Origin of the sequence: Salinicola sp. 4072 (assembly GCF_036663415.1) — a bacterium.
Classification (GTDB): Bacteria; Pseudomonadota; Gammaproteobacteria; order Pseudomonadales; family Halomonadaceae; genus Salinicola; species Salinicola salarius_A.
The window spans coordinates 1-57,671 of record NZ_JAXOVV010000018.1 but is presented as its reverse complement, the minus strand read 5'-3'; the positions used below and the strand labels follow the sequence as shown (position 1 = coordinate 57,671).

The following is a 57,671-nucleotide window of genomic DNA, read 5'->3' as shown; positions in this document are numbered from 1 at the left end:
TCCCCTGTTCATTCTGGTCGGCGAGGTGATGAGCGCGGGCGGCATCGCCACTCGACTGGTTCGTCTCGCCAGCGCCCTGGTCGGCTTCGTCGCCGGTGGCCTCGGCCAGGTGGCGGTGCTGACGTCGATGTTCTTCGGCGGCATCAGCGGCTCCGCCGTGGCCGATGCCTCTGCCGTCGGCAGCATGATGATCGAGCCGATGAAACAGCATCGCTACAGTGCGCCAATGGCAACGGCCATCGTCGTTGCCGCTTCGGTGGTGGGCATCATCATTCCGCCATCGATTCCGATGATCCTGTTCGGCGTGGTCACCAACACCTCGATATCGCAGCTGTTCATGGCGGGGATCGTGCCCGGCATCCTGATCACGCTGGGGCTGGCGGTCACCACCTACGTCCAGTCGCGCAAGAACGGGCGCGGCCAGCCATTCTCGGTGCCCGAGCTGTTCGCGGCATTGAAGGAGGCCCTGCTGGCGCTGCTGCTGCCGGTCATCATCGTCGGCGGCATTCTCTCCGGCGTGTTCACACCGACGGAGAGCGCGGCGATCGCCCTGGTCTACGCCTTCGCGGTGTCGTTCTTCATCTATCGCAGCCTGACGTTGAAGCGCTTCTTCGAGCTTTGCATCGCCACCGGCAAGCTCACCGGCGTCGTGATGCTGCTGCTGGCGTTCGCCAGCGTGCTGGCCTGGCTGTTGACGGCCAACATGATTCCGCAGCAGCTGGTTGTCAGCCTGTCGGCCATCACCGAGAACCAGTTCCTGCTGCTGCTGATACTGACGGCCTTTCTGCTGGTAGTCGGCTTCTTCATGGACCTGACCCCTGCGATGGTCATTCTGGCGCCGCTGATGACGCCGGTGGTGGTCAAGCTGGGCGTCGATCCGGTCTATTTCGGCGTGCTGATGTCGTTCGTGCTGGGGATCGGCCTGATCACGCCACCGGTGGGGACGGTACTCTACGTCGGCTGCGGCGTGGGCAAGGTCGGCATGGAGAGCCTGGTGAAGAGCCTGCTGCCCTTCTATTTCACGCTGATCGCGCTGCTGGCGCTGTTCCTGCTCTTTCCCCAGATCGTGCTGTGGTATCGCTGAGGCCAGGTGATTTCGATGATGCTGAATGATTTCGACGATGTCCCTTTCGATAACCTCTGGAGAGGTGATTCATGACCCCGCAGGCTGCGCTGCTCGACGATCTGGCTACCCTACTGGGCAAGGGCGGGCTGCTGACCGAGGCCGACGACATGGAGCGCTATCGCGTCGACTGGCCAGGCCATCGCGGCGCCGAGCCGATGGCCGTCGCCCGTCCCTCGACGACGCGCCAGGTGGCCGATGTGGTGAGCTACTGCCATCGCCACGATATCCCGCTGGTGCCACAGGGCGGCCACAGCGGGCTGGTCGGCGGTGCGCTGCCGGATGCGGATCATCCGGAGCTGGTCGTCAGTCTCGAGCGCATGGCGTCGATTCGCCATGTCGACCCCATCAACTTCACCATGAGCGTCGACGGCGGCTGCGTCCTGCAATCGATCAAGGATGCCGCCGAGGCGGCCGACTGTGATTTCCCGCTCTCGCTGGGGGCCCAGGGTAGTTGCCAGATCGGCGGCAATGTCTCGACCAACGCCGGCGGTCTCAATGTGCTGCGCTACGGCATGATGCGGCAGCTGGTGCTGGGGCTGGAGGTCGTACTGCCGGACGGGCGTATCTACAACGGCATGAAGGCGCTGCACAAGAACAATACCGGCTACGATCTGAAGCAGCTGTTCATCGGCGCCGAAGGTACGCTCGGCATCGTCACCGGTGCCGTACTCAAGCTGTTTCCGCGTCCTCAGGTCAGCCGCACGGCGCTGCTGGCCTGCCCGGACGTGGATGCGGTGCTGGCGCTCTACGCCCTGGCGAGACGCAGTTGCTGCGATCTGCTGACCGCGTTCGAACTGGTGCCGCGCACCTGCCTCGAACTGGCGATGGAGGCAGCCCCCGATCTGCGCGACCCGCTCGACGCTCCGGCACCGGTCTACGTACTGATGGAGGTCGCCGCCAGCGGGCCGCTGGACCTCGACGCCATGATAGAAGACCTCTTCGAACGCGGGTTCGAAGCTGGCGCCCTCACCGATGGCGTGCTCGCCGCCAGTGAAAGCCAGGCCGGGAATCTGTGGCACATTCGCGAGGCGATGCTGGAGGGGCAACGCAATCGCGGCGAACACCTGCGCACGGATGTTTCGATCCCCATTTCGTCGCTGAGCGCCTTTCATCAGCGCGCTTCCGAAGAGATCCAGGGTCTATGTCCGCAGGCGACGATCATCGCTTACGGCCATATCGGTGACGGCAATCTGCACTTCAACATCCTGCCGCCGCCCGAGCTCGGAGCTGACGAACGTTCGGCGCTGCTGCACGAGCTGGAGGAGCGTCTGTTCGAGATCGTCGACGACTTCGACGGTAGCATCAGCGCCGAGCACGGCATTGGCCGCTTCAAGCAGAGCGCCTTCATGGAGATGCTGTCGGAGCCGGAATACGACATCATGCGGGGACTCAAGCACCTGCTGGACCCCCGCGGCCTGATGTCTCCCGGTCGTATTCTCCCCCGCCCCGCCGAATGACGCGCCGGGCTCGGACCCGGCGCTCGACCCCATTCAGGAAGCTTCGCCATGCACCATTCCCACACGCTTTCGGACCGTCCCGCCCATCCCGATAGCCAGACCGTCGCCGTCATCGGCACCGGCATCATGGGTGCGCCCATGGCCAGCCGTCTGGCGGCCGCCGGCCATCGCGTGCGCGCCTGGAATCGCTCGCCGGACAAGCTGGTTCCGTTGCAGCGCGTAGGCGTGGAAGCGGCCAGCTCTCCCGTGGCCGCCGCCCGCGACGCCGATGTCGTCATCGTCATGTTGAGCGCCGGGCCGGTCTGCGACGAAATTCTGCTGGGCGAGGATGGCGTCATCGCCATGATGCCGCCCGGCAGCAGCCTGATCGTGATGAGCTCGATTCCCGTGGATACGGCTCGGCACCAGGCGGAAGTCGCAAACCGTCACGGCGTCGGCTACCTGGACGCCCCCGTCTCCGGGGGCGAACGCGGCGCCATCGATGGCACGCTGGCGATCATGGCCGGCGGCGAGGCGGAAGTCTTCGAACGCTGCCGGGCCTTGCTGGCGAATCTCGGCCGCCCGACCCACGTCGGCCCCGCCGGGAGCGGACAACTTGCCAAGCTCGCCAACCAGATGATCGTCGCGAATACCATCGCCACGGTGGCAGAAGCGCTGCTGCTGGTGGAACGTGGCGGCGCCGATCCCGCGCAGGTGCGTGAGGCGCTGATGGGCGGCTTCGCGGATTCGACGATCCTCAAGATGCACGGCCAGCGCATGCTCGAGCGAGATTTTGCCCCCGGCGGCCCTGCCAAGTGGCAGTACAAGGATACCCAGACCGCGATGGCGGAGATGACTCGCCTGGAACTGGATCTTCCGGTCAGCATTCAGGCCGATGCGCTGTTCGGCGACATGCTGAGCCACGGCGACGGTGAACTGGACCACAGCGCGCTGATCCGGGAACTCCACCGTCGCAATGGCATGGCCGTCGACTGATACATTGGCGGGCGCCCCGCTCTCTTGCGCGCCCCGCCCTCTTGCGCGTTTCGGGTCAGCGCTGGCCGAGCCAGCGCAGATAGCCCGGCGCCTCCAGTTCGCCGGTATGGCGGAAGTTGGCCAGTCGCTCCTGAACCAGCGACTCCGATGCCTCGAGATGTTGATGCAATGCCGAGCCGGCCAGCGCGGGGCGGCGTGCCTGCATGACCTCGAATACCTGCCGATGCGCCGCAAAGAACGGATCGCCCGGCGGCAATTCGATCTCTTCTCCCAGCAGGTGCTTGCTGATCAGCAGGATTGGCCGCGTGCGCTGCAGCATGATCAGTATCTCGGCATTGCCGCCATGCTCCAAGGCTTCGTGATGCAGGTCGTTCTCCAGCGCATCGAGCTGACTGGCCTGAACCTCGGGATAGCGGGCCTGCGCCTGATCCAACCTGTCGAGATAGCGGCGAATCGCAGCGTCGGGGATCCGGTCGCAGGCGCGCGCGATCATGAACGGCTCCAGCTGCCGCCGGGCCTCGTAGAGTTGATGCAACCGCTCGTCGTCCAGCGGCACCACGTTCCAGCTGCTGTACTTGATCTTCTCGACCACCCCCAGCGACTGCAGTTGCAGCAGGATGCGATACGTCGTGGCACGGCTCACATCCAGCGACTTGGCCAGCTGCAGCTCGTTGAGCTCGAGACGCCCCTTCATCGAGCAGAGCACGATATCGTGCTCGACCTTTTCCGCCAGGGCGCGCCAGGAGTCCGTGCGCCTGACCGAAGCCCGCCCGCCCGCCGCGCGAAAATCGGCGGCAGTCAGCGAACGCCGCACGACCGTATGCGGATCGCGACCCACCAGGAATCCGCGCCCCTCGAAGCGGCTGATGGCCCCCTCCTGATGCAACCGCCCCAGGGTCTGGCGTACCGGAGAGCGACTCATGCCGAAGATTTCGGCAATGTTGCCTTCGAGCAGCACCAGCCCCGGCTCCAGGTGCCCGCTCGCCATGCTGCGCAGCAGCGCATCGTATAACTGATCCTTGAGTGTCTTTGCCATCGAACGCATTCCCGCCGTGTGTCAGGAGAGCGCGAACCGGGACGTGCCACGATTCAGCGATAACGAGTATTGCATACAAAGATCGTCACTGGCTGCCCGACCTAGGGACTACGCCCCGTCCTGAATCACCCGGAAGAGGCCCGGTCAACGCCGGGCCGACGACAGGCAAAATAAAACGCCGCCCACTCGAAGTGGGCGGCGTCTCGATGCTACCTGGGGCTGGGCCCCGCTATCGGATCAGTCGTCGGCAGTTCAGGCGCGAGAGCGTCGCACCGGCGCGTCGCCATCGTTGCGACGACGCGGCGCGCGTTCGGGTGCGCCTTCGTCTTCGGAGATCTCCAGCGGCCGGCCACCGACGCGAGCCCGTGCCATCTTGGCCAGAATCGAGGACGGCAGACCGCTCGGCAGCTCGACCACGGAGAAGGCGTTACGGATATCGATACGGCCGATGCGTCCGCCTTCGATGCCGCCCTCGTTGGCCAGGGCACCGACCAGCTGACCCGGCTTGACGCCATCCTTGTGGCCCACGGAAACGCGATAGCGCGTCATGCCTTCACGCGGCGCGCTGTCGCGGCGGCGCGGCGCGCGTTCACGGCCGCTATCTCGGCCGCTATCTCGGCCGCTATCTCGGCCGCCCTCGCGGCGCGACGGTGAGTTGGTGATACGCCCGATCGGAGCTTCACCGGCTCGCGCCAACGTGGCCAGCGCTGCTGCCAGATCGATCGGATCGTGACCTTCCTCGACCAGCTTCTCGATCAGCGCACGCTGATGATCCGCGCCGGCTTCGAGCATTTCGCGCAGACGCGCACTGAAGCGGTCGTCGCGATGCGTCCGGATGGCTGCGTCGTCGGGCAGCGGCATCTCGGTCATCGACTGACCGGTCGCCTGTTCAACCCAGCGCACCTTGCGAGACTCACGGCCACCGGCGAAGGTGATGGCAACACCGTCACGACCGGCACGGCCGGTACGCCCGATTCGGTGGATATAGGCTTCGGAGTCCTGCGGCAGGTCATAGTTGACCACGTGCGTGATGCGCGGCACGTCGAGCCCGCGAGCCGCGACGTCGGTCGCCACCAGCACGTCGACCTTGCCACGCTTGAGGCGCGTCACGGTGCGCTCGCGCAGGCTCTGGTCGAGATCCCCGGACAAGCCGGCAGCGTTGACGCCACGGGCGGTAAGCTGCTCGACCAGCGTGGTACAGGCAGCACGGGTACGCACGAACACGATGGCCGCGTCGACCGCTTCGACTTCGAGGATACGGGCCAGCGCTTCCAGCTTGCTGGGGCCTTCGACACGTACCACACGCTGTTCGATGTTTTCGCCAGTGCTGACCTTGGAATCGATCGCGACCTTGACCGGATCGACCAGGTAACGGTTGACGATACGCTCGATCTCGCTCGGCAGTGTAGCCGAGAAGAACACCCGCTGGGCATCTTTCGGCGTGTCCGACACCACGCGTTTCACATCGTCGATGAAGCCCATGCGCAGCATTTCGTCGGCTTCGTCGAGTACCAGAGCCGACAAACCGTCCAGCTTGAGGCTGCCACGGTCCAGGTGATCGATGATTCGTCCGGGCGTGCCGACAACGACCTGCGCGCCACGCTTCAACGCCGACAGCTGCTCACGATAATCCTGACCGCCACAAAGGGTGGCGATTTCCAGGCCTTTCAGATTCTGGCCGTACTTGGAGAACGACACGGCGACCTGCTGTGCCAGTTCCCGCGTCGGGGCCAGCACGAGGACTTGCGGTTCACGCCGGCCGAGGTCGAGCCGGCTCAGCAGCGGCAGCGCGAACGCGGCGGTCTTGCCGGTACCGGTCTGCGCCTGGCCCAGCATGTCGCGACCTTCCAGCAGCGCAGGGATGGTCTGCGTCTGGATCGGTGAAGGAGTTTCATAGCCCAGGGTTTCGAGGGCAGTCAGTACTTCCGGCAATAGAGCCAGATCGCCAAAGCTTGGCGAAGCAGTAACAGTCGAGGTCATTTCACACCTTGGAGTGGCCGGTAGGCACCGGCGAAAATGTCATGGCATCGGTGGCGTGATCACCACGGAATGCCGGTCGCACCTGGCATTGCGCTTGTCGCCCCGCGGATGACGGGAGCGATAGCATATGTGGCGACCTTGATGCGCCCGGTTGCTTGAAACATCAACCGATCTAGGCGCTCCATCGTTGCATCCGGACGCGAAAAACGGCTTGGCCGCGCGTCATGTACGAGATACGTCCGGTGCTGGGCATCGATTCACAAGTCGATGGCGTCGATTACAGACATATCGGCAGGATGGTGGGGTCAACACATGCGAGGAGGCGCCACTATACCATCGGCGTAGGCGTTTCACCACCGGAACGTAAAAATCCTACAGAAACCAGGGAACGAGGCCGCCGGGATGAAGCGCCTCGTCGAAGGCCGTAGACTGTGCGCTCCTTTTTCCGGCCACCGAGCATTTCGCCATGCCGATACCCAAACCCACGCTGTGGGTCGATGCCGACGCCTGCCCCCGCGTCGCCCGCGACATCATCGTCCGGGCCGCCGAACGCACCCGCACCCAGACCTGGATGGTCGCCAATCACGCGCTACCGTTACCGCCATCGGCATGGGTCAAGTCGCGCTCGGTGGCCCATGGTTTCGACGCCGCGGACAACGCGATCGTCGAGGCTGTCGCTACCGGCGACCTGGTCATCACCAGCGACCTGCCGCTGGCGCAGGAAGTGATCGAACGCGGCGCCGAGGTCATGACCACCCGCGGCGAAAGCCTGAGTATCGACAACATCAAGGCGCGAGTGCAGATGCGGGACTTCATGGAGACGCTGCGTGCCAGCGGGGAGCATACTCGGGGGCCCAACGCCTATACCGATGGTGATCGCCGAGAGTTCGCCAATGCGCTGGATCGCTGGCTGCAACACCACGCCCGTGGCTGACATGGCCACTTCCGGCGCGCAGCGGGGCTACCGAAAGCGGCGGTTCTCAGTCGGCGCCGCGAATTCCCTGCCCGGGTAGTCGCCCACGATCATGCGGCGCATCCAATGTCAGCGACGGCCCCAACGGAACGATTCGGGTCGGATTGATCGTAGGGTGACTGTAATAGTAGTGGCGCTTGATGTGGTCGAAGTCCACCGTCTCCGCGATGCCCGGCCACTGGTAAAGCTCGCGCAGATAATTCGACAGATTCGGGAAGTCGGCGATGCGCTGGCGATTGCACTTGAAGTGGCCGTGGTAGACCGCATCGAAGCGCACCAGTGTCGTGAACAGCCGGATATCGGCCTCGGTCAGCCACTCTCCCGCCAGATAGCGCTGGCCCTCGAGCCGCGCTTCCAGACGATCGAGACAGTCGAACAGCGCCATGAAATGCTTCTCGTAGACCGCCTGTTCGGTTGCGAAGCCGGCCTTGTAGACGCCGTTGTTGACGTTGTCGTAGACGTCCGCGTTGACCTCGTCGATGACGTCGCGCAGGTCGTCGGGATAGAAATCCAGACGGTTGCCGGTCAGTTTATCGAATGCCGAGCCGAGCATCCGCAGAATCTCTGCCGATTCGTTGTTGACGATGCGCCGCTGTCGCCGGTCCCACAGCGCAGGTACCGTCACACGGCCAGTGTAGCGAGGATCGGTCAAGGTATAGAGCTGGTGGTGATAGTCGACGTGATTGACCTCGTCGCCGCTCGATCCCTCCTCCACGCGATAGCTCCAGCCCTGCTCGAGCATCAACGGGCTGGTATGGGAGACGCCGATCAGCGCCTCCAATCCCTTGAGCTTGCGCATGATCAGCGTGCGATGCGCCCACGGACAGGCCAACGATACATATAGGTGGTAGCGTCCACTTTCCGCCGCGAGCCCTGGCTGCCCCTGCGGCCCCGGTTCGCCGGCGGGCGTGATCCAGTCACGCAGCTTGGCGGACTCGCGCACGAATTCGCCGCCGTGGCTCTTGGTGTCATACCACTGGTCTCGCCATTCTCCGTCGACAAGCAATCCCATGAGTCTCTCCTGTCAATGCCAGTGCGCGCCGTTCGGTGACGCGTGCCGTTAGATGCCGAATGGCTGACAGGATAGACCTCTTCGGTCAGAGATCGAGCGTAATAACTCGGCTCATTCGTTCGGCTGCGTCGATGCATTCGGGTTCTGCGGCTGGGCATCCTGCGGGCAGGTGGCTACCACGCTGGCCATCAACGCCTCGGCCAGAGCACGCGTCGCAGGGCCGGCGCCATCGATGTCACGATAGACGAGCTGCAGCGACACCCGGCGCACGCCACCCACGCGCAACGGCAGCACCTTCAATCGTCCCTGGTCCAGCGCCGCCCGAATGCGCGTTTCCGGCACCCAGGCAAAGCCAAGGCCCCGCTCCAGCATGTCGATCGATGTCGATAGATGACTCAGCGTCCAGCGCTGCTCGGCCTTCAGCCAGCCTGCATCGAGCCGGTGACGCACTGCGGAATCCCGGATGACCAGCTGCCGATGTCGCTCCAGATCGCGCAAATCCAGCTCGCGCTGCAGCTGATGCAAGGGATGCCGGGGATGAGCCACCGCGATGAAGGGCACGTCGACGATGGATTGCCCCAGAAATCCCTGGGCGCTGACGCCAGAGATGATGAGATCGGCGCGCCCCTCGTACAACATTTCGACAGCACCATTGAGGACGGTCTCCTGCAACTGCACGCGCACGTGCGGGAACGCATCCGAAAACCGCGTCAACGCCTCGGCCAGAGCATCCGCTGGAAAGACCTGGTCCACAGCCAGAGTGACTTCCGCCTCCAGGCCGCCGGCGAGACGCTCGGCCACGTCTTCCAGCGAGGCAGCGTTCTCGATCAATTGACGCGCTCGGCGCAGCAGGAGGGTTCCCGCTTCGGTGAGCACGACCTGGCGCCCCCTGGGCTCGAAAAGCACCACGCCCAGCTGCTCCTCGATCTTGTGGATCGCGTGATTGAGCGTCGACGGGCTTCGATGAATCACTTCGGCAGCCTTGGCAAATCCACCGTTATCGGCTACCGCCGCCAGCATTTGCCACTGCAGCAACGTCACTTTCGGCACAATACTCTCCCGTTGGCTTCGAACCTTCATGCGCAGAAGAATCCCATGAAAGCCCGGCTTTTCTTCGATTCGATATTCTGCGGTCAGGTTAAGCGTCAGCGCCATGACCATGACTGACCTGCTGTTACGATGCCGAAAAAAATACCTGACCATGGCAATCTTCTGGAACAATAAAAGTCCTACAAAACTTTTACGGGCGAAGATTCTGCTGGAAAACAGCGCTTTATTGTGCACCATAGTGGTGCGCAATCATGCACCACTGCGTTACATGTACTTACGCTCGGCCACCCTCGCCCCATACTTTCAGCTGATGCCTTTTCTTCGCCGAAGCCCCGCGAGCCGTGGCCTCGTACACTGTATTTAAATACAGACTAGACAATTAACACCAGCTTGGGGTATGGTTCCCCGGCCTTTATTTAAACTTGTCATCCTTTTTCATCCGGGCCTTCATCTTCATGTTGCGAATATTTCATTCGCTACCCCGCACGCATAAAGTGTTATTGCTTCCGGTTGCCACCATGGTCACCGTGCTGGGTACGCAAAAAATCATGGGTGTTTTCGGAGATACCGAAAACGACCAGCAGCAGATTCCTGTCGCGACGACGACGACCATTTCTCAGTCGATCGTCAATTCAGCCGCCCCGAAAGAGGCGGCCGAACCCACGTTTTCCTTCGGCGATTTAACGCAAGACATTCCCCTGGCGCAACTCAAGCCGCTGGAGGTAATGCACGTCGATTTCATCTCTGAAGCGCAGGCTGACGAAGGTTCGACGGTGCCTTCGCAGGCGCAGGCGATCTCTCCCATCATCAAGCCGGCCATCGAGCCCGGCGCGAAACAGGTAGCAATGCAGCTGCCTGCGGAAGATGTACAACCGGCGTCCGACGACGACGGTAGCGACATCGGGGGCACGTCTTACGAAGATTGGTCGTTCGACAATACGATGGACCCCTCCGGCGATACCGAGCTGGGTGACGAGATCGCTTCCGAGGAAACCTACGTCCCCGAATGGCAGAGTTATACCATTCAAAGCGGTGACTCCTTCGCTCTGACAGCCGAAAGAACGCTGGGTCTCGTATACAGCGACGTGATGCAGATCCTCAATACCGTACCGGATCAGAAGGTCCTGACCCGGTGGCGTGTCGGCAATAGCTTCGACTACAAGCTCGACGAGAATGGCCAGCTGCTGGCACTGCGCGTGATGAAGGATCCTCGAGAAGGCTACCTGATCCAGCGCGACGATGAATCGGCCGACTTTGCCTATTCACCGATCGAGAAAGCCGGTGAAGCCGCTCAGCGCATGTTCAGTGGCACGGTCAATGGCTCGTTCGCACTATCGGCTCAATCGACGGGGCTCTCCAACGCCGAAGTCTCCGAGCTCACCAATGTGCTGTCCAAGAAACTCGATTTCCGTCGCGATGCACGGGCCGGCGATCAGTTCCGGGTACTGGTGGAGTCCGACATGATCGACGGGCACCCCCTGGATTCCAAGGTGCTAGCTGCGGAATACGAGGGCGAGCGCATGAATCTGACGGTGCTTCGCAACAGCGCCGACGATCATTTCTACACGCCGGATGGCAACAGCCTCGACCCGGCTTTCAACCGTTACCCTTTCCAGGGTCACTACCGCATCAGTTCCTCGTTCAACCTGCGTCGGCATCACCCGGTCACCGGGCGCATCAGCCCGCATAAAGGCACCGACTTCGCGATGCGCAGCGGCACGCCCATCGATGCGCCGGCCGATGGCGTCGTCGAACGCGTGGTCAACCACCCCATTGCCGGTCGTTACATTACCATTCGGCACAACAACGGTTATGTGACTCGCTTCCTTCACTTGAGCAAGGCCCTGGTCAAACCCGGCGAACACGTCAAGATGGGCGAGGAGATTGCGCTCTCGGGCAGTACCGGTCGCGTTACCGGCCCTCACCTGCACTACGAGGTACTGGTCAACAATCACCAGGTCGATGCCATGCGCGTGAAGCTGCCGGAATCCCAGAGCCTGCGTGGCGATGCCCTCGCCGCCTTCAAGCGCGAATCGGAAAACCTGCTGGCCAAGCTGGATCAGCGGGATGACAACGAACCGGCTATCGCGCAGGTGGAAGTCAAGAAAGGCGACGACGCCGACGACAATACCTGAGATCACGGATCGCCCGTTCATCGAGCCCTGCTTCGGCAGGGCTTTTTCGTTTCTGCCGTCTGGCTCTCCCTCGTCAGCGCAGGGATAGGTACCGGCCATCAGAAGATCACGCGACCGGTTTTTGCTGCCGATGTGAAAAAAGGGGGTAGCGCTTTCGGCGTCGTGGGGTCATTCTGGTAACGACTTCATCCGTCAGAGAGGTAAAGCCGACACAGTCTTTACGTTCCAACGATAGTGGCACTGACGGAGTGAGTCGGGCGACATCGAGCTGTCACCGCACTCTGTCAGGGTCGAGAAGCCTTGAACTCACAGGAGTGCTTTTGCCGATGGTGCGAATCGACAAGAAAGCGAACAGGCTCTACGTACTGGACACCAATGTCCTGATCCACGACCCAACAGCCCTCTACCACTTCGAAGAGCATGACGTCGTCATCCCGATGACGGTGCTCGAGGAGCTCGACAAACACAAGAACGGCATGCGCGAGATCGCGCGCACGGCCCGACAGATCAGCCGTACCCTATCCGACCTCACCGCTCACGTTACCCCACGGGAGATCCAGCAAGGCATCCCCATTCCTCGCGTGACCGGCGGCCCTGCCGGCCGCCTGCGTTTCCTCTGCTACCGAGACCTGGCGCCGCTGGAGACGCTGGAAAACTCCCCGGACAACCGCATCCTCGCCGAAACCTGCCGGCTCCGCGATGAACGGCCGGATGCCTCGGTCATCCTGGTGACCAAGGACATCAACCTGCGAGTCAAGGCCACGGCACTCAACGTGCCGGTCGAAGACTATCTCAATGACAAGGCGTTCGATGACCTCGACGCGATGATCGAAGGCGCAAAGGTCTACGCCGACGCAGGCCGCGACGGTCGCAGTCTGTGGGAGTCGCTGGACGTCGAAGTCATGGTCGAGCGCGCCGACGGCCACACCTTCTATCATCTGGAAGGCCGCATTCCCGAGGACTGGCACGTGGGAATGCTCGTTTCCGACAGCGACAACGGCGCGGAATTCGAAGCGATCGTGCGCAGCCATGGACCCAGCAAGGCGACGCTGCAACTGCTGACGAACTACCGGCATCATGGCGGCGTCTGGGGCGTGCATGCACACGACAGCCGCCAGAACTTCGCCCTCAACCTGTTGATGGATCCCTCCATCGATTTCCTCACCCTCGCTGGCAGCGCGGGCACCGGCAAGACCTTCATGACCCTGGCGGCTGCGCTGCAGCAAACGCTGGACGGCAAGCAGTTCGAACGTATCGTCTTCACGCGGGCACCCATTCCGATGGGAGAGGACATCGGCTTCCTGCCAGGCACCGAGGAAGAGAAGATGTCGCCGTGGATGGGCGCCTTCCACGACAACATGGACAACCTGCTACGTGACGAGCGTGAGGGCTCGTCCAGCTGGAACGATGGCGCGACGCGCCAGTTGATCGGCTCTCGCGTGCAGATCCGCTCACCCACCTTCATGCGTGGACGCACGCTGAACGACACTTTCCTGATCATCGACGAGGCTCAGAACTTCACGCCCAAGCAGCTCAAATCCCTGATCACGCGTGCCGGGCGCAATACCAAGATCGTCTGCCTGGGCAACGTCGGCCAGATCGATACGCCCTATCTCACGGCTAACACCTGCGGTATGGCCGCAGTGGTGGAACGCTTCCGCGACTGGCCCCATGCCGGCCATATCACCCTGAAGAGCGTCGAGCGCTCGAGACTTGCCCTGGCGGCGGAAGAGCTGCTCTAAATCCCCATTCCCTTCGAAACCCAGACGCAAACGCCCCGGCTTGGCCGGGGCGTTTGCGTTCGACACTCACCGCATCGCGCTTCAATAGTCTTCTTCGGAAGGCTTCTTGTTGTTCATGACGTCTTCGATCAACTGCTCGGATTCGCTGCGCGGTGTCTCTGCCATGATCCGCTCGGCCTCTTCCCAGGAGCAGACCTCGGCATTGCAGGAGGTGCAATAGACCTGATCATCCGCGGATTTGGCCTGGGAAACCTTCATCATGTGGTTGCCACAATTGGGGCAGCCCTTGGGCATGCGAAACTCATCGGAAAAGTCTGACATGGCGTCACTCCTTGTCGGCCACTGAATGTCTGTGTTGAGTGTAGTCGAGTTGCGGGTGCCTGCGGCGATATCTTCCTGACGCGTCAGGAAATCGCAGCGATCTCAACGCCGCCAGACGACACAAAGGTTGTTGGCCGGCAATTCACGGATCGCCTCGCACGTCAGCCCATTGTCGCCGGCCAAAGCCTCGACCGTTTCGAGGTCGCGAACGCCCCAGCGCGGATCCCGCGAGCGCAGGTCCGCATCGAACGCGGCATTGCTGGGCGCGGTATGCTCGCCATGACGCCGGAAAGGTCCGTAGACCACCAGCACACCACCCGCCGGAAGTCGCCGGCCAGCCTCGGCAAACAGCGCTTCGCTCGCATCCCAGGGCGAAATATGCAACAGGTTGATGCAGACGATCGCGGCGAGATCCGGCAGCATCGGCCACTGCCCGGTGACATCGAGACGAACCGGCGCCGCCAGATTGTCCAGCGCCTCGGCTTCGCGCCAGGCCGCGATCGACGCCAACGCCGTCTCGCTGGGGTCCGAAGGCTGCCAGCAAAGCGGCGCCAGATGGTGGGCGAAATAGACCGCATGCTCGCCACTGCCGCTGGCGATCTCCAGCACCCGCCCCGTCTGCGGCAACGTCGATCGCAACACGTCCAGGATCGGCTCCCGGTTGCGCCGGGCCGCGGGGCTGGACAGGCGCCGGTCGGCTCCCTCGCGCTCGAGGTTATCCATGCTGTTCATGTCGAACTCCGATCATCCCAGCGTCGCGGTCAACCAGGCCGCGATGTCCTGTGCCTGCTCGGGGCAGAGACTGTGCCCCATCTCGTAGGTCCGGTAATTGACCGGATACCCCAGCGCTTCGACCTTTTCCGCGCCTTCCCGGCCCAGCGATTCCGGGACGACCGGATCGGCCGAGCCATGATGGGCTTCGATGGGAAGACGACGATTGGCCTCTGCCAGCTCGATGCTGTCGGCCGTGGCGAAGTAGGTCGACAGCGCCAGCAAGCCCGCCAAAGGCTTCGGATAGGAGAGCGCCGCCTCGTAAGCCACCGCCCCACCCTGCGAGAAGCCGGCGATCACGATACGACGGCTGTCGATGCCGGCGGCGATCTGTGCGTCGATCAACCCGTGGACCCGCCTGGCCGATGCCCGCAGCTGCTCGACATCGACCCGCCGCCCCAGATTCATCTCGAGAATGTCGTACCACGCCGGCATCGTCATGCCACCGTTGACGGTAACCGGCAGTTGCGGCGCGTGGGGCAGCACGAAGCGAACGGCCAGGGAATCAGGCAGCCCCAGCGCCGGTATCAGCGGCTCGAAATCATGACCATCCGCCCCCAGCCCGTGGAGCAGAATGACGCAGGCATCGGCTTGTCGCCCATTCGTCGGTTCAATGATCAATTCTTGCGCAGATGCCATATTGGATCGTCCTCGTCGCCCCGGTTTGGATTCAAGATTCTCGCCACCCAGTTTAACGTGCCATCCGAAAGCTTGCCCGCTGCGTAGTTCAATGAATAGTTCAATGAATAGTTCGATGAGTAGCTCGATGCGTAGTTCGAGGAGTATTCGAGGAGTAGTTCAATGAAGCGGCCATAGCGCCTCATCTCACCCTGGTGGACCGATGCTATGCTGACCCCGAATCGCCGGACCCGACTCAAGGACGAGCCATGATGTCTTTTCTCGACCGGGCGCCTCGCTGGCGCCTGGTGCTGGCCCTGCTGTTACTCAACGGCTTGCTGCTGACGCCGGAACTGCCCTGGGCCGGGTTCCCGCCAAGGCACTGGATCGCACTCGAAGCGCCGCTGGTCGTCGGGCTGTTGGCACTGTTGCCGCCAGCGCCCTGGCGGCGCTGGATCGCCGGCCTGATTGCCCTTCTGGCGCTGGTCATCGTGCTCGGTGCCGCCGGCAACGCCTTGACCCAGACCATGCAGGGCCGGTCGCTGAACCTCTATACCGACATCAAGCTGATCCCCATTCTGATCGAACTGGTCGTGACCAATCTTGGCCTGCCGCTGGCGATCGCCGGACTGCTGGTCATTGGCCTGGCTCTGCTTGCCCTTGGCCTCGTGCTGACGAAACTGCTGCAGGGCTTTCATGGCCGCAACACGTCGCGCGGATTCGCGCTGCTGCTGATCCTTCTGGGGGGTGCGGGTCTGGCCCGCATCGACGCCATGAACCGCGACGAGACGACGGGACTCACGGCCAGGATCGGCCACCCTGCCGTCAGCTTCGTGACCTTCGAATGGCAGCGTGCACAGGAAACCCGTCAGGCAATGGCAGCATTCGGACGCCAGCTATACGAAGACGACCACGCCTACGCCAGGCCCGATGGCCAACCACTGCCGGGGCTGGCCGATACCGACGTCATCCTGGGCTTCATCGAATCCTATGGCGTCGCCGCCATCGAGCGCGCACCGTTCGAGGCCGAAATCAGGCCACGCCTCAGCAAGGTCGAGAGCCAGCTTGCCGATGCAGGCCTGTCGGTCGTCACCGGGCGCGTCACCGCCGCCACGCTGGGCGGGCAGTCCTGGCTCAATCACGCCACCTTTACCAGCGGCCTGCCGGTCACGTCCCAGTTGCGCTTCGAGCTGATGATCAACAGCCCCCATTCGACCCTGATCGACGATTTCCAGGCCACCGGCCACGACGCCGTCGCCCTCATGCCGGGCATCACCCGGGAGTGGCCGGAAGGCGGTCTCTACGGTTACGACGACATCCACACCTCGGACAGCATGGGCTATCGCGGGCCTGCGATGGGCTGGGCGAGCATGCCGGACCAGTTCACCTGGCAGCGGGTCGAGGACTACGTCCTGTCACGCCACGACGGCCCGACCTTCACCGAATTGGCCACGCTCTCGAGCCACGCCCCGTGGTCGCCGGTGATCGATGTGATCGATGACTGGACGTCGATCGGCGACGGCCGGGTTTTCGATCGGTGGGAAGGTGCGGGCGAGGATTACGCCACGCTGTGGCAGGACACGGCGGCGATGCGCCGAAACTACGCCCCGGCGATCGACTATGCGCTACAGGCCGCCAGCGGCTTTGCCCGCCGCTACCTGGGCCAGGACAGCAGCGGGAACCGCACGCTGCTGATGGTGCTCGGCGATCACCAGGCTGCACCGGCGATCATCGGCGACAACCCCGGCCGGGACGTGCCGCTGCATGTCATCAGCGACGATCCGACGTTGCTCCGAGGGTTCATCGACAACGGCTTCCGGCCCGGCATGTTCCCGCCCGGGCCGGAAGCCGCGATCCCCATGGAGGGGATGCGCGGCCTGCTGCACCGGCTCTACGGCAACCTCACTCCTGATGAGACGGCGCCGACTTCAGGTTCCGGCTCTTGATCAGGCTGGCCACGGTGGTGATGACCAGTGTGCCGAGGATGATCGTCATCGACAGCCAGATCGGGATCTCCGGCACCAGGTGCAGTGGCTGGCCACCGTTGATGAACGGCAGGCTGTTGGTATGCATCGCTTCGATGATCAGCTTGACGCCGATGAAGGCCAGAATGAACGATAGCCCCAGGCTGAGGTAGACCAGACGCGTCAACAGACCACCGAGCAGGAAGTACAGCTGCAGCAGCCCCAGCAGAGCGAAGGCGTTGGTGGTGAAGACGATGTAGGGCTCCTTGGTCAGCCCGTAGATCGCCGGGATCGAATCCAGCGCGAACAGCACGTCGGTCATGCCCAGCGCCACCACTACCATGAACAGCGGCGTCACCAGACGCTTGCCGTTCCTGACCGTCAGCAGGCGATCGCTGTCGAACTCATCGGTGGCCGGCAGGCGCTTCTGAATCCAGCGCACGATGGCGTTGGGTTCGTACTCCTCGTTCTCGTCATGACCGCCCGTGCCCTCGCGCACCAGCTGGATCGCGGTGTAGAGCAGAAACAGCCCGAACAGATAGAACACCCAGCTGAACTGCGCGATGGCCGCAGCGCCGACGGCGATGAAGATGCCACGCAGAATCAGCGCGATCACGATGCCAATCAGCAGCGCCTTCTGCTGGTAGGCGCGCGGCACCGCGAACTTGGCCATGATGATCAGAAAGACGAAGAGATTATCGACCGACAGGCTCTTCTCGGTGATGAAACCCGCGAAATACTCGGCGCCATGCTGCGCGCCCCAGACCCACCACAGGCCGCCGCCGAAGACCATCGCCAGAGCGATGAAGAAGACCGACCACCAGGCCGCTTCCTTGAAGGAGGGATCGTGGGGCTTACGCACATGGGCGTAGAAATCGAAGATGAATAGTGCGGCAATGCCAGCGACAGTCGCCAGCCAGACCCAGACGGGTACGTGCATAGAGAAACCTCCGGTAGACGGTGAACGTCACCGAAAGTCTCTCCCGTCACTCTGATTGCCCTGTCTCCAATCGTGACATGGCTCACAGAGCGACCGATAGCGCCGGGGCATGTGGCCCGTGCTGACGACGCTATCGTCGGGGAGGATCGACGATCCTGCCCGTGGGATACTCCCCTTCCGTGCTGCGCGCATTGTGTCCCGAAGCCAGCCACGACACAAGACTTGCCCGCAAGTCAGGCAACGGCATTCAATGCTGCTCGCCGGTGCTCTCGGCTGACGGGGTTGCTTCCTCTTCCTGCTTCGTTCCCTTCATGAGCTGTTCCCGGGCGGAAGGCGAACCGGAGTCGCCAGAGTCGACATCGTCGCTGGTCTGGCCATCCTCGCTGCTCATTTCGTATTGTGCCGACGCGCCCTGATTCTGGCCCTCGACCGTGTCCGCCTGCATGTCGGGGTTATTCTGAGTCTGGTTATCTTCACTATTCATTTCGCCAATCTGACTCTTCGTCTGGACGTCGTTGCCTGACTGGTCGGTGCTGTTGGACTGTGCCATGGCCCCGGTGGAGAACAACGCAATGGCGATTATCGATGCAAAGTGAGAAATGCGCATGGTATGACTCCTTGCTGGTATAGATCACTACCGTTGGCAGCATCGAAAGCCTTTGCCTTCGATCACCTAAACGATATAGAAGTCATTCCGTCACCAGACAATTACGATGGTTAACAGACTTTAAGCTGCCAGAACGATCATGGATTTCACGCGCGGGAATACAACCGTGCTCCCCATTCAGCAACTTCGTCTCATGCCATCGCTGCTACAAGCTCGCGCCGATGGCACTCCTCGGCGTGGTCGTTGACCATGCCGACGGCCTGCATCCAGGCGTAGACGATCACTGGGCCGGTGAACTTGAAGCCACGCTTCTTGAGCGCTTTGGATATCTCCAGGGAAAGCGGCGTCTGCGCAGGCACGGGGCCGTCGTTTTCAAAAGAGCGCTGGATCGGTCGGCCGCCGACCATGCCCCACAGGAACTCGGAGAATTCCTCGCCGTTGTCTCGCATGGCGAGATACGCGCGGGCGTTGCCGATAGTAGCCTCGATCTTGGCGCGGGAGCGAATGATGCCGACGTTGCCCATCAGTCGCTCGACGTCGTCGGCATCGAAGCGAGCAACCCGCTCGGGATCGAAGCCCGCGAAAGCTTCCCGGAAGGCGTCGCGCTTCTTGAGAATGGTCAACCAGGAAAGGCCGGCCTGGAAGCCGTCGAGCATCAGCTTTTCCCACAGCGCGCGGCTGTCGTACTCGGGAACGCCCCACTCCTCGTCGTGATACTCGGCATTCAGCGGATGGGTCTGCGCCCAGGCACAGCGCGGCAGGTCAGGGATCGGTTCACTCATCATCGGCTCTCGCGGGATTGTTTTCGCAGGGTCGTGGTGGGGCCGATTCTGCCGTCTATCGCTGACGCAGCCAAACGAAAAAGAGCCGGCGATGCCCCAACGCATCGCCGGCTCGTAGCTCGTAGCTCGTAGCTCGTGGCTCGTGGCTCGTCGCTCGTCGCTCGTCGCTCGTAGCTCGTAGCTCGTAGCTCGTAGCTCGTAGCTCGTAGCTCGTAGCTCGTGACTAGCGAAGCGTCCCGTGCGGATCGATGACGAACTTCTTCGCCGCGCCACCATCGAAGGCGGCATAGCCTTGCGGCGCTTCGTCCAACGAAATGGTCTGGACGTTTACGGCGCGACCGATCTGCACTTTGTCGTGGAGGATCGCCTGCATCAACTGGCGCTGATAGCGCATGGCCGGTGTCTGCCCGGTGTGGAACGACATCGCCTTGGCCCAGCCAAGGCCGAACTTCATCGAAAGATTGCCTTGTTTCGCTTCCTCGCTCTCCGCGCCGGGATCCTCGGTCACGTAGAGCCCCGGAATCCCGACCCGGCCACCGGCCTGGGTAATCTCCATGGCGGCATTGAGCACTGTCGCCGGCTGTTCATGCGCATGGTTGTGGCCGTGGCAGTTGGCCTCGAAGCCCACCGCATCGACCGCGGCGTCGACCTCGGGGACGCCCAGCACGGACTCGATCAGCTCGGACATGCTGGCGTCCTGCTTGAGATCAAGCCCGACACAGCCGAAGCTTCGCGCCTGCTCCAGACGTTTGTCGTTCATGTCGCCGACGATCACGCACGCGGCACCCAGCAGTTGGGCGGAAACCGCGGCAGCCAGCCCGACCGGACCTGCACCGGCGATATAGACTGTCGATCCCGGCTGAACCCCGGCAGTCACGCAACCATGGAAGCCGGTGGGGAAGATATCCGAAAGCATGGTGAGGTCGAGGATCTTCTCCATCGCCTGCTCCCGGTCGGGGAAGACCAGCAGCTGGAAATCGGCATAAGGCACCATCACGTATTCGGCCTGGCCGCCGACCCAGCCACCCATGTCGACGTACCCATAGGCACCGCCAGCACGGTCACCGTTGACGTTGAGACAGATATGAGTATCGCCACGCCGACAGTTGCGGCACCGGCCGCAGGCAACGTTGAACGGGACCGAAACGATGTCGCCGACCTTGATGAATTCGACGTCGCGACCGCATTCGATCACCTCGCCGGTGATCTCGTGACCCAGCACCATGCCCTCGGGCGCCGTGGTTCGACCACGCACCATATGCTGGTCGCTGCCGCAGATGTTGGTCGTCACGACCTTGAGGATGACGCCGTGGTGGCATTGGCGGCTACCGAGAGCCAGCTCGGGGAAGGGAATACTTTCGACGGCGACCTTGCCGGCGCCGCGAAAGACGACGCCGCGGTTGGCGGGTGAAGACATGGCGTGGACTCCTGTGACTGGTCTTTAGATGCCTTCCCGATGTCCGCTCGAATCACGATCTCTCTCATCACGGTCTTTCGAGGAAGGCATGCCGTAGCCAGCGTACAGCTCCGGCGCAGCCGGGTCAAAAATCGATCACGACCTTGCCTCTCGGCTTCGAGCAACAGGAGAGAATGAAACCTTCGGCTTCGTCTTCCTCGGTGATGCCGCCGTTGTGCTCCATCTCGACCTCGCCTTCCAGCTTCATCACGCGGCAGGTGCCGCAGATGCCCATGCCGCAGGCCTTGGGAATATGCAGGCCGAGCTTGGCCGCCGCCGAGTGGATCGTGTCGTTCTCGCTGACGCGGATACTCTTGCCGCTGCCGGTGAACTCCACCGGCATCAGCGTCGCCGTATCGACCTCTTCGGCGTCGGCTTCGGCCTGCTCAGCCAGTTCCAGCACGTCCTCCTGGACGCTCAGCGGCGTCGCGCCGAAGGACTCCTGGTGGTAGCGCGACATGTCGAAGCCGTCTTCCAGCAGCACCTGACGCACCGCCTTCATGAAAGGTGTCGGTCCGCAGCAGAATACCTCCCGCTCGAGATAGTCCGGCGCCATCAACGTCAGCATCTGCCGCGTCAGGTAGCCCCGGAATCCGGACCAGGCCTGGCTGAGCTCGTCGCTGCGCTCGCAGACGATATGCAGGCGGAACTCCGGCAGGCGCGAGAACATGTGCACCAGTTCACGGTGATAGATGATGTCGTTGGGCGCCTGAGCGCAATGGATGAACTCCAGGTCGACGGCGGCATTGGTATCGAAGAACCAGCGCGTCATCGACATCAACGGCGTGATCCCGACCCCTCCCGATAGCATCAACACTTTCTCCGCCGGGTGATCGATGACGTTGAAATCACCGACTGGCCCGTGAACGACCATCGGGTCGCCGACCTTGAGATTGTCATGGAGCCAGTTCGAAACCTGGCCACCCGGCAGGCGCTTGACCGTGATCGAGAAGCTGTAGGGTATCGAGGGTGAACTGGAAATCGTGTAGGAGCGCATCACCGGCTGCCCGGCGATCTCCAGTTCCAGCGTGACGAACTGCCCCGGCTTGAAGAAGAACATCACCGGCTGGTCGGCCATGAAACAGAACGTCCGCACGTTCCAGGTTTCCTGAATGACCTTGACGCACCGCACCTGATGGCGGCCGTTGGTCCAGGTTTGCGTATTGACCGGATTGAAGAATTGCATCGTCACCGCGCTCGATCGGAGGAAGATGGCGCTGGCGAGACGACATCGGCCCGCACCGCCGCTTCCGGTGAATTATCCTCATGAGCGGATTCTGCGCACGCCGAGGCCGGCCGACTTGCCCATCAGCGACACAGGCATGCCAACCAACCCCAGCCGCCACCAAAACCTCGATGCAGAAACGAAAACTTACCTATCGTGACGCCCACGCAGTGCCATCGGCGCTCCGGTATCGACCGGTGATGTGACAGTGAGCATTTGTACCTGCCGGTCGGCCTGACATCGACGAATGTCGCGGGTGGACAATCTCATGGCCGACACCTAAGCGACACTTCGCCCAAAGGATGAATCATCGCCGCCACCTGCCATTCATGTCGTTCCCGCCGCGACATACGGAAACGACCCATATCTGTCATTGATGAGGATGCGACCATGTCACCACTTCCACGCGATAGCCTGGAGGATTCTCTCGCCAGTACCCGTCAGGCCGTGGCCGACATGCTGGACCAGCGTGCCCCTGCCTTCTCGCTGCCGCAGCCGTTCTACAACGACCCGCGCCTGTTCGCACTGGACATGCAGAACGTGTTCGAAAAACAGTGGCTGTTCGCCGGCATGAGCTGCGAAATTCCCGCCAAGGGCAACTTCTTCAAGGTGGAGATCGGCAGCAACTCCGTCATCGTGGTGCGCGGCGCCGAGAATCGTATCCACGCATTTCACAATGTCTGCCGCCATCGCGGCTCGCGGCTCTGCCTGAAGGACAAGGGCAAGGTCGCCAAGCTGGTCTGCCCCTACCATCAGTGGACCTACGAACTCGACGGCCGGCTGCTGTTCGCCGGCAGCGACATGGGCACCGATTTCGACATGAGCGCCTACGGTCTCAAACCGGTGGCGGTGAAGAGCGCGGGCGGATTCGTGTTCATCAACCTGAGCGACGACCCGGAACCGATCGACGATTTTCTCGTCTCGCTGGAACACTACCTCTCGCCCTACGAGATGGATAACGTCAAGGTCGCGGTGGAGTCCAACATCGTCGAGCGCGCCAACTGGAAGCTGGTGATCGAGAACAACCGCGAGTGCTACCACTGCAATGGCGCACACCCCGAGCTGCTCAACTCGCTGATCGAATTCGACGACACCGACGATCCGCGCTCCACCGGCGAATATCGCGATCTGGTCGCCCGCAAGCAGGCCGACTGGACCGCCTGCGAAGTACCTTGGCAACTGGCGCGATTCGGCAAGCGCAACCGCCTCACCCGCACGCCATTGATCGACGGCGTCGTCTCGATGACCCTGGATGGCAAACCCGGCTGCAACAAACTGATGGGGCGTATTCCCAACGCGGACATGGGTTCGCTGCGCATCCTGCATCTGCCCAATTCGTGGAACCATTTCATGGGCGATCACGCCGTGGTCTTCCGCGTATTGCCGCTGGGCCCGCAGGAGACACTGGTCACCACCAAATGGCTGGTTCACAAGGATGCCGTCGAAGGGGTCGACTATGACCCCGAGCGCCTGCGCCAGGTCTGGGATGCCACCAACGACCAGGACCGGCGTCTTGCCGAGGAAAACCAGCTCGGCATCAATTCGCTGGCGTATCAGCCGGGACCTTATTCGAAGACCTACGAATTCGGCGTGATCGACTTCATCGACTGGTACAGCGAAACGTTGAGGGCCAATCTCGGCATCGAGACATCGAGCCACTTGCAGGTCGCTTCGCAATAGTTCTATCTCGTCCAGTCCAGGATTCACCGACGAACTCACCAACGAAAAAGGCGCCCCGTCCGGGGCGCCTGAGATTGGCGACAAAGCCGGCGTTGGGCCGGGCTCTCGTTCGGTGCGGAAACTGTATTACCAACGATATTTCAGACTGCCGATAACGCTGCGGGACTCACCGTAGTAGCACCAGTAGTCACAGCCGCTGACATAATCTTCATCCGTCAGATTGGTCACGTTGACCTGAGCGGTCCAGTGGGAATCGATATCGTAGCTCGCCATCGCGTCATACAGCGTGTAGGCCGCCACTTTCGTGTCGCTGTATTGAGGCGAGTCCACGCTGGTGCCGACATAGCGCACCCCGGCACCCAGATCCACCCCCTTCAACGCACCCTGTGCAAAGTCGTAATCCAGCCATAGCGATGCCTGATGGCGCGGAATCAGTCCGGCACGAAGCTCTTTCTGGGTATCGCTGACATCCAACGTCACATCGGTATAAGTATAGGCCGCAGTAACCTGAAGATTGTCGGTGACGTAGCCCACGCCCTCCAGTTCGAAACCGCGCGAGTGACGTTCCCCGCCCTGGTTGCTGGAAGCCCCTCCACTGGGATAGAGCGTGTCGCTCTCCTTGAGATCGAACACGGCCGCGGTGACATAGCCGTCCAGCCAATTGGGCGCGTACTTGAGCCCTAGCTCCCACTGTTTACCCTCGCTAGACTGGTAGGTATCACCGTTCAGGTCATTGCCGATATTGGGCGTGAATGACTCGCTGTAGCTTAGATACGGCGACAGCCCGTAGTCGCCCAGATACATGACCCCGCCGGTGTAGGACATCTGGGTATCGTCATAACTCTGGTCTTCGCCGCCGTCCTGCTTGTTGGTCACGTCGACGCTATCGTGCCGTGCCCCGGCGAGCAGAATCCAGCGATCGTAGAGGCGCAACTGATCCTGCACATAGACGCCGATCTGCTCCTTGCCCTGATCGTAGTAGGTCGGATCGCCGGGTTCACCGACACCGCTATTGTGAGGATCGAAGATATCGATGGTGTCGTAGGCGAAGTTGTCGCGACTGAGATAGTCGGCATCCAGATGCTGATAATCCAAGCCCACCAACAACGTGTTTTCGGTGTTATCCGTATACCAGCTACCGATCATGCGGTTGTCGATGGTAAAGGCGTCGTAGCTACCGTCGCGATAGGTCAGGCCACGCTGCGCGGTACGATCATCGAGCATATACGAGGGGTAAGCGGTTCGCAGAAACAGGTCCAGGGAAGCGAGACGTGCGTTCTGCTGGAATTCCCAGGTATCGTTGAAAGTGTGCTCGAGCTCATAGCCAACCGCGATCTGCTCATGCTCGAGACGATCGTTGTCGTTGTCACCGAGGTCCGTATCCCGATCCACCTTGCCAAAAGGCGTATCATTGACGGAGCCGTAAGGCAGATAGAATACGTTGGCGGGCGTGCCGTGATCGCGCTGATAGCTGGCCAGCAGCGTCAGCGTGGTGTCATCGGAGAGATCCACCGCCAGGCTCGGAGCAAAATAGACCCGCTCGTTATCGGTGCCATCGAGTTCACCGTCCTGATCTCGAAACAGACCGACAAAACGGTAGCGCACATCACCGCTGTCGGTGACCGGACCGGACGTATCGATGCCGACCTGGCGATGCCCTTTGTTACCGCCCTGGATCTCGAACAACCCTTGCGTCTCTTCCGTCGGCCGCTTGCTGACGGCGTTGACGATACCGCCGGGAGGCGCCTCACCATAGAGAATCGAGGCCGGCCCCTTCAGAAAATCGACCCGTTCGAGGCCGAACGGCTCGGTCTTCCACCACAGGTAGCCAGCCTCGCGGAACAGACGCAAGCCATCCTGATAGGTCGAATCCTCGCCCGAGAACCCCCGAAAAAAGAACCAGTCCGCCTTGGCGTCGTTACCATAGGGCGAAGACAGTGCGCCGGAACGATAACGCAGCACCTGGTCATATCTGTTGACCGATCGTTTCTCCAGTTCCGAGTCGCTGACGACGGAGGTCGCGCGTGGCGTTTCCAGCAGCGGCGTATCGACCTTGAGCGCCGTCCCGGTAACGACCACCGTATCGTTGTTGACTGTCGACTCCTGCGCGAGAGCATTTCCGGCGTAGATCAACAGCAACGAACCGCCGACGGCGGCAAAGGTGTTCCCTGATTTCATCGGATCGAGTGCCCGTTCATGACGTGGTGGAAGCCGGCGGCGTCCGACCGGCGATTATTCTCGCATATCATTGTAAATAACAATCATTACTATGTGTATCAGCAATTCGCTTTCGCTCACTCTCCTCGATTGATAACGATTGTCATTCGATCTACCATCACCGCCCAACGCCGCTTCCAGCGCCCTCTCGAGTCAGCGGGCGTCTGCGTCATCGTTTCCCGTTGCCAGGAACCCGTCATCTTGTCGCGTGCCCGTCCTATCCCTGCTCTCCTTGCACTCGCCATGACCGTGCTGCTGGGGTTGGCTACCGCACTTGCGAGCACGCCAGCGAATGCCGGTTCGCCGCCATTGCGGATCGCCGCCGCCAACTGGACGGTCGCGGAAACGCTGATTGCGCTTGGCGTCGTGCCCTATGCGGTTTCCGATATCCCCAATTACAACGCCTGGGTCAAGGCACCCCCGATTCCTGATTCGACGTTGGATATCGGCCTGCGCAACGAGCCCAATCTCGAACTGCTGGCCCAGAATCCGCCCGATCTGCTGCTGACCAGCGCGCTGTTCTCCCGCGACAATGCCCGTCTCGAACGGCTGATGCCGGTCAGGATGATCGACAACTTCTATACCGACGCGCCGTTTTACGAAGCGACGCTGGCCATGACCCGCAAAATCGCGCAGCTGACCGACCGCGAGCCGCAGGCGGAGGCGTTGATCGCCGAAACCGATCAGGTGCTGGAAGAGACAGCCCGGGCATTGCAGGGCTTCAAGGCGCCGCTCTACATCGTCCAGTTCAGCGACGCGCAGCACGTGCGTGTCTTCGGCCACGGCAACACGGTGGGCACGCTCTTCTCCCGCACCGATCTGACCAACGCCTGGACGGGCCCCACCAATGCCTGGGGTTATGCCAGCATCCCGATCGACCGCCTGGCCGAGCGACCCGATGCACGGATCGTCGTCATCGAACCGTATCCACGCGGTGTCGGCGAGGCACTGAAAGACAATCGGATCTGGCAGCATCTGCCGGCGGTGCGTGAAGGTCGCGTGAGCTTCATCGAGCCCATCTGGCCCTACGGCGGGTTGATCTCTCTGCAGCGGCTCGCCCGCTCGCTGGTCGCCGTCAGCGACAGGATCCCGCCCGCGGACCCGGCAACCGAGGAAGGCGCGCCATGACGCTTCGTGCCCGCTCGCCGGCCTGGTTCGCCCTAGCCCTGTTGCTGTTGGCGGTGTGCCTGGGGGCCGCCACCTTGCAGACTCAGTTTGCCGACCTCTCGGGACACTGGTGGCAGGCGATCCTCTCTCCGGACGATGACCAGATTCGGCAGATCGTGATGCACTATACCTTCGCCCCGAGGCTACTGGTCGCGCTGCTGGGCGGTGCCGCCCTGGCGCTGGCGGGCTGCCTGATGCAGCAGGTACTGCGCAACCCGCTGGCTTCCCCGGCAACCCTGGGGGTCACCAGCGGCGCGCAGTTGGCGCTGGTCATCGCCACGCTATGGGCGCCGAGCTGGATGCTGGCCGGACGCGAATGGATCGCGCTACTGGGCGGCATCGCGGCAACGCTGCTGGTCTTCGCGCTCTCCTGGAAGCGACGGCTGGCGCCGATGGTGGTGGTGCTGTCCGGCATGGTGGTCAGCCTCTACTTCAGCGCCATCAACAGTGCGCTGCTGCTTTTCCATCAGGAGAGCCTGTCGGGGCTATTCATCTGGGGAGCGGGGGCGCTCGCTCAGGACAACTGGCACGACACGCAGTTCTTGCTTCTGCGCCTGGGTATCGTGGTGGTGCTGGCGCTTCTGCTGCTGCGCCCGCTGTCGCTGCTCGATCTGGAAGAGGATGGCGCCCGGAGCCTGGGCATCTCGCTACGCAAGCTACGCTTCGCCGGCCTGGGGCTGGGTATCTTCATTACGGCCTGCGTGGTCAGCGCGATCGGGCTGATCGGCTTCATCGGCCTGGCTTCGCCGGCCATCGCGCGCCTGTCCGGTGCCCGCACGCTGCCCCAGCGACTCGTCTGGTCGATGATCCTGGGCGCGCTCCTGCTCGCCGTAACGGATCTCGCCGTGCAGCAGCTCGCCCCGTTCACCGCTTCCCTGCTGCCGACGGGCGCCATGACCGCGGCCCTCGGCGCTCCGCTGCTGCTCTGGCTGCTGCCACGACTCAAAGTCGGCGGCTCCCGGCCGACTCCCAGCACGGGCCTGACGCTGCCGCGCCTTGCGCATCCTCGCCATCGCCTGTGGGCGCTGGGCGCGATGACGCTCATCGCCTGCGCGCTGGCCCTCGTCGTCGGCTTCATGCTCGACAGCCACTCGAAATATCCCAGCCTGGCCGGTCTCGACGACTTGGCGCTGATCGTCGACTGGCGGTTGCCCCGTGTCGCTACCGCCGCCGCGGCCGGGCTGATGCTGGCCGTCGCCGGCACGCTGCTGCAGCGGATGACCGGCAACCCCATGGCCAGCCCGGAAGTCCTGGGCATCAGCGCCGGCGTGGCGATCGGCGTCATCGCGCTAATGCTGCTGCCTCTGGGCATCGCCCCGCTCAGCGGGTCCGTGATGGGATTCAGCGGCGCGACCGTGGCCCTGCTGGTCCTGATCGCCTGCAACCGTCGCAGTGGCTTCGCGCCGGAAAGGCTGCTGCTGACCGGGATCGCCATTTCGTCGCTGCTGGATGCGATGCGCGCCATCGTGCTGGCCAGTGAAGACCCGCGTGCGCAACAGCTGCTCTCCTGGCTCGGCGGCTCGACCTACTACGCCAGCCTCACCTCCAGCGCCTGGATCGTGGTCATCGCGATCATGCTGTTCGCGCTGGCGCTGCCATTGCAGCGCTGGCTTACGTTGCTGCCGCTGGGTGCCCCCACCGCCAAGGCGCTGGGCATGGACGTGGACCGGAGCCGCCTGGTGTTGCTCGCGCTGGTGGCCCTGCTGACGGTCGCGGCGACGCTGGTGATCGGCCCGCTCTCGTTCATCGGGCTCATGGCCCCGCACATGGCACGCCTGATGGGATTCCATGGCGCCCGCCACCAACTGCTCGGTGCCGGGCTACTGGGGATGCTGGTGATGGTGACCGCCGACTGGCTGGGCAGGAATCTGTTCTTCCCCTATCAACTGCCGGCGGGACTGATCGCCGCGCTGATCGGCGGCGTCTACTTCATGTGGGGGTTGCGAAGACTTTGACGTTGCCGGATGATCAGGCACCGTTGAATGCGGGCAACAGATGGCGCTCTATCGCCTCCCGAACCGACGGCAACATCACGTCGGTGTGCTGCATCAGGTCGCGAATGGCCGGTTCCAGCCCTTCGACACCTCTGGCACGATGGCAACCCGCCGCCAGCCGGGCACAGGTCTCGGGGCACGCCTCTTCGGGGATACGCACGCCCAGCGAAGTCAGCCGCTGACGAAAATCTTCCCCATCGATAAGATCGACGATCATCATGTCTCGTCTCCCGTTCGGTCGTTGGTTTACCTCTCGCGCTGGCGAAGGACCGATCATGTCGTCCACTGGCCAGCTGTCCTCGTCGAGAATGCCGAAGCTGCTCGATCACGGCATCTCATCGCCCAGTATCTTCTCTTCACTTAGTATCTTCTCTTCGCGCAGATAGGCAATTAGCCTATCGGCCGCCTGTTCGGGGGTCAGATCGGTCAGCACCTGGCCGCCAGCCGACGACCTGGCCGCCGCGGCTCGGAAGCGATCCCGCGCATTGCCGGACTTGACGATCTTGAGCCGCTTGGGGCGGGCCCGTGCCGGCTGCCATCGCCATTCGCCGCTGGCCGAATCCTCTTCGGCGGTCAGCCCGTCGACCACGCGAACGCGGCCCCGTCTTGCCGGGCCAAAAGCGCTCTGGCGCGGTGAGGGTGCCAGGGCATCGACGGTGATCAGGCAAGGCAGCGACACCTCCAGCCGGCGGCGCTGCCCCTGCGGCAGCACCTGCAGCAGAGTGACGCGATCCACGTCGACCCGCTCGATCGTGGCGGCGCCAGACACGATCGTCCAGCCCAGCCGTTCGGCGAGCAGATAGGGCAGCAGCCCGGAGCCCTCGCCACATTCGGCGCGCTGCCCGGCAAGCACCAGCCGACAGCCGCTTTCCGCCAGCCATGTCGCCAGCAACGGCACGGCATCGTCGGCGGGTGTCATCGGCAGCAGCGCCAGCTCTCCCTGGACGGCAGAATCGTCCAGTCCATGATACATACCCAGATAGTCGCGCAGCGCAGGCTCCTCGGCGTTGCCTGCATGGACGAGTTGCAGGCGCGCCCCGGCCAGCGTCAACCCCATCTCGACGGCTCGCGCATCCTCCCGGGCGCGTCCCGGCCGCCCGGAAACCGGATGTCGTCCGCTGGAGACCAGCGCCACGACCGGGCATGCGGCAGCATCAGGCGGCGTCATGATAGTGCTCCTCTTTCGACAAGGCCCCGGACCCGGCCTCTGACACAGCTTCGGACGGCTCGGCGGCACGCGGCTGGCCCAACCGTTCGCACACGGCCGCCAGCACGGCATCGCCATCGACGATGAGCGCCAGATCGGCGCGCTTGACCATATCGCATCCAGGGTCGCGGTTGATCGCGACGACCCGCTGGCATTTGGCGATACCCTGAAGATGCTGCACCGCGCCGGAGATCCCCACCGCGATGTAGCAACTGGCGAAGACGAACGTTCCCGTCGCCCCGACCTGCCGAGCGCGGGGCATGTTGCCGTCGTCGACGGCCACCCGCGAGGCGCCCTCGCTGGCCCCCAGCACCTCGGCGGCGTGATGGAAACCCGCCCAATCGCCGACACCGCGCCCGCCGGAGAGAATGAACGGCGCCTGGGACAGCGGAATCTGCTGCGGGTCCACCGCGACCCGGCCGAGGTCGACGACTCCGACCGCGGTCATGCTCGATGTCATGGCCGAGGGCATGGAGCCGACCGCATCGATCGACACTGGCCGCGCCTCGTGCCGCGTCTCGCTGACCGGCTTGGCGCACTCGGGCAGGGCCAGCAGAATACGCGGGAGTTCGCGCTGGATATCCTGCCGATCTCCCGCCCGCGACAGGGCAAGACCCTCGGCGACCTGCCACACCCGCGTCGCCGCTCGCGCGTTGGCGCCATGACTGGAAGAACGGGAAAGCCGCGCCGCCAGACGCCGGCCAAGATCGCCGCCGCCGGGGAAGCTGTCCGCGAACAGCCAATGCCGTGGCGACATGGCCGCCTCCACGCTCACCAGCGCCGCGAGACGCGATTCCGGATCGTGGGTGTCGCCATCGACGGTAGCCGACAGGTCGATCCAGCGGTCGGCGCCGGCCTCTTCCAGCCCCGCCACCGCGCCCTGGAACGTGACCGCCGTGACAGCGAGCGTCTGCCCATCGGCCAACTGCCTGGCCAGACCGAACAGATCCCGGTCGTGATCGCTCAGTCGCCCTTCCGGGCACTCCGGCACCACCATGACGAAGCCGGCCGGATCGTCGATCACCACCATGCGGCGCGAAGGTCCGCTCTCGATTGGTGACGATGCCAGCGGCTGCGTCTCGACGACGGCGCCGCTGCGATCGATCCGCCTGATGCCGTTGGGGCCGAGGGCGCCGATCGCATGCGGATCGATTCGTGTCACCCCGTTGGGGCCGGCCCAGCGCCAGGCGGGACGCGCGAACTCCTGATGGCGCGGGTGGAGCCGATTGCGCCGGATCCGTTCGGCGTAGGGGTCGATGCGTCTGACGTTCATGCCGGTTCCTCCTCGCGACTCGGGCTCGAGACAGCGACACTCGCTTCGGGCTCGGCCGATGCCGGCGTTACCAGCGCATCGGCCACCAGCTCGGCCAGATCCTTGATTTGCGGCCGCGGCTCGACCACGCCTTCCAGCATCGCGGTGCATTGCGGGCAGGCGACGGCGACCGTGGTGGCCCCCGTGGCGCGCGCGTCCTCCATGCGCATGTCGGGGATGCGCGCGCGACCTGGGAGATCGGCGGGCACGTCGGAAAGCGCCGCCCCGCCACCGCCGCCGCAGCAGCGCGAGCGGAATCCGGAGCGTTCCATCTCGGCGATCTCGATGCCGAGTGCCTCGAGTATCCGTCGCGGCGCAGCGAATTCGCCGTTGTAGCGCCCCAGATAGCAGGGGTCGTGATAGGTCACCGTCTCCTTGCGCTCGGCCGGCCTGATCGTTAGACGACCGGCGTCGAACAGCTCGGCGATGAAGGTGGAGTGGTGCAGCACCCGATATTTGCCGCCGAAATCGGGATATTCGCGGCCCAGCACATGAAAGCTGTGCGGGTCCACCGTCACGATGCGCTGGAAGCGGTAGCGCGAGAGCGTGATGATATTGCGCTCGGCGAGACGCTGGAAGGTCGCCTCGTCGCCCAGGCGCCGGGCGACATCGCCGCTGTCCCGCTCCTCATCGCCGAGCACGGCAAAATCGACGCCGCCGGCACGCAGGATCTGGACCAGCGCGCGCAGTGTGCGCTGATTGCGCATGTCGAAAGCGCCATCGCCCAGCCACAGCAGCACGTCGACGCCCTCGGGCCGAGTCTGAATGCGGGGCAATTCCAGATCCGCCGCCCAGTCGAGGCGCGAGGCGTTGTCCAGCCCGCCGGGGTTGTCGGTGGCGATCAGGTTGTCGATCGCCACCGCGCCCTTTTCCGGCGTCTCGCCCTTTTCCAGCGTGAGAAAACGGCGCATGTCGACGATGGCATCGACGTGCTCGATCAGCATCGGGCACTCCTCGACGCAGGCGCGACACGTCGTACAGGCCCACAGCGTTTCTGCCTCGACAAGCTGAGGCACGATGGCCTGTTCCGGCGCCCCCTGGTGTTTACCTATCTCGATGCCGGGATAGCCGGCGCCGGCATAGCCCGTATCGGAGCCGCCGGCCATACCGACGACCATGTCCTGGATCAGCTTCTTGGGATTGAGCGGCTGCCCCGCCGCGAATGCCGGACATACCGCCTGACAACGGCCGCACTGCACGCAGGCATCGAAGCCCAGCAGCTGATTCCACTGGAAATCCGCCGGCTTTTCCACGCCCAGCTTCGGCGCGGTCAGATCGAGCGGGAACAGCGCCGTCGATCGGCTGCCGCGATGAGCGTCATGCGTGTTAGTCGATCCGGCATGGGCCTGCCGATCGTCGAAACGTTCCGGACGTCGGTGAAAAGCCAGGTGCAGCGAGCCGGCGAGGGCGTGCTTCATCGGCCCGCCCCAGCCCATGCCGACGACCAGTTCCAGCACGCCCCAGGCGACGAGCGCGATCAGGACGATCGCCAGTACGCCACCACCGAAAACGACAGGACCGATACCCACCAGCGGCAGGCTGACCAGGAACATCCCCACCGAATAGGCGAGCAGACTCCTGGAGAGCCGCTGCCACGGGCCTTTCGAAAGCTTTTCGGGGAACGGCCTGGCCGGCGGATGGATACGACGGCGATTGACCGCCAGCGCGCCCACGAACATCACCGCGCTTGCCGCCAGCAGCAGGCCACCGAGAAGCGGATTGCGCCAGCCGAGGCCGTGGACGACGATCGCCAACGCCATCGCCGCCACGAAGCCCCCGGCGGTCGCCACGTGGGTATGTGCCATCGCCTTGTCCCGGGCGACGACATGGTGAAGATCGACCAGATAACGCTTCGGCATCCGCAGAATGCGAGCCCAGCCCACCGGCGTGCGCTGGCCCTGGCGCCACAGGCGGATGCGACGCGCCGCACCGATAGCACCCACGATCAGCGCCGCGAAGATCAGAATGGGGAGTAGCGTCTGCAACATGTTCTGCTCCTCGTTTGGCCGCCTCATACAGAAGCCGTAAGCCGTAAGCCGTAAGCCGTAAGCCGTAAGCCGTAAGCCGTAAGCCGTAAGCCGTAAGCCGTAAGCCGTAAGCCGTAAGCCGTAAGCCGTAAGCCGTAAGCCGTAAGCCAGGCAAACAACCGCTTCCACCTGCCAGATCAAACAGTTTTGGTTTTTGATTTTTCTTACAGCTTAAAGCTTATGGCTTACAGCTCTTCCGCTCGTGGCTCGTGGCTCGTGGCTCGTGGCTCGTGGCTCGTGGCTCGTGGCTCGTGGCTCACAGATCTTTCAATAATCGCAACGCATCATAGATCGCCGCATGCGTATTCCTCGGCGCCACGCAGTCTCCCAGCCGGAACAGCGCGAACTCGCCACTTTCGGCAAGCGTCGGCTGCGGCTTGATCGCGTAGAGCGCTTCGAGATCGATCTGGCCGCGATTGCGCGAACGCTCCTTGAGCGCGTAGTAGAGCGATTCGTCCGGGCGCACGCCGTTTTCGACGATCACCTGATCGACCACCCGCTCTTCAAACTCGCCGGTGTATTCGTTCTCCAGCAGCGCCACCAGCTTGTCGCCTTCGCGGTAGACCTTGTGCAGTGCCAGGTCGCCGGTCATCACCACGGCGTTCTGGTAGAGGCTGCGGTAGTAGGTCGGAAAGGTGGTGCCGCCGATCGCCACGCCGGGCTTGGTGTCGTCGGTGACGATCTCCACCGTGGCGCCCTGGCTGGCACAGTAATCCGCCGTCGACATGCCGCTGAATTCACACATGGTGTCGAAGATCAGCACGTTCTTGCCCGGCTCGACCTTGCCCGAAAGGATGTCCCAGCTGCTGACTACCAGCCCTTCCTCCGCGCCCCACTCGGGGACTTGCTCCAGGAACGGATGGCCGCCGTTGGCGAGAACCACCACGTCCGGCTGCCGATCGCGGATCATCGAATCATCGGCGCGTGTTTCCAACTGGATATCGACGCCGAGGCGCGATAGCTCCATCTCGTACCAGCGGGTGATGCCGGCGATCTGGTCGCGCTGTGGCGCCTTCGCCGCCAGCGTGATCTGTCCGCCCAGTTGCGGTTCGGCCTCGAACAACGTGACGTCGTGGCCCCGTTCGGCAGCGACCCGTGCCGCTTCCATGCCGCCGGGGCCGCCACCGACCACGACGACGCGGCGTCGTGGCCCGGTGGTCTTCTCGATGACGTGCGGCAGGCCCAGGTACTCCCGCGAGGTCGCCGCATTCTGGATGCAGAGCACATCGAGCCCCTGATACTGGCGATCGATGCAGTAGTTGGCGCCGACGCACTGACGAATCCGATCCACGTTGCCGGCCTTGACCTTGGCGATCAGGTGCGGGTCGGCGATATGGGCGCGGGTCATCCCGACCAGATCGACATAGCCGCCCTCGAGCACGCGTTCGGCCTGGGTCGGGTCCTTGATGTTTTGGGCGTGGATCACCGGCACCGAGACCACTTCCTTGATCCCCGCCGCCAGATGCAGGAACGGCTCCGGCGGGTAGGACATGTTGGGAATGACGTTGGCCAGCGTGTCGTGAGTGTCGCAGCCGGAGCCGACGACGCCGAAGAAATCGACCATGCCGGTGGCGTCGTAGTAGGCGGCGATCTGCTTCATGTCGTCCTGGGAGAGGCCGTCGGGGTGGAATTCGTCGCCGCAGATGCGCATGCCGACACAAAAATCGTCGCCGACCTCGGCGCGCACCGCCTTGAGCACCTCCATGCCGAAGCGCATGCGGTTCTCGAAGCTGCCGCCCCACTGATCGGTGCGCTTGTTGACGCGCGGGCTCCAGAACTGATCGATCAGATGCTGGTGGACGGCGGAGAGCTCGCAGCCGTCCAACCCGCCCTCTTTCACCCGACGCGCGCCCTGGGCGAAATCGCCAATGATGCGCCAGATCTCCTCTTCCTCGATGGTCTTGCAGGTGGCGCGGTGGACGGGCTCGCGGATGCCGGAAGGCGACAGCAGCGTCGACCAGTGGTGGCCGTCCCAGCGCGAACGCCGGCCCATGTGGGTGATCTGGATCATGATCTTGCCGCCGTGCTTGTGAACGGCATCGGCAAGATTCTGAAAGTGGGGAATGATGCGGTCGGTGGAGACATTGACCGAACTCCACCACTGCTGGGGGCTGTCGATGGAAACCGGCGAGGAGCCGCCGCAGATGGCGAGCCCCACGCCGCCCTTCGACTTCTCTTCGTAGTACCTGACATAACGCTCGGTGGTCATGCCGCCGTCGGTGGCGTAGACCTCGGCGTGTGCGGTACTGACCACGCGATTGCGAATGGTCAACTTGCCGATCTGTATCGGCTTGAACAGTGCCTCGTATGCCATCGCAATCACCTCACATGGACCGACTCGAAAGCGGGCGTCTCACCGGCTTTCCAAATCGATCTCGGTCACCATGAATTCAGGGTCTCGTTATCAGAAACGATGTCGCGCCTAGAGGGCGCTGACCTCGAAATAGCCCACGTCACAGCCGGCTTCCGCGCCGCTCTGGGTCTGTTCGGCACGGGTGCGGAGATCGATGGCGCGCGCAGCCAGGATCTGGTCCATGGCGCCGGCGAACCAGCCGGTGAACAGGTACTCCTCGCGCTTGCCGGTCTTGCCGAGCTGGTAGACGAAGCAGGAGTGTTCCAGGCGCACCTTCGCCGTCCCCGCCTCCAGATCGATCGCTTCGGTGACGAACTTTCCCCACCCGCGCTGTGACAGTCGATTCATGTAGTGCTCGAACACCGCCACGCCCTCGAGGCCGTGCAGCTCGGCCTCCTTCTCGCACCAGTACCAGGCCGACTTGTAGCCGGCGTCGTAGAGGATCTTCGCGTAGGTCTCGACACCCAGAGCCTGTTCGATTGCCACGTGATTGTTGATGAAGAAGTGCCGCGGCACATAAAGCATCGGCAGCGCATCGGTGGTCCAGACACCGGTTTCGCTGTCCACGCTGATCGGCAGTTCAGGGGCCATTGCAGTCATCTCGTTTACCTCGGAAATTGTTCTTTGAGCTTCGGGCTTCGGGCTTCGGGCTTCGGGCTTCGGGCTTCGGGCTTCGGGCTTCGAGCAAGAAATCGTCGGCTGCGGACGCTAAAACAGAAGGTACGAGCAAGATCTTTGGGCTTTTGCGTTATCGAGCACCAAACTCAAAAACTCACTAACCTGCTCGCTGCTCGCGGCTCGAAGCTCGTCGCTGCTACTCGCCCCAGACATCCTTCAAGACTCGAACCCAGTTCTCCCCCATGATCTTCCGCACCACCGGCTCGGAAAGCCCGTGATCCAGCAGCGCCTGGGTCAGGTTGGGGAACTCGCCGATGGTACGGATGCCCTTGGGATTGATGATCTCGCCGAAGCGGGTCAGGCGCCGGGCGTAGCCCTTGTCGTGTGTCAGCCATTCGAAGAAGGCTTCGTCCTGGCCCTGGGTGAAGTCGGTGCCGATACCGATCGCGTCTTCGCCGACGATGTTCATGATGTAGACGATCGCTTCGACGTAGTCCTCGACCGTGGCGTTGACGCCGGCCTTGAGAAATGGCGTGAACATGGTGACGCCAACGAAACCGCCGTGATCGGCAATGAACTTGAGTTCATCGTCGGACTTGTTGCGGGGATGTTCCTTGAGCCCGGTGGGCAGGCAGTGGGAATAGCAGACCGGTTTTTTCGATTCGAGAATGACCTCTTCGGAGGTCTTCGAACCGACGTGGGAGAGATCGCACATCATACCGACCCGGTTCATCTCGGCGATCACTTCGCGGCCGTAGCCGGAGAGCCCGCCATCGCGTTCGTAGCAGCCGGTGCCGACCAGGTTCTGGGTGTTGTAGCAGAGCTGAGTAATGCCGACACCGAGCTTCTTGAATATCTCGACGTAGCCCAGCTTGTCCTCGAAGGCGTAGGCATTCTGGAAACCCAGGATGATGCCGGTCTTGCCCTCTTCCTTGGCCCGGGTGATATCCCGCGTGGTGGTTACCGGTCGTACCAGTTCGGCGTTGTCGCGCATCAGCCGGTTGACGCTGACGATGTTATCGACGGTGGATTCGAAATCCTCCCACACCGACACCGTGCAGTTGGCGGCGGTCAGGCCACCCTTGCGCATGTCCTCGAACAGGGCGCGGTCCCACTTGGCGATGATCAGACCATCGATGATGATGGCGTCGTCGTGGAGAGATGGCATCGACATGGAAAGTTCCTCTTCGGTTGCGCGCCCCCGGCAAGTCGGCTGGTTGCTGGAAGGTCGTGATGAAGCGCCGGGGCGACCGTTCTGCGCAGCATATCCCCGCGCTCGCTCCATCCGCCGACCGAAAGCGAATCCCAGTGTTCCGATTGCGTCACGCCGACTGTCCCCTGTGCGACAGTCCTTGCCCCCTCGAAAGCCCTATTGACCGACGCGGATCCGTTCTTTATATAGAACGTTCGATATATAGAACGACGTGAACCGCAAAGACCATGGACGAGATTTCACTGGAAACCCTGGGGCGACATCTTCAGGCGCTCCGTCAGGCGCGCGGACTTTCCCTGTCCCAGCTCGCCGGCCAGGCGGCGATTGCCAAGTCGAATCTGTCGCGCCTCGAACAGGGCAATGGCAACCCCACCATCGACACCCTGTGGCGGCTGGCACGGCAGCTACGAGTGCCGTTCGGCACCCTGATCGCGCCGATTGCAACATCCGTGGAAGACAGTGGCGTCAGCGTGCAGTTGATCGAGCAGAGCCAAGGCCGCGGCGAACCGGCGGTGGACGCCTACCTGATGCGCTGCGCGCCCCACACCTGCCGACGCGCCGAGGGCCACGCCTCCGGAACGAGGGAAACGCTCCAGGTGATCGAAGGGTGGATAGCCGCCGGCCCCACGGGAGCGGAGCGCCAGCTCGCTGCCGGCGAGCTCTTCACCTTCCGTGCCGATCGCCCGCATGACTATCGCACCAGCGACGTCGCAGCGACGCTGCTGGTCACTATCGTTTACGCCAGGGAAGACGAATCGAATGGCTGACACCGAACACTCGCGCCGGCCCCGTGGCTGGCTGATCGGCATCCGTGAGGCGATTCCACTGCTGGGCGGCTATATCCCGGTGGCGATCTCGTTCGGGCTGATCTCCACCCAGGCCGGTTTCAGCACCGCCGAAACGATGGCGATTTCGACGCTGATCTATGCCGGCGCCTCGCAGTTCCTGTTCGTCGGCATGGCCGCCAGCGGCTCGCCGCTATGGCTGACCGTGGCGATGACGCTGCTGATCAACGTGCGCCACGTCGTCTACGCGCCCAACATCGCGCCCTGGCTACCCAAGAGCCGCTGGTGGCCGTGGCTGATGCACGGCCTGACCGACCAGGTCTTCGCCCTCGCCCACAGCCGGCTGCCGCAGCTGCCGGAGCATCAGCGCGTCGGCTGGTTCTTCGGCGCCGCGATGCTGGCCTGGCTCAGCTGGATTGCCGGTTCCCTGCTGGGCGCTGTCGGCGGCGAATGGTTGACCAGCCGCTGGCCGTTGCTCGGCGAAGTCATGCCTTTCGCCCTGCCCGCACTGTTTCTGGTGTTGATCGTGCCGCGATTCACTTCGAAACGTTGGGCTGCCTCATTGAGTGTCAGCGTCGCCGCGGCGCTCGTCTGCACGCTGGTCGGGTTGACCAATATCGGCATCCCGCTGGCCGCAGCCTGCGGTGCGCTCTGCTTCTACATGATTCGTCTGCCGGAAACGGCCGGAACGGACAAGGGAACGACTGACAAGGGGACGACTAGAGAGGGGCGTCCATCATGAGTCTCGAACTCTGGATCGGCATGATCGTGGCCGCACTGGGCACCTATCTGATCCGGCTCCTGCCCCTGCTCTGGATGCAGAAGCGTCTGACGCGCAGCGAGGCGGATGGCCCCGTCGACGCCTTGCCCAAGTGGCTGGTGATCCTGGGGCCGATGATGATCGCGGCGGTACTCGGCGTATCACTGGTGCCGCGCACGCCGGATGCCGCCGGTTGGCTCGCGACCGTCATCGGACTGGGAGTGACGCTGGCGATCTGGCGGCGAACCCGCTCGCTCGGCTGGCCGGTGGTGGGTGGTGTACTGACTTTCGGGGTGGTGGTGATCGTGGCGCGCTCACTGATGTGAACCGTATCCCCAAGGGCTGTTGCCGTTTCATGCCCCAGAAGCTGTTGCCGTTTCATGCACGGCCGCGCCGGTGGTCACGGCGCGCCACGATCGCCGATATCGTGATGCGGCGTCTATGGCGAGGCATCGTCGGTAGAAAGGCGACCCAGCCATTCGCTGGCGGCATTCGCGGCCAGCGGTCGCGACAGCCAGTAGCCCTGAACGATCTTGCAACCTTTCGCGCGCAGGAAATCGGCCTGGGCGTCGGTTTCCGCCCCTTCGGCGATCACGTCTAGCCCCAGCGCGTTGGCCATGGCGAGGATCGCGCCGACAAGCTCGCCATCTTTGTAACTGTCAGGCAGTTGCCGGACGAAGCTGGCGTCGATCTTGAGTGTACTGATCGGCAACTGGCGCAGATAGGCCAGCGACGAATAACCGGTGCCGAAGTCGTCGATCAGCAGGCGAATGCCGCGGTCCCGCAGTCGCTGCAACATTCGATGCGTCGTCTCGGAATTCGGCAGCAAGGCGCTCTCGGTCAGTTCCAGCTCGATCAGCTCCGGCGACAGCGCATAACGCGCCAGACACCTTTCGACGTCGTCGACGAAGCGCCGATCGCTGAGCTGCAGCGCCGAGACGTTGACTGCTACCGGCACGCGTGCCAGGTGTCGCCAGGCATGAAGCTGGGCACAGACGCGATCCAATACCCAGCGACCGATACGATCGATCATGCCGAGCTTCTCGGCCAGCGGAATGAATTGCTGCGGTGACACGACACCCAGTTCGGGATCGTTCCAGCGCAGCAACGCCTCGAAGCCGACCAGGCGTTTGTCTTCCAGCGCCGCCTGGGGCTGATAGACCACCTCTAGCGCATCGTTGTCGAGCGCCCGGCGCAGGCTCTGCTCCAGCGTCAGCGCCCGCTGGTCGTGCTCCCCCATGTCCGATTGGTAGAAGCACCACTGGTTGCGGCCCGCCTCCTTGGCACGCGACATCGCGGTGTTGGCATGCTTGAGCAGAATTTCAGCGCTCTCGCCGTCTTCGGGGTAGAGACCGATGCCGATACTGGCCGACACGCTGAGCGTGTGGCCGAGCACTTCGATCGGACGGCAGAGGCTTTCCAGCAGCCGCGCCGCCTGGGCTTCGAGCGCGTCGGGATGCGCTATCTCGTGAATGAGTACGGCGAACTCGTCACCGCCGAGGCGTGCCACCGACTCGCCGTCATCGGCCAAAGCCTGCAGGCGCGTGGCGATGGTAGAGATCACCCGGTCGCCGGCATGGTGGCCGAGGGTATCGTTGATGCGCTTGAACAGGTCGAGATCGAGAAACAGCACTGCCATGCAGTGGCCGCGCTCACGAGCGTTGGCCTGCGCCTGCTCGAGCCGGCTCAAGAACAGCCGCCGGTTGGCCAGGCCGGTCAGGTCGTCGAAGTTGGCCAGCCGGTGAAGCTTTGCCTCCCGCCGCTTGCGATCGGAGATATCACTGAAAATCGCCACGAACTGCTGGATCTGGCCCTCGTCGTCGCGGATTGCGGTAATGGTGAGCCATTCGGGATAGGTCTCGCCGTCCTTGCGCTGGTTCCAGATCTCGCCCTGCCAGTAGTCCCGCTCCAGCACGGTGCTCCACATGTCGCAATAGAATGCCTTGGTCTGACGCCCGGAGCTCAACATGCTGGGGCGATTGCCGACGGCTTCCTCCGCGCTGTAACCGGTCACCACGGTGAAACTGGGATTGACCGACTGAATGACGCCGCGAGCATCGGTGATCATGATGCTGTCCATCGAGGCATTGATGACCCGGTGAGCAAGACGCAGGTGCTCCGCGGAGGCACGCAGGGCTTTGTCCCGCGCTTTCAGCGTCTCCTTGAGCTGCAGCGCGATCTCGTGTTCGAAGCCGGCCATGATGTCGGCGAACGATAGCAGGCCACGCAACTCGCCCTGCTCGTCGAGCACGCCGAGATGGCGAAACGCCTGCTCTCGCAGCAGCTCCAGGGCCTGCGCCAGCGCCATGCCCTGCGGCCTGGCCAGCAGGGTCGAACTCCCTGCCTCGCCCAGGCAGCAGCTCATGCGTCCGCCCGCCAGCCATGCCACCATGTCGTGCTCGGTGAAAATGCCCAGCGCACCGTTGCCGTGGTCGATCACCGCCGCGTCGGCGTTCGCTTCACGCATGCGGATCACGGCCTGTTCCAGGGGCAGTGAAGCCGCCAGCACCAGCGGCGAATGGGAAACGATCGAGCCGATGTCGCGTATCGCCAGGTAGTGTTCAACACCCTGGCTCCGGACGATATCTGCCTGGGTGATCATGCCGAGCGGGCGCCCCTCGCCGTCTTCCACCAGCAGGCGGCGCAAGCGTCGGCGCTTCATCAGCAAGACAGCCTCGTCGAGCCCGGCCTCGTGGGCAATACGTACCACCGGGCTGCTCATCGATTGGGCAACCGGCGCGTCGAGCAGGTTCGGGGCGGACAGATCGAGGCGGCGCACGTCGCCTTCGCTCCAGATACCGCGGATTTCATCGTCCTGCGTCACCAGTACAGAACTCGCCCTGGCGGCATGCATGCGCTGAATGGCATCGCCAAGGGTGGCCGATACGTCACAGGTCAGCAGCTCGCCGCTGATCAACTCCGCGACTCTGGGTTCATCGATTGCCGTCCCGCTCGGGGAATGTCTCGTCACGCTATAACCATGCTTGATGATCAAATGGGCAATCGCTCCGGAAACCTCGCCATCGAGGCGAGGGAAGCGCCTGTTGCTGGTCTATTGCCACCGTTTTCTATCGATATCGTGCTATCGCCAACGTTCTATTGATATCGTTCTACCGCCAACGTTCTATCGCCATTTTTCTATCGCTGCCCTGGCCGAGCCATACCCGAAGATCATGGCGGCGTCGGTGCGGTCAGCAGAATATCAACCCGGCGATTGGAAGCTCGCCCCGCCGAGGTCGCGTTACTGGCCGCCGGACGCGTATCGCCATAGCCGATCGCGCGCAGGCGCGAAGCATCGACGCCCTGCCCCACCAGGTACCGCACCACGGCGATCGCCCGCGCTGCCGACAGATCCCAGTTGGATGGAAACTGCGGCGTCGAAATCGGCACGTTGTCGGTATGTCCCTCGACGGAAATCTCGCCGTCGAACGCCTTCAGTTCGCCGATCAGGCTGGCGATCGTCGTTCGGCCCTGGTCGAGCAGTGTCGACCGCCCGCTAGGAAAGAGCAGGTTGTCCTCGATGCGCAGGGTGACACCCTGCTGCCCCTCGATGACGCGAACGCCGGGGATATCGAGATTGGCGAAACGGGGGCTCAACCCCTCGTGTCGCGGCTGAATACCGGCGCCCGCACTCGCCACCGAGGCAGCAACCTCGGTTGCCGTGGCGTCGTCTCCCTGCCCCCTGGGGATGATCGCCAGCAGCAGGACAAACAGGGTCAGCAGTAGTGTCAGCACGTCCAGATAGCTGGTCAACCAGCCCTCTTCCTCTCCCCCGGCCGTGCTCGGTGGCGCCAGCAGTCGCTGCATTGCGTGGTTCTGCATGAGACTACCCCTCCTGCGCCGGGGCGGGCCGCGGCTTCACGTTGCGATCGCTCAGCTCGTCGTGGTAATTGGCGACGAAGGAGTGCAGGGTCTCTTCGATGAACGACGGCAGGCGGCGCTTGCTCATCAGCGAGATCCCCTCCAACACCATATTCATGGTGATCAACCGCTCTTCCGTGCGGCGTTCGAGCTTCACCGCGATCGGCTTGAACACCAGGTTGGCCATCAGAATGCCGTAGAAGGTCGTCAGCAGGGCCACAGCCATGCGCGGGCCGATGATGTCGAGCTGCCCGGCGTCGACCACTTCCAGCATGTTCACCAGCCCGACCAGTGTCCCGATCATGCCGAACGCTGGCGCATACGTCGCCATGGTGCGAAATATCTGCGCATCCGCCTGCTCTCGCGCCTTGAGCCGAGTGATGCGCCACTGCAGCACGTCGAATATCTCATCCTCCCGGGTATTGGCGATAAGCAGCTGGATCCCCGAGCGAAGGAACGGGTTGCGCACGTACTCGAGCTGGTTTTCGACCCCGCGCACGTCGCCCTGGGTCCACAGTTTGGAAAGGCGGACGAGTTCATCGATATCGGCACGCACATGGGTGTCTTCACGCTTGAATACCACGCCGACCAGACGCACCACCCGCAAGACCTCTTTCAGCGGATAGCTGATGAAGGTGGCCGCGAAAGTGCCGGTGATCACCAGCGCCAGCCCCGGCAGGTTGATGAAGCTTTCGGGCGATTCGGCAGTGAAGAACAGGACGCAGATCAGCAGCACGATGCTGGCGAAAATGCCTATCAGCGTCGAGGGATTCATCAATGGCTCCTTTGCGGTCGTTGAACGTCAGTGGCAGGCTTCCCGTCATCGGGAACGACATCGGGTCGATGCGCGGGCGGCGATTGGCTACCAGACGCCTGGCTTGGCAGAAACGGGAGGCGGGATCGAGTCGACGCCCTCCCCCATAAGAACGGCCAAAATCAGGGGAAATTTACATTCCTTAATATATTTTGACTATTTTTTTCATCCTTTACAGGAGCACGCTTCTCGCCCGCGCCGAATCGTCGCCGGCCGGTCAGGAAGACATCACGCCATGTTCGGCTGGGAAAAGGCTCGGAAAGAGGGACGTGCTGAAGATCGAGGTCGGGCGCCACAGTAACCATCAGGCACACGCGAGGTGCGCCCGATATCACGGTCACGAGCGAAGGCGCGAGGAGAGAAACACGAGAGAAGAACGATTCCGCCCATGCCGCGGATCGCGTGGGCAAGTCAGCAAAAGACCGATGGAGGGCGAGCACGGATGTATCCGGCATGGCCGGCAAGATAACCTCGGCGGATTCGCCGGGCCGGCCGTGTCACAGATGCCAGGAGGCCGTCACCCTAGCGCGACGCTGGCGTAGGTTGGCTCCCCCCGGGCATGGCTCAACGCGACACTCGCGCTGCTGGAGGGCGTCGGTGATGCGTCGCCCGTCGGCATGACCGCCGGTTCCAACCGCCGAATCTTCAGCGTCTCGCCGCGATCCTCGCGCGGTGGCGTGCCGAAGAACTCTCGGTAGCACTTCGAGAAATGCGGCGTGGAAACGAAGCCACAGGCGGAGGCGATCTCGATGATCGGCAACGGCGTCTGCTTGAGCAGCTGCCGGGCCCGCGTCAGCCGCAATTTGAGATAGTAGCGCGATGGCGAACAGTGTAGGTGGCGCTGGAACAGGCGTTCCAGCTGACGCCGGGAGACATCGACATAGCTGGCCAGTTCGTCGAGCTCGATCGGCTCCTCGATGTTGGCCTCCATCAACGCCACGATCTCGAGAAGCTTCGGCTGCGTGGTGCCCAGCACATGCTTGAGCGGCACCCGCTGCTGATCCTCCTCGCCACGGACCCGCTCGTAGATGAACATCTCGGAGATGGCCGCCGACAGGTCCCGACCGTGATCGCGTCCGATCAGGTTGAGCATCATGTCCAGCGGCGCGGTGCCGCCGGAGGCCGTGAAGCGATCGCGATCGATCGAGAACAATCGCGTGCTCCAGGCCGTGCGCGGGTACGCTTCCTGAATCGCGGCCAGGCACTCCCAATGAATGCTGGCATCGTAACCGTTCAGCAGGCCGGCCTGGGCCAGGGCCCAGCTACCGGTGCACACCGAACCGACCCGTCGTAGCTGGCGCTGGCGGCTCTGCAGCCAGGTCAGCAGCGCCGGCGTTACCGAGCGCTGTGGCGCGACACCCCCGCAGACCACCAGCCAGTCGAGCCTCAACGGTGAGTGAGCGCTGGCATCCGGCGTGACCTGCATACCGTCGCTCGCCCGCACCGGCGCCCCGTCCATGGTCATCACGTACCAGCGGTACAGCTCGCGGCCGGCAAGCTGATTGGCCATGCGCAGCGGCTCGATGGCCGACGCCAGCGAGATCAGGGTGAAATCTTCCAGCAACAGGAAGCCGAGTGTCTGTGGCTCCGGCACGGCACCTTCGGGAGCGGCGCCTCGAGGGGGATGGATTGCCATTTCACGTCTCCTCCAAGGATGTATCGGTGATTATTGTTATTGCGGTTTCCCTGGCGCCTGTCGGTCCCGGTGCGTGGCGAGGCACGCCGGCGAGCGACCATGACGAAGATCTCGAGCGGCTTTCCTGAAGCCTTTTCGGTCTCGTTTCGACTGTAAGCCCTGTGAAGTCGGGACGCATGCGTTTTTATCCATCCGCGACAGACACAACGTCATTAGATAGCTCGATGTCGTTTTCAGAACAGATTGACGCCTTCGCGCCCTCGAAATGCCGACGATATATTCTGCTTACCGGTCAGGCCCCAGCGCCGGCGCCGCCGATGCCTCGATTTCTCTGACGCGCTGTCGATCCTCCTCCAGCACAAGCCCCTGATCGAATCGCTTGATCACCCGCATCATGTGTTCGCGGGCAATACGCTTGATACGGTCGTCGCCCACCGCGGCCAGGGCCTTCAACGCCTTCTGCAGCCGGATGCCGATCTCGACCGTGCTGGCGCCATCGCGGGCGATGGGAGTGAAGAAGTCGTCGAACAGATCAGCGCCATCGAGCGCCTCGACGTAGACATGGCGCACCGGCTGAGGCTTCTCCTCGACGCTGCCGGCGGCGTGCCGCAACCAGGGGGTGAACACTCTCACCCCGCAGCCGATGACGTCGATGGCCGTCCCGGGATCGTTGATGCCCGGGGAGAGCGCGCGGGAAGCCACCTCCGACAGCACGATGACGCCGAAGCGCGGATCCTGTTCGAAGCGTCGCGCCGGCCCGACGGTAAAGGCGCTCATGATCTTCTCGGCACGCTCGTCGTCCAGCCTTGGCGTCAAGGCCAGCACCGCCAGGGTATCGACGAAGGTGCCCGGCAGCGCCTGGACGTAGATCGAATCCGCCGCGCCTTCCGCCAGCGAATCGAGCAGCGGCATATCGATGTGCTGCACGTAACCCACCTTGCTCGCCCGCACCGGCACCAGATCCGGTGGCAGCGTTGCCGGCATCGCCTGGCCGCCCAGGTAGGGGTTTTCCATGCGCATCTCGAAAGCACCACGGGCAGCGGTTTCTATCTTGCCGATGGTGTCGCGGACCCGTCCCAGGCGAGTGAGATAGCCGGCCCACTTGATGAGCTGGTAGACCACCAGCACGATGACCACGAGGGTCGCGGCGAACAAGAGCGTACGGCCGTCTTCATCGTAGATGCCGGCCGCCAGCGCGACGATGCCGACCAGACTGAACAGAAAGGCGCCGATGAAGGTCGCCAGGGTGTTCTGCGTGACCCGGTCCTCGATCAGCAAAAGCGTCGCCCGCGGGCTGACGTTGCTGGTCGCCGAACCGTAGGAAGTGACCATGGCGCTCAACGAGAAGGTCGTCACCGCCAGCATGCTCGAGGCAATGATATTGAGGATGCTGTCCACCGCACTCGACCCGACGCTGACCACCGCAGGTACCTCCAGCCAGGGCGTGGCGATCCAGGCGATCAACGCCGTGACGACGCCCGCGAGCGAATAGAGTGCCGCGCGATACCACAGCGAACGATGCATCCGTCGCCACATCCATTGAAACCGCCCTGTCATCTCGCCTCCTGTCCACGAACCGAATCACGCCAAGTCTACGTCAAACGGGCCATCGGCGACCCTTTTGCCGAGGCTGGTCTATTCTGATCTCGAACCTGTTCCGCCACTGACGGCGAACGACATCGACCGGTTTCGGCAAAAGGAGCTTGCCATGACCACGACCTCCCCCCGGCGGGCGACCCGTCACCGCTGCGGCAAGGGCTTCACCTATCGCCTGCAGAACGGCAAGACGATGACCGACAAGGCCTGGCGCGACTGGATCGGCTCGCTGGCCATTCCGCCCGCCTGGCGTGACGTCGAGATCGTGCTCGACAAGCGTCACCATATCCATGCGACCGGTCGCGACGCTGCCGGTCGCAAGCAGTACATCTACAACGCCGATTGGCGCGAGAAGCGCGAGGTACTCAAGTTCGATCGGATGATCGAATTCGCGCAGCGTCTCACGCCCATGCGCCGGACGACCGGCCAGCATCTCGCGCTCGACGGCATGCCACGGGAGAAAGTGCTCGCCTGCATGGTGCGACTGATCGATGGCGCCTATTTTCGCCCCGGCAGCGAGCGCTATCGTGAGGAGAACCACTCCTACGGCCTGACCACCATGCGTTCGAAACACCTGACCATCGACGGTGACGAACTGATCTTCGACTACAAGGGCAAGAGCGGGCAGCAGCAGCACCGCGTGGTGGAAGACGAGCGTCTGGCGAAGATCGTCGGTGAGCTAGACGACATTCCCGGCTACGAGATCTTCAAGTACTTCGACGACGACGGGCACAAAGTCCGGGTCGACAGTCACGATCTCAACGACTACGTCCACGACGTCATGGGTGAACGCTTCAGCGCCAAGGATTTTCGTACCTGGGCCGGCACCTCGATCGCCGCGTTGGCGCTGGAAGAGGTCGGCCCGGGCGAGAATGACAAGGCCAGCCAGAAGAACATTCGCCAGGCCGTCGAGCGGGTCGCCAGGACGCTGGGCAACACGCCGAGCATCGCCAAGGCAAGCTACATCGATCCGCGTGTCGTGGAGTGCTATCTCGACGGACGCACGCTGGATCATTTCCGCAAGCTGGTGGAAACCGAACTGGAACAGGACGACGAGCTGACCGGACCGGACGAGCGCGCGATACTCAATCTGCTGCAGAGCCGGCTCGAGGCGAAGCGCTGACGGTAACGGCGGGCACGACTTATCGGCAATCGACGCCGGCACGACTACGATGCTAAAAGGAAGGTTTGTCCATCAAGCTCTGTTCATAAAGATAAGGAAAGCGCCATGAACCCAGCCGAACCTGCTATCGATACCGTCGTCTACGCCGCCAACGCAGGCGACGGAACCATCGGCAGCTATCGCCTGGATCGCCAGACCGAACAGCTGATCCCGCTGGCCACGACAGAGGCGGCCGAAAACGTCATGCCGTTGGCCATCAGCCCCGACAAGCAGATGCTCTACGCCGCCATCCGCAGCGATCCGCTACGGGTGCTGAGCTATCGCATCGAAGCGGGCACTGGCGCCCTGACCCCGCTCGGCAGCGGCGCGCTCTATGGCAGCATGGCTTATATCGCGACCGATCGCTCCGGGCGTTACCTGCTGGCAGCCTCCTACGGCGGCAATCTGGTCAGTGTCAGCCCCATCGATGACAACGGGGTCGCCGGCGATGCCACGCAGACACTGGAGACCGGCAGCCGCGCCCATGCGATCCTGTCCACGCCGGACAATCGCCATGTCTTCGCCACCAACCTGGGCGACGACCGGCTGGCCCAGTTCCATTTCGCCGATGGCGCCCTCGTCCCCAATGACCCGCCCGCGGCCAGGACGGCCGATGGCACCGGCCCGCGTCATTTCGTGTTCTCGCCCAGCGGTCGGTTCGTCTATGTCCTGGGGGAATTCAGCGCTACCGTCACGACTTTCGAACTCGACGCGCAGAACGGAACCCTGACCCAGATCGCCGTCTGCGAAGGGCTCCCCGAAGGAATGAACCTGGCGCCGGGCATGCCTCAGGAAGAGATCCCCGCCGGCGACGAGACGCCTCGCATCTGGGCGGCCGATCTGCACATCACCCCGGACGGCCGTCATCTGTACCTTTCCGAGCGCACCAGCAGCACGCTGAGCACGCTGCGGGCCAATCCGGATTCCGGCGAGCTGCATTTCGTCGGCAACCAGCCCACCGTCAAGCAGCCCCGCGGCTTCGAGGTCGACCCTACCGGCCGCTATCTGGTGGCCGCCGGGGAATTGAGCGATCACCTGGCGCTCTACCGCATCGAGCCGACCAGCGGCGAACTGGTTCACGTCAGCGACGCGCCGACCGGCAACAAGACCAATTGGGTGGAGATCGTGTCGCTCCGCTAGCCGCGATGATCGGACCGGCCGCGTGAATGCGTTGGTCACGTGGCGCTGGTATACTCTGGCGCGACCGCAGGTTGTCGACAACTTTCGATCGTCGATGCCGCGACCGAGTTCAGATCGCGATGGCGACCTTCATCAGGGTCTCGAAGGCCGCCATCGTGGTGCATCGCGCTCCACGGATCGAATCGTCCTACCGGTCCGCACAGGTGGCGCGACGCGCATTCGCGTTTCCGTAAGCGCTCGACACTTCGTGCCATTGCCAAAGAGAGGTTAACGAATAGACATGTCCAATACGCCGAAGATCATCTACACCCTGACTGACGAAGCGCCTGCCCTGGCCACCTACTCTCTGCTGCCGATCATCGAAGCCTTCACCGGTACTGCCGGCATCACGGTCGAGACTCGCGATATTTCCCTGGCCGCTCGAGTCCTGGCGCAGTTCCCGGACCTGCTCAATGACGAGCAGCGCGTCAGCGACGATCTGGCCGAGCTGGGCCAGCTGGCCACGACGCCGGAAGCCAACATCATCAAGCTGCCCAACATCAGCGCTTCCGGACCCCAGCTCAAGGCCACGATCAAGGAGCTGCAGAGCCAGGGCTATCCCCTGCCGGACTACCCGGACGAGCCGAAGAACGACGAAGAGAAAGCGATCAAGGCCAGCTACGACAAGGCCAAGGGCAGCGCGGTCAACCCGGTACTGCGTGAGGGTAACTCCGATCGTCGTGCCCCGAAGTCGGTCAAGAACTACGCCCGCAAGTATCCGCACCGCATGGGCGAGTGGAGCAGCGAATCGCAGTCTCACGTCGCCCACATGAGCGAAGGCGACTTCTACGGTAGCGAGCAGTCCGCCGTGATCGCCAAGGCCGGCAAGCTCAAGATCGAGCTGCAACAGAAAGACGGCACCCATATCACGCTGAAAGATGGCCTCGCCGTCAAGGAAAGCGAAGTCGTCGATGCTGCATGCATGAGCAGCCGCCGCCTGCGCAATTTCATCGACAGTGAAATCAAGGACGCCAAGAAACGCAACGTGCTGTTCTCGCTGCACCTGAAGGCGACCATGATGAAGGTCTCCGATCCGATCATGTTCGGCATCGTGGTCGAAGAGTTCTACAAGGACGTGCTCGAGAAGCACGCTGACGCGCTCAAGCTCGCGGGCTTCAATCCCAACAGCGGTATCGGCGATCTCTACAGCGCCATCGAGTCGCTGCCGAGCGAACAGCGCGACGCGATCACGAGCGACATCGAAGCGCTTTACAAAGAGCGCCCGCCGATGGCGATGGTCAACTCCCACAAGGGCATCACCAACCTGCACGTGCCCTCTGATGTGATCATCGACGCTTCCATGCCGGCGATGATTCGCGACTCCGGCAAGATGTGGGGCGCCGACGACCAGCTGCATGACGCCAAGGCGGTGATCCCGGACCGCTGCTACGCCACGATCTACCAGACGGTGATCGAGGACTGCAGGAAGAACGGCGCCTTCGACCCGACCACCATGGGTAGCGTCCCCAACGTCGGCCTGATGGCACAGAAGGCCGAAGAGTACGGTTCCCACGACAAGACGTTCCAGATCCCGGCAGACGGCACCGTCGTCGTCACCGACGAAAACGGCCAGACGCTGTTCAGCCATGACGTCGAAGCCGGCGACATCTGGCGCATGTGCCAGACCAAGGACGCGCCGATCAAGGACTGGGTCAAGCTGGCCGTCAGCCGTGCCCGCGAAAGCGGCGCACCGGCGATCTTCTGGCTCGACGCCAACCGCGCCCATGATGCCAAGCTGATCGAGAAGGTCGAGACCTACCTCAAGGATCACGATACCAGCGGCCTGGACATCCGCATCCTGGCGCCGGTGGAAGCGATGAAGGTCTCGCTGGAGCGTATCCGCAAGGGCGAGGACACCATTTCGGTGACCGGCAACGTGCTGCGTGACTACCTGACCGACCTGTTCCCGATCATGGAACTCGGCACCAGCGCCAAGATGCTCTCCATCGTGCCGCTGATGAACGGCGGCGGCCTGTTCGAGACCGGTGCCGGCGGCTCCGCGCCCAAGCACGTCCAGCAGTTTCTGGAAGAGAACCACCTGCGCTGGGACTCGCTGGGTGAATTCCTGGCGCTGGCGGCCTCGCTCGAGCATCTCGGCAGCACCTTCGACAACGCTCGCGCCAAGATCCTGTCGGCCACGCTGGACAAGGCCAATGGCGAATTCCTCGACAGCGACAAGTCGCCCAAGCGTAAGGTCGGCGAGCTCGACAACCGCGGCAGCCACTTCTACCTGGCGCTCTACTGGGCGAAGGAACTGGCCGCGCAAACCGAGGACAGCGAGTTGAAGTCGCTGTTCGAAGAGATCGCCAGGACGCTGAGCGACAACGAGAAGACGATCGTCGACGAGCTCAATGCCGTGCAAGGCAAGCCGGTGGACATCAAGGGCTACTTCCACCCCAACGGCGAGCTGGTCAGCGAAGCCATGCGTCCCAGCAAGACGCTCAACGCCGCGCTGAACAAGCTCTACCAGGCGTCCTGATCGATCGACCGGCCCGGTATCGCCGAGCCGGTCATCGACCTGCCCTGCGCCGATAGCGGCGATACTGAAAAGAAGCGGGCCCGTGCCAATGGCACGGGCCCGTTTTCTTTGTGCTGCATGAAGTCCGTGCATCGAACGGACTTGTCTGTCAGGCGTTCTTGTCGAAAGCGCTTGTCGAGCGTTCCCGTTGAAAACTCTTGCCGAACGAGCCCGTTGGTCGGACAGGCTCGTTCAATGAAGCGAATCGGCGATCAGCTCGTGGCCAGGGCGCCGGTCGGCTTGCCATCCTTGAAGGTCGGCACTTCCGGCTCGTCGACGGCGAAGATGCCACCGCTCAGGCGGCGTACACGCTTCATGAACAGCGCGATGCAGATCAACGTACCGATGGCAGCCACGACGTAACTCATCTGCAGCGACAGGCCGAAACCGATCGGCGCATAGGCGAGATAGGTAAAGGTCGCCATGGTCATGAACGTCGCCGGAATCGACGTGATCAGATGCGGTTTACGCGCCAGCACCAGATACATGGTCGCAACCCACAGCGCGATGACGGCCGTGGTCTGGTTGGCCCAGGAGAAGTAGCGCCACAGCAGCGTGAAGTCCATGTGCGTCAGTCCGTAGGAGACCACGAACAGCGGTGCGGCAATGAAGATGCGCTTGACGATGGGGCGCTGATCGATCTTCAGATAATCGGCAATGATCATGCGCGCACTACGGAATGCCGTGTCGCCGGAAGTGATCGGCAGCACGATCACGCCGAGAACCGCCAGCGTACCGCCAATGGCGCCCAGCATGGTGGTGGAAACTTCACTGACCACTGCCGCCGGGCCACCGGCCGCCAGCACGTCCGACAGCGACTGGTCACCATGGAAAAGACTCATGGCGGCTGCCGCCCAGATCATCGCGATGACGCCTTCGGTGATCATCATGCCGTAGAAGATCTTGCGGCCATTGCCTTCGTTCTCGGTCGTCCGCGAAATGATCGGCGTCTGGGTAGCGTGGAAGCCCGAAAGCGCCCCGCAGGAGATGGTCAAAAACAGCAGCGGGAAGATCGGAGCCCCTTGCGGATGCATGTTCTGGAACGACAGCTCGGGGATCGGCGCGCCGGTGAAGATCATGCCGAGCCCGATACCCAGCGCGCTGAACAGCAGCAGCGCACCGAAGTACGGATAGATGCGACCAATGATCTTGTCGATCGGCAACAGCGTTGCCAGCAGGTAGTAGGCGAAGATGACCATGGTGATCAGCGTGATCGACAGCGGCGTCATGTTGGCCAGCAGTGCCGCGGGAGACGTCACGAAGACCGTACCCACCAGCAACAGCAACAGGATGGCAAAGCCATTGACGACATGCTTCATGATCTTGCCCAGAAACTTGCCGGCCAGTTGCGGCAGATGCGCACCGTGATTGCGGATCGAGATCATGCCCGTCAAATAGTCGTGCACGGCGCCGGCGAAGATACAGCCGATCACGATCCAGACGAAGGCCACCGGGCCATAGAGAGCGCCGAGAATAGGACCGAAAATCGGGCCCACACCGGCGATATTGAGCAGTTGGATCAGCGAGTTGCGCGTCGTGTTCATCGGCACGTAGTCGATGTTGTCGCGCATGGTGAACGCGGGTGTGCGACGCTTGCGGTCGGTCACGAACACGCGTTCCACGAATTTTCCGTACGTGAAGTAGCCCACTATCAATAGCAGGATCGATGCAATGAATGTGATCATCTAGGGTCCCTGGAGCAGAAAGAACGCCTTGTGGGCATTCGGCAGGTGCTTTTATCGGTACGTTTGGCGGACCGATAACGGTCGCGGCTTGGTTATCCGCGCCAATTTACGAAGAAGGCTAAGTAATGACATCTAGACTTTAGTGGCATAACCCCACCTCGCAGTGCTTGCCTGGCTTCGCATCGTCCCGCATGCTGAAGACCCTCCAGCGGCGCGGTTCGTCCTGCTTCGATGATCAATCTCTCTTTTTCGCTACCCCTGCCGACCTCGGTATCCCGCTCACTGGCTTCGGTATCCCGCTCGGTTGCCTTGTCCTTCCTGGTAGGCGGCATGGCGTCGATTCTGGCCGCAACTGCCGTCGCGGCGACACCACCAGCCTCATCCGACCTTCTGGCTCGTGCCGGCACGGTGTCTCGGCTCACCGCGACATCGCTCGAGCGTCTCGCGCCGGATGCGGACCCGGATGTCATCGCCCTCGGACTGGCGACCATGCAGTGCGCGCAGCGCCACGGCGTGGGCGAACAGGCACAGCGCCTCGCGGTCATCGATTACAGCCGTTCTTCGCTGACACCGCGTCTGTGGGTTTTCGACCTGAAGCACGACAAGCTTTTATACCGTGAAGTCGTGGCGCACGGCCAAGGCTCGGGCGGCGATATTCCGGACCGATTCTCCAATGAGGAAGGCTCGCATGCCTCGAGCCTGGGGTTGTTCGTCACTCGCCAGACCTATGAAGGCAAGAACGGCTACTCGCTGCGTCTGGACGGACTGGAACCCGGCTTCAACGATGCCGCCATGAGTCGCGCCATCGTGATACATGGCGCCGATTACGTCGATCCTGAAAGCGGCGAACGCCAGGGCCGGCTGGGGCGAAGTTGGGGCTGTCCTGCCCTGCGCCCGGATGTCGCTGGTGACGTCATCGATGTTCTCAAGGAAGGCCAGTTCGTCTTCTCCTATTACCCCGAGCGGGAGTGGCTGATGCATTCGGCACTGGCGCAGTGCGCTCAGGCCCGTATCGACGATCGCGAAAGTCCTGACGACACTTTCCTCAGCTCACGCTGACCAGCCTCGCGCCAGCGGTTGCCATACCGACTCGCGCGTACGACTCGAGAACATGCATGAAATCGGGAAAGAGAAGGCCAACCGGGGAGCCAGCATGTCGCGTCTTGGAACCATACTGCTACTGACCGCCGCCCTGCTGTTTTCGTCAACGAGCTTCGCGGTGCCCTTCTGGGGCGAAAAGCAATCCAGTCCCGTCGATACATCGGTGGATCACCTTTCGCCGGGGGCCTGGATCTGGGGCGGCGACGACAAGCGCGGCGGACCGTTGGCCGTCATCGTCAGTCTGACCGAACAGCGCGCCTATGTTTATCGCAACGGCATCCTGATCGGGGTGACCACGATCAGCAGCGGTCGCGAGGGCTACGAAACACCGACCGGCGTCTTTACCGTGCTGCAGAAAGACAAGGACCACCGCTCCAACCTCTACGGCAACGCGCCGATGCCTTATCAGCAGCGCCTGACCTGGGACGGCGTGGCGCTACATGCCGGTGGCCTGCCGGGGTATCCCGAATCCCACGGCTGTATCCATCTGCCGAGCGAATTCGCACGCCTGTTGTTCGATGCTTCCAATATCGGCATGACCGTTGTCGTGGCACAGGAGGGCCAGGCGCCAGTCTCCGTCGTCCATCCGGGCCCGTTGAGCCCCATCGATGCTGATACCGGTGCCGATATCGACATGCCGATGCTGGCCAGCGGCAGCAGCTGGCGCTGGGTCATGGATCCGCCCACCCAAGGCCCGGTCTCCATGGTATTGAGCCGCAGCGACCGCATGATCGTGGTCTATCGCAATGGCGTCGAGATCGGACGCTCGCGCGTCGAGCTTGGCCGCCCCGACATCATGACGGGTACCCGTGCCTATATCGTCGAGGGGCATTTCCAGCCCCCGAGCCCGCAGCAGAGCCTTCAAGAGAATGAAGAATATCTGCGTAAGCTACCCCTGCCGACGTGGATTGCGATTGGCGTACCGGGCTACGAAGCTGAAGCCGGCCAGGCGGTGCCGGCCGACATCGTCAATCAGGTGATCGTGCCGGAGGGTTTCAAACGGAAGGTGCTGCCCCTGCTGGAACCGGGCACCGTGCTGGTCGCCACCGACGCTCATCTCACCGCCGAAAGCAGTGGCGAGTCACTGCGCGTCATCGACAGCGTCGGCCCTCGCAGCTGGCTGGACGATGTCGCAACGCAGCGTCATGTCGGCACGGGCCGCTAGGGCCTTCGAGACCGATCGTAATGCGTCATGTCGTGCGACATTTATCCACTATGACATTCCTCGCGGATGGCATATGTTGATAGTCGCAAAGCGAGTCGGAGAGCCGCAGCGCGGTGACGACCAGAGACCAGACGGTACCCGAGCGCTTCCACTCGACGCTTTCACGACTGCGAGGTGTCCATGTTCAAGTCGCTGCTGGTCCCTATCGATGGTTCCGAGGATTCCCACATCGCGCTCAACGTCGCCTGCCAGTTGGCGGCACCGGTACAGGGGAAGCTGTACCTGCTGAACGTTCGCGACCCCTACCCACAGCTGCACGACGCCGAATTGTTGAGCGTCGAGGCGGCAATCAAGGCTGCCTCGATAGAGACGGCCAACCGGGAAGGCCGCGCCATCCTCGATGCCGCGCTGGACACCCTCCCCTCCTTCCCCGGCTATAACGGCGAGTTCGATCTCATCATCAAGCAGGGATCACCAGCGCGCGTCATCGTCTCCGAAGCCGAACGGCTGGGCGTCGATGCCATCGTGATGGGCAGTCGTGGCGTAGGACAGTTCAAGGGTCTGATGATCGGCAGCGTATCGCACAAGGTGACCCACGTTGCCAAGTGTCGTGTCATCTGTGTGCATGAGACGCCGCACCGGCATGCCACTCGGGCGACCCATGAGTTCGTCGACGTCGACTGACCCTCGGCGCTATCCGCAGACAATGTCACGGCGGCCTTGCGAGGCATGACCCTCTCCCGCCATGCTCGATGAGACCAGGGCGTACCGTCGATTCAAAAGGAAAGCATCCATGGCTAACGGCTGGGCGAAAGATGGCGCGGTGCAGGAGCAGATCGACAGCACCGTCGAAGACGGTATTCAGGAAGCCCGCCAGCGGCTCCGCAGCCAGGGCCCGAGCCTGGCGATCTGTGAAGAGTGCGAAGCCCCGATCCCGGAGGCGCGTCGTCAGGCGGTACCTGGCGTTCGGCTATGCATCGATTGCCAGAGCGAAGCGGACCGCCACCAGACCCATCGTGCCAACTACAATCGCCGCGGCAGCAAAGACAGCCAGCTGCGCTAGCCGAGCGTAACCCTCCGTCAGGGCGGAGTCCTTGGCGTTTCGGGATTCGATTACAGCCGTTCCAGTAGATCCCAGATCACACGCTTTTGCAGCTGTCCTGCTCGCTCCCGCGATATCCGCAGCCGCTCATCGTCGCCCGGGCCATCCTGTTCGCGACCGCCGAACACCTTCTCGAATGACACGTGCGGGAAGAAATGCTTCTGAAGGCGAAGATTCTCTTCCCGATGATGCGCCATGATATGCCTCGCCAACGCGGGATCCATGAACCCGCCTCATTCACGAGGGTGCTGATTGAGCGGTCTGAAGGTACTGACTGGTGGCATCGCTTATCAGGATCGGCTTCTTCAGCGCGAATAGCTGTTGAGTAATGCCAAAACGCTGAAATTTC

General features: G+C 63.0%; 47 protein-coding genes (1 of these 47 running past the window's edge). 20 read left to right on the top strand and 27 right to left on the bottom strand.

Going from position 1 to position 57,671, the window contains the following annotated elements; genetic code table 11:
* The 3 genes from R3F72_RS12895 to R3F72_RS12885 form a co-directional block, all read left to right on the top strand.
* Window positions 1-1,084, top strand: the 3' portion of a protein-coding gene (locus tag R3F72_RS12895) for a TRAP transporter large permease (protein WP_332779837.1). The gene continues 173 nt to the left of window position 1, outside the view; only the last 1,084 of its 1,257 coding nucleotides appear in the window; its start codon lies off the left edge, out of view; the stop codon is at window positions 1,082-1,084.
* 71 nt (window positions 1,085-1,155) lie between these two features.
* A complete protein-coding gene (locus tag R3F72_RS12890) occupies window positions 1,156-2,583 on the top strand; it encodes an FAD-binding oxidoreductase (protein ID WP_332779836.1) in 1,428 nt (475 codons plus the stop codon).
* Between the two features lie 48 nt (window positions 2,584-2,631).
* Window positions 2,632-3,558: an NAD(P)-dependent oxidoreductase gene (locus R3F72_RS12885; RefSeq protein WP_332779835.1), complete on the top strand. Its 927-nt coding sequence runs from the start codon at window positions 2,632-2,634 to the stop codon at window positions 3,556-3,558.
* A 55-nt stretch (window positions 3,559-3,613) separates the two neighbouring features.
* On the opposite strand, the gene R3F72_RS12880 is transcribed toward R3F72_RS12885, so the two are convergent.
* Together R3F72_RS12880 and R3F72_RS12875 are read right to left on the bottom strand one after the other, a co-directional pair.
* The gene (locus R3F72_RS12880) at window positions 3,614-4,594 is read right to left on the bottom strand and encodes a GntR family transcriptional regulator (RefSeq protein ID WP_087718057.1); all 981 of its coding nucleotides are present in this window, start codon (window positions 4,592-4,594) and stop codon (window positions 3,614-3,616) included.
* Between the two features lie 252 nt (window positions 4,595-4,846).
* On the bottom strand, window positions 4,847-6,574 hold the full coding sequence (locus R3F72_RS12875) for a DEAD/DEAH box helicase (protein ID WP_332779834.1): 1,728 nt from the start codon (window positions 6,572-6,574) through the stop codon (window positions 4,847-4,849).
* Between the two features lie 466 nt (window positions 6,575-7,040).
* Here R3F72_RS12875 and R3F72_RS12870 point away from each other — a divergent pair, with 466 nt between their 5' ends.
* Entirely contained in the window at window positions 7,041-7,508 is a 468-nt protein-coding gene (locus R3F72_RS12870) for a YaiI/YqxD family protein (protein ID WP_332779833.1), read from the top strand.
* Window positions 7,509-7,554: 46 nt separating this feature from the next.
* Here the strand turns inward: R3F72_RS12870 and R3F72_RS12865 are convergent, their stop codons facing one another.
* Together R3F72_RS12865 and R3F72_RS12860 are read right to left on the bottom strand one after the other, a co-directional pair.
* Window positions 7,555-8,559, bottom strand: a complete 1,005-nt coding sequence (locus R3F72_RS12865) for a glutathione S-transferase family protein (protein WP_332779832.1) — start codon at window positions 8,557-8,559, stop codon at window positions 7,555-7,557.
* Window positions 8,560-8,670: 111 nt separating this feature from the next.
* Window positions 8,671-9,609: a LysR family transcriptional regulator gene (locus R3F72_RS12860; RefSeq protein ID WP_332779831.1), complete on the bottom strand. Its 939-nt coding sequence runs from the start codon at window positions 9,607-9,609 to the stop codon at window positions 8,671-8,673.
* A gap of 548 nt (window positions 9,610-10,157) precedes the next feature.
* Between R3F72_RS12860 and R3F72_RS12855 the strand changes: the two genes are divergently transcribed.
* Together R3F72_RS12855 and R3F72_RS12850 are read left to right on the top strand one after the other, a co-directional pair.
* Window positions 10,158-11,744, top strand: a complete 1,587-nt coding sequence (locus tag R3F72_RS12855; RefSeq protein ID WP_332779830.1) for a peptidoglycan DD-metalloendopeptidase family protein — start codon at window positions 10,158-10,160, stop codon at window positions 11,742-11,744.
* Window positions 11,745-12,070: 326 nt separating this feature from the next.
* A complete protein-coding gene (locus R3F72_RS12850) occupies window positions 12,071-13,486 on the top strand; it encodes a PhoH family protein (RefSeq protein WP_087718064.1) in 1,416 nt (471 codons plus the stop codon).
* An 81-nt stretch (window positions 13,487-13,567) separates the two neighbouring features.
* Here R3F72_RS12850 and R3F72_RS12845 read toward each other — a convergent pair whose 3' ends face one another.
* From R3F72_RS12845 to R3F72_RS12835, 3 genes are all read right to left on the bottom strand, one after another.
* Entirely contained in the window at window positions 13,568-13,807 is a 240-nt protein-coding gene (locus R3F72_RS12845) for a hypothetical protein (protein ID WP_087718065.1), read from the bottom strand.
* Between the two features lie 102 nt (window positions 13,808-13,909).
* Window positions 13,910-14,539 carry a DUF938 domain-containing protein gene (locus tag R3F72_RS12840; RefSeq protein WP_218776949.1) on the bottom strand — a complete coding sequence of 210 codons (630 nt, stop codon included), beginning with the start codon at window positions 14,537-14,539 and terminating at the stop codon, window positions 13,910-13,912.
* A gap of 12 nt (window positions 14,540-14,551) precedes the next feature.
* Window positions 14,552-15,217: an alpha/beta hydrolase gene (locus R3F72_RS12835; protein ID WP_332779829.1), complete on the bottom strand. Its 666-nt coding sequence runs from the start codon at window positions 15,215-15,217 to the stop codon at window positions 14,552-14,554.
* A gap of 248 nt (window positions 15,218-15,465) precedes the next feature.
* Between R3F72_RS12835 and R3F72_RS12830 the strand changes: the two genes are divergently transcribed.
* Window positions 15,466-17,142: an alkaline phosphatase gene (locus R3F72_RS12830; protein WP_332779828.1), complete on the top strand. Its 1,677-nt coding sequence runs from the start codon at window positions 15,466-15,468 to the stop codon at window positions 17,140-17,142.
* Here R3F72_RS12830 and R3F72_RS12825 read toward each other — a convergent pair.
* The 5 genes from R3F72_RS12825 to R3F72_RS12805 all read right to left on the bottom strand — a co-directional run bounded on the left by R3F72_RS12825 (window position 17,099) and on the right by R3F72_RS12805 (window position 22,131).
* Window positions 17,099-18,100 carry a TerC family protein gene (locus tag R3F72_RS12825; RefSeq protein ID WP_087718068.1) on the bottom strand — a complete coding sequence of 334 codons (1,002 nt, stop codon included), beginning with the start codon at window positions 18,098-18,100 and terminating at the stop codon, window positions 17,099-17,101. The two genes, R3F72_RS12830 and R3F72_RS12825, sit on opposite strands and share 44 nt — an antisense overlap.
* Before the next feature lie 247 nt (window positions 18,101-18,347).
* The gene (locus tag R3F72_RS12820) at window positions 18,348-18,707 is read right to left on the bottom strand and encodes a hypothetical protein (RefSeq protein ID WP_087718069.1); all 360 of its coding nucleotides are present in this window, start codon (window positions 18,705-18,707) and stop codon (window positions 18,348-18,350) included.
* Window positions 18,708-18,898: 191 nt separating this feature from the next.
* The gene (locus R3F72_RS12815) at window positions 18,899-19,489 is read right to left on the bottom strand and encodes a DNA-3-methyladenine glycosylase I (RefSeq protein ID WP_087718130.1); all 591 of its coding nucleotides are present in this window, start codon (window positions 19,487-19,489) and stop codon (window positions 18,899-18,901) included.
* Window positions 19,490-19,712: 223 nt separating this feature from the next.
* Entirely contained in the window at window positions 19,713-20,906 is a 1,194-nt protein-coding gene (fdhA, locus tag R3F72_RS12810) for a formaldehyde dehydrogenase, glutathione-independent (RefSeq protein WP_087718070.1), read from the bottom strand.
* A 124-nt stretch (window positions 20,907-21,030) separates the two neighbouring features.
* Window positions 21,031-22,131 carry an FAD-binding oxidoreductase gene (locus tag R3F72_RS12805; RefSeq protein WP_416221224.1) on the bottom strand — a complete coding sequence of 367 codons (1,101 nt, stop codon included), beginning with the start codon at window positions 22,129-22,131 and terminating at the stop codon, window positions 21,031-21,033.
* 429 nt (window positions 22,132-22,560) lie between these two features.
* Here R3F72_RS12805 and R3F72_RS12800 point away from each other — a divergent pair, with 429 nt between their 5' ends.
* Entirely contained in the window at window positions 22,561-23,850 is a 1,290-nt protein-coding gene (locus R3F72_RS12800) for an aromatic ring-hydroxylating oxygenase subunit alpha (protein WP_332779827.1), read from the top strand.
* 126 nt (window positions 23,851-23,976) lie between these two features.
* Here the strand turns inward: R3F72_RS12800 and R3F72_RS12795 are convergent, their stop codons facing one another.
* On the bottom strand, window positions 23,977-26,028 hold the full coding sequence (locus R3F72_RS12795; protein ID WP_332779826.1) for a TonB-dependent siderophore receptor: 2,052 nt from the start codon (window positions 26,026-26,028) through the stop codon (window positions 23,977-23,979).
* Window positions 26,029-26,268: 240 nt separating this feature from the next.
* Here R3F72_RS12795 and R3F72_RS12790 point away from each other — a divergent pair, with 240 nt between their 5' ends.
* Both R3F72_RS12790 and fhuB read left to right on the top strand, forming a co-directional pair.
* Window positions 26,269-27,195 carry an ABC transporter substrate-binding protein gene (locus tag R3F72_RS12790; protein WP_332779825.1) on the top strand — a complete coding sequence of 309 codons (927 nt, stop codon included), beginning with the start codon at window positions 26,269-26,271 and terminating at the stop codon, window positions 27,193-27,195.
* Entirely contained in the window at window positions 27,192-29,189 is a 1,998-nt protein-coding gene (fhuB, locus tag R3F72_RS12785) for a Fe(3+)-hydroxamate ABC transporter permease FhuB (protein WP_332779824.1), read from the top strand. The genes R3F72_RS12790 and fhuB overlap by 4 nt, the downstream gene beginning before the upstream one ends.
* Before the next feature lie 13 nt (window positions 29,190-29,202).
* On the opposite strand, the gene R3F72_RS12780 is transcribed toward fhuB, so the two are convergent.
* The 7 genes from R3F72_RS12780 to R3F72_RS12750 all read right to left on the bottom strand — a co-directional run bounded on the left by R3F72_RS12780 (window position 29,203) and on the right by R3F72_RS12750 (window position 37,919).
* The gene (locus R3F72_RS12780) at window positions 29,203-29,448 is read right to left on the bottom strand and encodes a hypothetical protein (RefSeq protein ID WP_071230300.1); all 246 of its coding nucleotides are present in this window, start codon (window positions 29,446-29,448) and stop codon (window positions 29,203-29,205) included.
* Window positions 29,449-29,553: 105 nt separating this feature from the next.
* Complete coding sequence (locus R3F72_RS12775; RefSeq protein ID WP_332779823.1) at window positions 29,554-30,396, bottom strand: electron transfer flavoprotein subunit beta; 843 nt, start codon at window positions 30,394-30,396, stop codon at window positions 29,554-29,556.
* Entirely contained in the window at window positions 30,383-31,708 is a 1,326-nt protein-coding gene (locus tag R3F72_RS12770) for an electron transfer flavoprotein subunit alpha/FixB family protein (RefSeq protein ID WP_332779822.1), read from the bottom strand. The genes R3F72_RS12775 and R3F72_RS12770 overlap by 14 nt, the downstream gene beginning before the upstream one ends.
* Window positions 31,705-33,735 carry a (Fe-S)-binding protein gene (locus R3F72_RS12765; RefSeq protein ID WP_332779821.1) on the bottom strand — a complete coding sequence of 677 codons (2,031 nt, stop codon included), beginning with the start codon at window positions 33,733-33,735 and terminating at the stop codon, window positions 31,705-31,707. The genes R3F72_RS12770 and R3F72_RS12765 overlap by 4 nt, the downstream gene beginning before the upstream one ends.
* A gap of 295 nt (window positions 33,736-34,030) precedes the next feature.
* Window positions 34,031-36,088, bottom strand: coding sequence for a dimethylglycine demethylation protein DgcA (dgcA, locus tag R3F72_RS12760; protein ID WP_332779820.1), 2,058 nt, complete (start codon window positions 36,086-36,088; stop codon window positions 34,031-34,033).
* A gap of 108 nt (window positions 36,089-36,196) precedes the next feature.
* The gene (locus tag R3F72_RS12755) at window positions 36,197-36,727 is read right to left on the bottom strand and encodes a DUF5943 domain-containing protein (RefSeq protein ID WP_332779819.1); all 531 of its coding nucleotides are present in this window, start codon (window positions 36,725-36,727) and stop codon (window positions 36,197-36,199) included.
* 214 nt (window positions 36,728-36,941) lie between these two features.
* Window positions 36,942-37,919, bottom strand: coding sequence for a dipeptidase (locus R3F72_RS12750; protein ID WP_332779818.1), 978 nt, complete (start codon window positions 37,917-37,919; stop codon window positions 36,942-36,944).
* A 266-nt stretch (window positions 37,920-38,185) separates the two neighbouring features.
* Here R3F72_RS12750 and R3F72_RS12745 point away from each other — a divergent pair, with 266 nt between their 5' ends.
* From R3F72_RS12745 to R3F72_RS12735, 3 genes are read left to right on the top strand one after another with little or no spacing between them, the layout of a single operon-like run.
* Entirely contained in the window at window positions 38,186-38,725 is a 540-nt protein-coding gene (locus R3F72_RS12745; RefSeq protein WP_332779817.1) for a helix-turn-helix domain-containing protein, read from the top strand.
* Window positions 38,718-39,485, top strand: coding sequence for an AzlC family ABC transporter permease (locus R3F72_RS12740; RefSeq protein ID WP_332779816.1), 768 nt, complete (start codon window positions 38,718-38,720; stop codon window positions 39,483-39,485). The genes R3F72_RS12745 and R3F72_RS12740 overlap by 8 nt, the downstream gene beginning before the upstream one ends.
* A complete protein-coding gene (locus R3F72_RS12735; protein ID WP_087718085.1) occupies window positions 39,482-39,829 on the top strand; it encodes an AzlD domain-containing protein in 348 nt (115 codons plus the stop codon). Before R3F72_RS12740 ends, R3F72_RS12735 begins: the two co-directional genes overlap by 4 nt.
* A gap of 113 nt (window positions 39,830-39,942) precedes the next feature.
* Here the strand turns inward: R3F72_RS12735 and R3F72_RS12730 are convergent, their stop codons facing one another.
* From R3F72_RS12730 to R3F72_RS12710, 5 genes are all read right to left on the bottom strand, one after another.
* Window positions 39,943-42,474, bottom strand: a complete 2,532-nt coding sequence (locus R3F72_RS12730; RefSeq protein ID WP_332779815.1) for an EAL domain-containing protein — start codon at window positions 42,472-42,474, stop codon at window positions 39,943-39,945.
* Window positions 42,475-42,674: 200 nt separating this feature from the next.
* The gene (locus R3F72_RS12725; protein WP_332779814.1) at window positions 42,675-43,325 is read right to left on the bottom strand and encodes an OmpA family protein; all 651 of its coding nucleotides are present in this window, start codon (window positions 43,323-43,325) and stop codon (window positions 42,675-42,677) included.
* 4 nt (window positions 43,326-43,329) lie between these two features.
* A complete protein-coding gene (locus tag R3F72_RS12720) occupies window positions 43,330-44,139 on the bottom strand; it encodes a motility protein A (protein ID WP_332779813.1) in 810 nt (269 codons plus the stop codon).
* 556 nt (window positions 44,140-44,695) lie between these two features.
* Entirely contained in the window at window positions 44,696-45,814 is a 1,119-nt protein-coding gene (locus tag R3F72_RS12715; RefSeq protein WP_087718088.1) for a GlxA family transcriptional regulator, read from the bottom strand.
* Between the two features lie 285 nt (window positions 45,815-46,099).
* On the bottom strand, window positions 46,100-47,371 hold the full coding sequence (locus R3F72_RS12710; protein ID WP_332779812.1) for a DUF2254 domain-containing protein: 1,272 nt from the start codon (window positions 47,369-47,371) through the stop codon (window positions 46,100-46,102).
* Window positions 47,372-47,522: 151 nt separating this feature from the next.
* On the opposite strand from R3F72_RS12710, the gene R3F72_RS12705 reads away from it, so the two are divergent.
* The 3 genes from R3F72_RS12705 (at window position 47,523) to R3F72_RS12695 (ending at window position 52,230) form a co-directional block, all read left to right on the top strand.
* Entirely contained in the window at window positions 47,523-48,533 is a 1,011-nt protein-coding gene (locus R3F72_RS12705; protein WP_303855026.1) for a DNA topoisomerase IB, read from the top strand.
* A 105-nt stretch (window positions 48,534-48,638) separates the two neighbouring features.
* Window positions 48,639-49,712 carry a lactonase family protein gene (locus tag R3F72_RS12700; protein WP_332779811.1) on the top strand — a complete coding sequence of 358 codons (1,074 nt, stop codon included), beginning with the start codon at window positions 48,639-48,641 and terminating at the stop codon, window positions 49,710-49,712.
* Between the two features lie 280 nt (window positions 49,713-49,992).
* Window positions 49,993-52,230 (top strand): NADP-dependent isocitrate dehydrogenase, encoded by a 2,238-nt coding sequence (locus tag R3F72_RS12695; protein WP_087718092.1) that lies wholly within the window; start codon window positions 49,993-49,995, stop codon window positions 52,228-52,230.
* A gap of 251 nt (window positions 52,231-52,481) precedes the next feature.
* Here R3F72_RS12695 and R3F72_RS12690 read toward each other — a convergent pair whose 3' ends face one another.
* On the bottom strand, window positions 52,482-53,954 hold the full coding sequence (locus tag R3F72_RS12690; RefSeq protein WP_332779810.1) for a carbon starvation CstA family protein: 1,473 nt from the start codon (window positions 53,952-53,954) through the stop codon (window positions 52,482-52,484).
* A 231-nt stretch (window positions 53,955-54,185) separates the two neighbouring features.
* Here R3F72_RS12690 and R3F72_RS12685 point away from each other — a divergent pair, with 231 nt between their 5' ends.
* The 4 genes from R3F72_RS12685 to R3F72_RS12670 all read left to right on the top strand — a co-directional run bounded on the left by R3F72_RS12685 (window position 54,186) and on the right by R3F72_RS12670 (window position 57,283).
* Entirely contained in the window at window positions 54,186-55,013 is an 828-nt protein-coding gene (locus R3F72_RS12685; protein ID WP_276232522.1) for a murein L,D-transpeptidase catalytic domain family protein, read from the top strand.
* Between the two features lie 94 nt (window positions 55,014-55,107).
* Window positions 55,108-56,220, top strand: coding sequence for a L,D-transpeptidase (locus R3F72_RS12680; RefSeq protein WP_332779809.1), 1,113 nt, complete (start codon window positions 55,108-55,110; stop codon window positions 56,218-56,220).
* Window positions 56,221-56,400: 180 nt separating this feature from the next.
* Complete coding sequence (locus R3F72_RS12675; RefSeq protein ID WP_332779808.1) at window positions 56,401-56,904, top strand: universal stress protein; 504 nt, start codon at window positions 56,401-56,403, stop codon at window positions 56,902-56,904.
* A 109-nt stretch (window positions 56,905-57,013) separates the two neighbouring features.
* Complete coding sequence (locus tag R3F72_RS12670) at window positions 57,014-57,283, top strand: DksA/TraR family C4-type zinc finger protein (protein ID WP_332779807.1); 270 nt, start codon at window positions 57,014-57,016, stop codon at window positions 57,281-57,283.
* A 50-nt stretch (window positions 57,284-57,333) separates the two neighbouring features.
* On the opposite strand, the gene R3F72_RS12665 is transcribed toward R3F72_RS12670, so the two are convergent.
* Window positions 57,334-57,546 carry a hypothetical protein gene (locus R3F72_RS12665; protein ID WP_332779806.1) on the bottom strand — a complete coding sequence of 71 codons (213 nt, stop codon included), beginning with the start codon at window positions 57,544-57,546 and terminating at the stop codon, window positions 57,334-57,336.
* Window positions 57,547-57,671: the final 125 nt, after the last annotated feature.

Excerpts from the sequence above, each read along its gene's own strand:
- R3F72_RS12840 (WP_218776949.1), bottom strand. The coding sequence starts at position 14,539 with ATGAACAGCATGGATAACCTCGAGCGCGAGGGAGCCGACCGGCGCCTG.
- R3F72_RS12775 (WP_332779823.1), bottom strand. The coding sequence starts at position 30,396 with ATGACGCCGCCTGATGCTGCCGCATGCCCGGTCGTGGCGCTGGTCTCC.
- R3F72_RS12680 (WP_332779809.1), top strand. The coding sequence starts at position 55,108 with ATGTCGCGTCTTGGAACCATACTGCTACTGACCGCCGCCCTGCTGTTT.
- R3F72_RS12795 (WP_332779826.1), bottom strand. The coding sequence starts at position 26,028 with ATGAAATCAGGGAACACCTTTGCCGCCGTCGGCGGTTCGTTGCTGTTG.
- R3F72_RS12670 (WP_332779807.1), top strand. The coding sequence starts at position 57,014 with ATGGCTAACGGCTGGGCGAAAGATGGCGCGGTGCAGGAGCAGATCGAC.
- R3F72_RS12845 (WP_087718065.1), bottom strand. The coding sequence starts at position 13,807 with ATGTCAGACTTTTCCGATGAGTTTCGCATGCCCAAGGGCTGCCCCAAT.
- R3F72_RS12735 (WP_087718085.1), top strand. The coding sequence starts at position 39,482 with ATGAGTCTCGAACTCTGGATCGGCATGATCGTGGCCGCACTGGGCACC.
- R3F72_RS12740 (WP_332779816.1), top strand. The coding sequence starts at position 38,718 with ATGGCTGACACCGAACACTCGCGCCGGCCCCGTGGCTGGCTGATCGGC.
- R3F72_RS12705 (WP_303855026.1), top strand. The coding sequence starts at position 47,523 with ATGACCACGACCTCCCCCCGGCGGGCGACCCGTCACCGCTGCGGCAAG.
- dgcA (WP_332779820.1), bottom strand. The coding sequence starts at position 36,088 with ATGGCATACGAGGCACTGTTCAAGCCGATACAGATCGGCAAGTTGACC.
- R3F72_RS12700 (WP_332779811.1), top strand. The coding sequence starts at position 48,639 with ATGAACCCAGCCGAACCTGCTATCGATACCGTCGTCTACGCCGCCAAC.
- R3F72_RS12800 (WP_332779827.1), top strand. The coding sequence starts at position 22,561 with ATGTCACCACTTCCACGCGATAGCCTGGAGGATTCTCTCGCCAGTACC.
- R3F72_RS12720 (WP_332779813.1), bottom strand. The coding sequence starts at position 44,139 with ATGAATCCCTCGACGCTGATAGGCATTTTCGCCAGCATCGTGCTGCTG.
- R3F72_RS12880 (WP_087718057.1), bottom strand. The coding sequence starts at position 4,594 with ATGGCAAAGACACTCAAGGATCAGTTATACGATGCGCTGCTGCGCAGC.
- R3F72_RS12685 (WP_276232522.1), top strand. The coding sequence starts at position 54,186 with ATGATCAATCTCTCTTTTTCGCTACCCCTGCCGACCTCGGTATCCCGC.
- R3F72_RS12875 (WP_332779834.1), bottom strand. The coding sequence starts at position 6,574 with ATGACCTCGACTGTTACTGCTTCGCCAAGCTTTGGCGATCTGGCTCTA.
- R3F72_RS12665 (WP_332779806.1), bottom strand. The coding sequence starts at position 57,546 with ATGGATCCCGCGTTGGCGAGGCATATCATGGCGCATCATCGGGAAGAG.
- R3F72_RS12725 (WP_332779814.1), bottom strand. The coding sequence starts at position 43,325 with ATGCAGAACCACGCAATGCAGCGACTGCTGGCGCCACCGAGCACGGCC.
- R3F72_RS12710 (WP_332779812.1), bottom strand. The coding sequence starts at position 47,371 with ATGACAGGGCGGTTTCAATGGATGTGGCGACGGATGCATCGTTCGCTG.
- R3F72_RS12805 (WP_416221224.1), bottom strand. The coding sequence starts at position 22,131 with ATGCAATTCTTCAATCCGGTCAATACGCAAACCTGGACCAACGGCCGC.
- fhuB (WP_332779824.1), top strand. The coding sequence starts at position 27,192 with ATGACGCTTCGTGCCCGCTCGCCGGCCTGGTTCGCCCTAGCCCTGTTG.
- R3F72_RS12750 (WP_332779818.1), bottom strand. The coding sequence starts at position 37,919 with ATGTCGATGCCATCTCTCCACGACGACGCCATCATCATCGATGGTCTG.
- R3F72_RS12890 (WP_332779836.1), top strand. The coding sequence starts at position 1,156 with ATGACCCCGCAGGCTGCGCTGCTCGACGATCTGGCTACCCTACTGGGC.
- R3F72_RS12870 (WP_332779833.1), top strand. The coding sequence starts at position 7,041 with ATGCCGATACCCAAACCCACGCTGTGGGTCGATGCCGACGCCTGCCCC.
- R3F72_RS12820 (WP_087718069.1), bottom strand. The coding sequence starts at position 18,707 with ATGCGCATTTCTCACTTTGCATCGATAATCGCCATTGCGTTGTTCTCC.
- fdhA (WP_087718070.1), bottom strand. The coding sequence starts at position 20,906 with ATGTCTTCACCCGCCAACCGCGGCGTCGTCTTTCGCGGCGCCGGCAAG.
- R3F72_RS12745 (WP_332779817.1), top strand. The coding sequence starts at position 38,186 with ATGGACGAGATTTCACTGGAAACCCTGGGGCGACATCTTCAGGCGCTC.
- R3F72_RS12815 (WP_087718130.1), bottom strand. The coding sequence starts at position 19,489 with ATGAGTGAACCGATCCCTGACCTGCCGCGCTGTGCCTGGGCGCAGACC.
- R3F72_RS12695 (WP_087718092.1), top strand. The coding sequence starts at position 49,993 with ATGTCCAATACGCCGAAGATCATCTACACCCTGACTGACGAAGCGCCT.
- R3F72_RS12780 (WP_071230300.1), bottom strand. The coding sequence starts at position 29,448 with ATGATGATCGTCGATCTTATCGATGGGGAAGATTTTCGTCAGCGGCTG.
- R3F72_RS12885 (WP_332779835.1), top strand. The coding sequence starts at position 2,632 with ATGCACCATTCCCACACGCTTTCGGACCGTCCCGCCCATCCCGATAGC.
- R3F72_RS12825 (WP_087718068.1), bottom strand. The coding sequence starts at position 18,100 with ATGCACGTACCCGTCTGGGTCTGGCTGGCGACTGTCGCTGGCATTGCC.
- R3F72_RS12765 (WP_332779821.1), bottom strand. The coding sequence starts at position 33,735 with ATGTTGCAGACGCTACTCCCCATTCTGATCTTCGCGGCGCTGATCGTG.
- R3F72_RS12690 (WP_332779810.1), bottom strand. The coding sequence starts at position 53,954 with ATGATCACATTCATTGCATCGATCCTGCTATTGATAGTGGGCTACTTC.
- R3F72_RS12755 (WP_332779819.1), bottom strand. The coding sequence starts at position 36,727 with ATGACTGCAATGGCCCCTGAACTGCCGATCAGCGTGGACAGCGAAACC.
- R3F72_RS12850 (WP_087718064.1), top strand. The coding sequence starts at position 12,071 with ATGGTGCGAATCGACAAGAAAGCGAACAGGCTCTACGTACTGGACACC.
- R3F72_RS12830 (WP_332779828.1), top strand. The coding sequence starts at position 15,466 with ATGATGTCTTTTCTCGACCGGGCGCCTCGCTGGCGCCTGGTGCTGGCC.
- R3F72_RS12855 (WP_332779830.1), top strand. The coding sequence starts at position 10,158 with ATGGGTGTTTTCGGAGATACCGAAAACGACCAGCAGCAGATTCCTGTC.
- R3F72_RS12675 (WP_332779808.1), top strand. The coding sequence starts at position 56,401 with ATGTTCAAGTCGCTGCTGGTCCCTATCGATGGTTCCGAGGATTCCCAC.
- R3F72_RS12835 (WP_332779829.1), bottom strand. The coding sequence starts at position 15,217 with ATGGCATCTGCGCAAGAATTGATCATTGAACCGACGAATGGGCGACAA.
- R3F72_RS12865 (WP_332779832.1), bottom strand. The coding sequence starts at position 8,559 with ATGGGATTGCTTGTCGACGGAGAATGGCGAGACCAGTGGTATGACACC.
- R3F72_RS12770 (WP_332779822.1), bottom strand. The coding sequence starts at position 31,708 with ATGAACGTCAGACGCATCGACCCCTACGCCGAACGGATCCGGCGCAAT.
- R3F72_RS12715 (WP_087718088.1), bottom strand. The coding sequence starts at position 45,814 with ATGGCAATCCATCCCCCTCGAGGCGCCGCTCCCGAAGGTGCCGTGCCG.